Raw genomic sequence first — 48,855 nt, 5'->3', positions numbered from 1 at the left:
CCTGACCCCATGCCGAACTCAGAAGTGAAACGCCGTAGCGCCGATGGTAGTGTGGGGTCTCCCCATGTGAGAGTAGGGAACTGCCAGGCATCAAACAAACAGAAAAACCTCATGCGAAAGCATGGGGTTTTTTTGTTGTCTGCGGTTTAAGGAAAAGCGGCCGGACGCCGCCCGGATCGGGCGCTGCGCGCCGCGATCCCTGACCCTTCAGCCGCTAAAACGCCGAAAAAGGACTCTCTCTTCCGCCCCTGCTGCGGTGAAACGTAGCGTTAAAATGCTGCACTGTCCCACCACATAGCACCCTGTTCTCAGCCGTTGCCCGCTTTTTGCCGATTAGCGCGGTGCTATATTCATGATGCTCCCTGCCGATTAATCCCTGTATTCTGTCCCGTGCGTGGTTGAAACTTTCTCACCTTCCGCTTGCAGACTCGACATTTTGCTTATTCCTGGTTATTGTTAGCTGTCTGGATGTCTAAACGTTTATACGTATGCTATGAGGTAATAAAGTTATGCCTATTCGGGTGCAGGACGAGCTACCGGCCGTCAATTTCTTGCGTAGTGAGAACGTCTTTGTGATGACGGCAACGCGCGCAACGACCCAGGAAATTCGCCCGCTGAAGGTGCTTATCCTCAACCTGATGCCGAAGAAAATCGAGACCGAAAACCAGTTCCTGCGGCTGCTATCAAATTCTCCGCTCCAGCTTGATATCCAGCTGCTGCGCATCGACGCGCGTGAATCCCGCAACACGCCAACCGAGCATCTGAACAACTTCTACTGCAACTTTGAGGACATCTGCGACCAGAACTTTGATGGCCTGATCGTCACCGGCGCGCCGCTGGGGCTGGTTGAATTCAACGACGTGGCCTACTGGCCGCAGATCAAGCAGGTGCTGGAGTGGGCAAAGGATCACGTCACCTCAACGCTTTTTGTCTGTTGGGCCGTACAGGCCGCGCTCAATATCCTTTATGGCATCCCCAAGCAAACCCGCACTGAAAAAATCTCCGGCGTCTTTGAACACCATATTTTGCATCCGCACGCGCTGCTGACCCGTGGTTTCGACGATACCTTCCTCGCGCCGCACTCGCGCTATGCCGATTTTCCGGCCGCACTGATCCGTGACTATACCGATTTAGAGATCCTGGCAGAAACCGAAGAGGGCGATGCCTATCTGTTTGCCAGCAAAGATAAGCGCATTGCCTTCGTCACCGGACATCCGGAATACGATGCCAATACCCTGGCGGGCGAGTTTTTCCGCGATGTGGAAGCGGGGCTCAGCCCGGAAGTACCGACCAATTATTTCCCGCATGATGACCCACAAAACACACCGCGGGCCAGCTGGAGAAGTCACGGAAACCTGCTGTTTGCCAACTGGCTGAACTACTATGTCTACCAAATCACGCCATACGATCTGCGGCATATGAATCCGACTTTGGATTAATCCTCCAGCGAACGCGATCCTAAAGCGTTTCAGCATTTTGCCTCTGGCACCTTCGGGTGCCTTTTTTGTTTCCGAAATTCAATTCATGTACGAAATAAACTTTAATTTTAATGTTATCAATATGTTGAATGGATATTTCCATTAAAATGGAAATTGTTTTTGATTTTGGAAAAATAATGCGTAGTCTTAATTGTGTTGAGCGAAAACCAGACAACGATCTTTCACTCGCGCCAACTGGATCAACCAAGAGGAGCTGCACAATGACGCAACAGGCGACAATCACTGACGAACTGGCCTTTGGCCAGCCCTATGGCGAGCAGGAAAAGCAGGTCTTAACGCCCGAGGCGGTGGAGTTCCTGGCGGAACTGGTGAGCCGCTTTACGCCTGAGCGCAATAGGCTGCTGGCGGCACGTATCCAGCAGCAGCAGGATATCGACGACGGTAAGCTGCCTGGCTTTATTTCGGAAACGGATTCCATTCGTAACGGTGACTGGACGGTTCGCGGTATTCCGGCCGATTTACAGGATCGCCGGGTAGAGATCACCGGTCCCGTTGAACGCAAGATGGTGATTAACGCCCTGAATGCCAACGTGAAAGTATTTATGGCTGACTTTGAGGACTCGCTGGCGCCTGACTGGAACAAAGTTATCGACGGTCAGATTAACCTGCGCGATGCGGTCAACGGCACCATCAGCTATACCAACGAAGCGGGGAAAATCTACCAGTTGAAGCCCGATCCTGCGGTACTGGTTTGTCGGGTGCGCGGCCTGCATCTGCCGGAAAAGCACGTCACCTGGCGCGGGGAGTCGATTCCCGGCAGCCTGTTCGATTTCGCGCTCTACTTCTTCCATAACCACCAGGCCCTGCTGGCGAAAGGAAGCGGCCCCTATTTCTATCTGCCGAAGACCCAGGCCTGGCAGGAAGCGGCCTGGTGGAGCGAAGTCTTCAGCTACACCGAAGATCGCTTTGAACTGCCGCGCGGCACCATCAAGGCGACGCTGCTGATTGAAACGCTGCCGGCGGTGTTTCAGATGGATGAGATTCTCCACGCGCTGCGGGACCATATCGTTGGCCTGAACTGCGGACGTTGGGACTACATTTTCAGCTATATCAAAACGTTAAAAAACCATGCTGACCGTGTTTTACCCGACCGCCAGGTGGTGACGATGGACAAGCCGTTCCTCAACGCCTATTCACGCCTGCTGATTAAAACCTGCCACAAGCGCGGCGCGTTCGCGATGGGCGGCATGGCGGCCTTTATTCCCAGCAAAGACGCTGAACGCAACCGCCAGGTGCTCGGCAAAGTTACCGCCGACAAAGAGCTGGAAGCTAAAAACGGCCATGACGGCACCTGGATTGCTCACCCGGGCCTTGCGGATACGGCGATGGAGGTTTTCAACCGCGTGCTGGGCGAAAGGACCAACCAGCTGGGCGTCAGCCGGGACGAGGATGCGCCGATTACCGCCGAACAGCTGCTGGCCCCCTGCGACGGGGAGCGTACCGAAGCCGGGATGCGCGCCAACATTCGCGTGGCGGTGCAGTACATCGAAGCCTGGATCTCCGGCAACGGCTGCGTACCGATTTATGGCCTGATGGAAGATGCGGCGACTGCCGAAATCTCGCGCACCTCTATCTGGCAATGGATCCACCATCAGAAGACGCTGAGCGACGGGACGCCGGTGACCAAAGCGCTGTTCCGCCAGTGGCTTGGCGAAGAGCTGATGGTTATTCAGGAGGAGCTGGGCGAGCACCGCTACAGCAGCGGCCGCTTTGACGATGCCGCGCGGCTGATGGAACAAATCACTACCTCAGACGAACTGATTGATTTCTTAACGTTGCCTGGCTACCGCCTGCTGGCGTAATTCACCCACTCGTGACCCTATGGAGCATCTGCACATGAAAACTCGTACTCAGCAAATCGAAGAATTAAACAAAGAGTGGACACAGCCGCGTTGGGAAGGCATTACCCGCCCGTATAGTGCGGAAGAAGTGGTGAAATTACGCGGTTCGGTCAACCCGGAATGTACCCTGGCGCAGCTTGGCGCGGCCAAAATGTGGCGGCTGCTGCACGGCGGCTCGAAGAAGGGCTATATCAACAGCCTTGGCGCGCTGACCGGTGGCCAGGCGCTGCAGCAGGCGAAGGCGGGGATAGAGGCGATTTATCTCTCCGGCTGGCAGGTCGCGGCGGATGCCAACCTGGCTTCCAGCATGTATCCGGATCAATCGCTGTACCCGGCGAACTCGGTGCCGGCGGTGGTCGATCGGATCAACAATACCTTCCGTCGCGCCGATCAGATCCAGTGGTCTGCCGGCATTGAATCCGACGATCCGCGCTATACCGACTATTTCCTGCCGATCGTGGCGGATGCTGAAGCCGGCTTCGGCGGCGTGCTGAATGCGTTTGAGCTGATGAAATCGATGATTGAGGCCGGTGCAGCGGCGGTTCACTTTGAAGATCAGCTGGCGTCGGTAAAGAAATGCGGCCATATGGGCGGCAAGGTGCTGGTTCCGACGCAGGAGGCTATCCAGAAACTGGTGGCCGCTCGCCTGGCGGCCGACGTCATGGGCGTACCGACGCTGGTCATCGCCCGAACCGACGCCGATGCTGCGGATCTGATCACCTCTGACTGCGATCCGTACGATCGCGAGTTTATTACCGGCGATCGCACCAGTGAAGGTTTTTTCCGCACTCATGCCGGCATTGAGCAGGCGATTAGCCGCGGCCTGGCCTATGCGCCGTACGCTGACCTCGTGTGGTGCGAAACGTCTAAGCCGGACCTTGAGCAGGCTAAGCGCTTTGCGGATGCTATTCACGCCCGCTTCCCGGGCAAGCTGCTGGCCTACAACTGCTCTCCGTCGTTTAACTGGAAGAAAAACCTCGATGACGCCACCATCGCTCGCTTCCAGCAGGCGCTCTCCGACATGGGCTACAAATATCAGTTCATTACCCTGGCGGGCATCCACAGCATGTGGTTCAACATGTTCGACCTCGCCCGCTCCTATGCGCAGGGTGAGGGGATGAAACACTACGTTGAGAAGGTGCAGCAGCCGGAGTTTGCTGCCGCCGCGGAGGGATACACCTTCGTTTCCCACCAGCAGGAGGTGGGCACCGGCTACTTCGATAAGGTGACCACCATTATCCAGGGCGGCGCTTCCTCAGTCACCGCGCTGACCGGCTCAACGGAAGAAGAGCAGTTCTGACTGTTTTCCCCCTCTCCCTGCCGGGGAGAGGGTTGGGTGAGGGGGAAGGTATGACGCGTGGCCTGGAACTACTGATTGCACAGACTATTTTGCAGGGCTTTGACGCCCAGTATGGCCGTTTTCTCGAAGTGACCTCGGGCGCGCAGCAGCGCTTTGAGCACGCCGACTGGCACGCGGTACAGCAGGCGATGAAGCAGCGTATTCACCTCTACGACCATCACGTCGGCCTGGTGGTTGAACAGCTGCGCTGTATTACTGATGGCAAAAGTACCGACGCCGATTTTTTACTGCGGGTGAAAGAGCACTACACCCACCTGTTACCGGATTACCCTCGCTTCGAAATTGCGGAAAGCTTTTTCAATTCCGTCTATTGTCGGTTGTTTGACCACCGCTCGCTGACTCCCGAGCGGCTCTTTATTTTCAGCTCACAGCCGGAGCGCAGCTTCCGCTCAATTCCCCGTCCGCTGGCGAAAACGTTTTTCCCCGAGCGCGGCTGGGAAACGCTATTAAGCAAGGTACTCTCCGATCTTCCCCTGCGGCTGGCATGGCAAAATAAGGCGCGGGATATTGGCTATATCACGGCCTGCCTGGTGGAGGCTCTCGGCAGCGAGATGCTCTCCCGCTCCCATCTGCAAATAGCCAACGAACTCTTTTATCGCAATAAGGCGGCCTGGCTGGTAGGCAAACTGGTGACGCCGGTGGCAACGCTGCCCTTTTTGCTGCCCGTCCATCGCAGCGATGAAGGCGAGCTATTTATTGATGCCTGCCTGACCACCCACGCAGAGGCGAGCATCGTCTTTGGCTTTGCGCGCTCCTATTTTATGGTTTACGCCCCGCTGCCCGGCGCGCTGGTTGAGTGGCTGCGCGAGATCCTGCCGGGGAAAACTACCGCCGAGCTGTACATGGCGATTGGCTGCCAGAAGCACGCAAAGACGGAAAGCTACCGTGAATATCTGCACTATATTGCCCGCAGCGACGAGCAGTTTATTGAGGCGCCTGGCATCCGCGGCATGGTGATGCTGGTCTTTACTCTGCCGGGTTTCGACCGGGTATTTAAGGTCATCAAGGACCGCTTTGCACCGCAAAAGGAGATGACCGCCGCCCACGTCCGCGCCTGCTATCAGCTGGTTAAAGAGCACGATCGCGTCGGGCGCATGGCCGATACCCAGGAGTTTGAAAACTTCGTGCTGGATAAGCGGCAAATCGCGCCGCAGCTGATGGCGCTGCTGCAGTCGGAAGCCGGAGCTAAAATTACCGACCTCGGGGAGCGGATTGCCATCAGCCATCTCTATATCGAGCGGCGGATGGTGCCGCTGAATATCTGGCTGGAGCAGGTCGACGGTCAGGCGCTGCGCGATGCGGTCGAGGAGTACGGCAACGCCATTCGCCAGCTGGCCGCCGCCAATATTTTCCCCGGCGACATGCTATTTAAGAACTTCGGCGTGACCCGCCACGGTCGGGTGGTGTTCTACGACTACGATGAGATTTGCTACATGACGGAGGTCAATTTCCGCGAGATCCCGCCGCCGCGCTATCCGGAAGATGAGCTGGCGAGCGAGCCGTGGTACAGCGTGTCGCCGGGGGACGTTTTCCCGGAAGAGTTCCGCCACTGGCTCTGCGCGGACCCGCGTATCGGGCCGCTGCTCGAGGAGATGCACGCCGATCTGCTGCGGGCCGACTACTGGCGCGAGCTGCAGACGCGCATCCGCAACGGCCACGTGGAGGATGTCTACGCCTACCGCCGCCGCCAGCGTTTTTGCGTCCGCTACGGCGCGATGCAGCAGGCGGGCTAGGTCAGGTGTAAAAGTAGCGCACCACGTGGAAGAATACCGGCGCGGCGAAGCAGAGGGAATCAATCCTGTCCATCATGCCGCCGTGCCCTTCCAGCATGGCGCCAAAGTCTTTCACTCCCCGATCGCGCTTGATAGCCGACATGCACAGGCCGCCCGCGAACCCCAGCAGGGTGATCAGCAGAGAGATGAAGAAGGCCTGAATCATGCTGAACGGCGTAACCCAGAACAGGGCCGCGCCCACCAGACTGGCGCTCAGAATCCCGCCCACGAAGCCTTCCACCGTTTTGTTCGGGCTCAGCTTTGGCACGATAGGGCGCTTGCCCCACAGCTTGCCGAACACGTACTGCAGCACGTCCGAAATCTGCACGACGATCATCATGAACAGCACCAGCTTGATGTTTTCGCCGGCAAATCCCGGAATATCGATCATTAGCAGCGCCGGCGCATGGCTGACGCAGTACACCGCAATCATCAGGCTCCACTGAATCTTGGCGCTGCGCTCGAGGAAGTGGGTGGTATCGCTGGCCAGCGCGATGCGGGCGGGAATAAAGAGGAATGCATAAACCGGAATAAATATCACGAACAGGCTGTACCACTCGATCCCCACCAGCAGGTACTGCAGCGGCAGAATCACGAAAAAGCACCAGAACAGCGCCTCGTGGTCGCCCCGGCGGGTGGGGGTCAGGGTGACGCATTCGCGCAGCGCATAGAAGGACATCAGCGCGAACAAAATCACCGAGCCGATGGGGCCGATGAGCATGGCGAATACCGAGATGATGCACATAACCCACCAGGCGCGAATTCTGGCGTTGAGGTTGGCGATGGTTTCGTTCTGTTTTCTGAGCGACAGCAGATAGCCAATCAGGCTTGCAATAACCAGCAGGGAAAACAGTCCCGCCAGCAGCAGCAGGAGCTGATGATCGATATTATGCATGGGATAGCGCCTCCAGCGCTGATTTCGCGCGGGCTAAAAACGCCGCTTTTGTTTCGCCTTCCGCCGGGCCATTCAGCGGTTCGCCGAAGGTGGCGCTGCAGATAATCGGTACCACCAGCCTGGAACCTTTCGGGAGCACCCGGTTCAGGTTTTCCAGCCAGACGGGCACCAGTCGAACGTCGGGGTGGCGCAGCATCAGGTGGTACAGGCCGCTTTTAAACTCGCCCAGCTCGTCGCCGCTGCCGCGCGTGCCCTCGGGGAAGAAAATGAGCGACTCGCTGTTTTCCAGCACGGCGACCAGCGGCGCGAGAGGATCTTCGCTCGGGGACGCCGCCCGCCCTTTACGTTCAATCAGCACCGCCCCGAAGATGCGGGAGGCCAGGTAGCGGCGCAGGCGGCTCTTTTTCCAGTAATCCGCGGCGGCAACGGGGTGGACGTTGTCGCGCATCGCGGTGGGCAGGCTGGCCCAGATCACCAGCCCGTCGAGATGGCTGCTGTGGTTGGCGAAGTAGAGCGTGGCCTGCCCTGGCTGCGGAGTGGCTTTCCAGCGCGATTTAATGCCCGTCAGCAGCCGGCATACGCTAACCAGCAGCGCCCGCACCAGCGTTTTATCCGGCGAAAAGCTCATGGTGATTCTCCTGCGTTAAGATCCTTGATAATGAGCCGCGCGCGGCTGATACAGGTAAAAAAGGCGCCGACCAGAATCAGCCATAGAACCGCCACAAAGCCCTGCTGGCTCCACTGCGGAAACGCGGCGGCCAGCACCGAGACCGCGGTCAGCAGCGCCATGCGATGCTGTTTGGCCATCGGTCCGCTGAAGCGCTGGGGCAGCCCGCAGGTGCCCCCGAGCAGGCGGATATAGGCGGTGGCGACCGCCAGCAGCGCGCACCCCCAGCCGAGCGCGACCGCCGACGGATAAAGCGTCAGGCCGTAGCCTACGCCGAGCAGCAGCAGCGTGTCGGATACGCGATCGGGAAGTTCGTTATAGACGGCGCCAGCCGGGCTGCGCAGACCGCCCTCGACGGCGACCATCCCGTCAAGAAGGTTGCAGATTAACCGTCCCTGAATACCTACGGCGGCGGCGATAAAGAGGATCCGCTGGCCGATTTGATCTTCAACCCGCCACGCGGCCAGATAGCACAGGGCGGAGAGCGCGGCAAAGGCGATACTGAAGAGAGAGATACCGTTCGGCGTACAGCCTTTACGGCGTAGATACCGCGCGGCGGCGGTGGCCCAGCGAGTCTCGCGTGCCCGGATGGGGCGGCGATCCTGGATTTCCTTTTCCATAGTTGCGTGCTCATTTTTGTTTTAAGAGCACATATTATATACAGCTTTCGCGGAAATTAACGCATACCGCCGTAGGCCAGGATCATCTCGCTCGCGGTTCAGGGCAACGGCGCATCGGCGACGTCGATCAGCGCGAACTCCTCGTAAACCAGCTCCATCTCCGGCGACCAGCTCCCTTCACGCTCGAAGAAGGCCCGGTGAGCCTGCTGCCAGTAGTCCAGGCTCAAATCGCCTTCACCCTCCAGCGCGGCAAGATCCGCGGTCATCTCATTAAAGCGAATAATTCTGAGCGCCAGGGTGCGGATGACGCAGACCGGCTCGCCCGCTCCGTTGAGCACGATGTGCAACGAGCCCGGGGTCACCGGCGGATTTTCCTGGCGATAGCTGGCAAGCGAGCCGCAGGTGCCGCGCTTTTTGCCGGCGATAACCAGCGCCGCCAGCTCATCGGCCAGCGCGGGGGAATCGCCAAATGACCAGCAGAAGGCGCCGGGATAGCGCTGCTGCCAAAGGGATTTCAGATCGCTCATCTTAGCGAACCCCGCCGTAGGCCAGAGTCACCTCTTTGGCGGCTTTAATCGCCAGCGCGCCGAGTTCGGTGACGCGATCGTCGGTCATCCGCGAGATAGGCCCGGAGATGGAGATCGCCGCAAACGGCTCGCGGTGCTCGTCATAAATGCAGGAAGCGACGCAGCGCAGGCCCAGGGCATGCTCTTCGTCGTCGAACGAATAGCCGCGCTTGCGCGTCTGGGCGAGGTCCTCTTTCAGATGCAGCGGCGATACCAGGGTGGCGTGGGTGTAGGCGTGCAGCCCTTTGCGGTGCAGAAGGCCGGTGACCTGCTCTTCGCTCAGCTGGGAAAGGAAGGCTTTACCCGCTCCGGAGGCGTGCATCGGCAGCTTGCCGCCAATCGGCGCCGACATGCGCATCAGCTGCGTACACTGCACCTGGTCGATGATAATCGCCTGGTGGTCGCCCTGATCCAGCACCGCCAGGTTGACCGTTTCGCCGGAGTCCTCCATCAGCTGGCGCAGAATAGGGTGCACGATGGCCAGCAGGTTGCGGCTTTGCAGAAAGCTGCTGCCGACCACAAAGGCGTGGGCGCCGACGGACCAGTGCCCGAGATCGCCCACCTGGCGCACGAAGCCCAGTTGCTGCATGGTCGTCAGCAGGCGGTGGGTTGTCGAGTTCGGCAGGCCGGCCTGCTGCGCCAGCTCGGTTAACGCGACGCTGCCGTGCGATTCAGAAATCCATTCGAGTAACTTTAGCCCACGGGTAAGCGACTGAACCTGTCCGCCAGCCTGAGGGGCGGCGGGCGTCGCGGGTTTTCTGCCGCGCTTTGCGGGAACGGGAGTGGCCATCGCAGATTCCTTTTTTCTGTATCGTGGAAATAGTTTTCGTTTTATTTGCCCGTTTTGCAATCACAACCGGACTGATCGGATGAGTGAAGCTGAACATGTCTCATATTGCCCGCCGTTCCCTTTCCCGCCCCTGTGGTTTATGCCAGTATGGTTCGTTGAGTTTTTTGGTCTGGTTGAGCGTTGTCGGGAGCGAGTGTGAGCAGCAAAGTTGAGCAACTGCATCAGCAGTTAAAAAAACGTATTTTGGTTCTGGATGGGGGCATGGGCACCATGATCCAGGGCTATCGTCTGAGTGAAGAAGAGTTCCGCGGCGCGCGCTTTGCCGACTGGCCTTGCGACCTGAAAGGCAATAACGACCTGCTGGTGCTCAGCAGGCCGGACGCGATCCGTGCCATTCACGACGCCTATTTCGAGGCCGGCGCGGACATCATTGAGACCAACACCTTTAACTCGACGACGATCGCGATGGCGGATTACCAGATGGAATCCCTGTCGGCGGAAATCAACTTTGCCGCGGCGCGGCTGGCGCGCGCCAGCGCCGACGAGTGGACCGCCCGCACGCCGGAAAAGCCGCGCTTTGTCGCGGGAGTTCTCGGCCCGACTAACCGCACCGCCTCTATCTCTCCTGACGTTAACGACCCGGCCTACCGCAACATCACCTTCGACGGGCTGGTGGAAGCCTACCGTGAGTCAACGAAGGCGCTGGTGGAAGGGGGCGTCGACCTGATTATGATTGAGACGGTATTCGACACCCTCAACGCCAAAGCGGCAATCTTTGCGGTCAAAGAGGAGCTTGAGGCGCTGGGCGTCGATCTGCCGATCATGATTTCCGGCACCATCACCGATGCCTCCGGCCGTACGCTCTCCGGGCAAACGACCGAAGCCTTTTACAACTCGCTGCGCCACGCCGATGCGCTCACCTTCGGCCTCAACTGCGCCCTGGGTCCGGACGAGTTGCGCCAGTACGTGCAGGAGCTCTCGCGCATTGCCGAATGCTACGTCACCGCGCACCCCAATGCGGGCCTGCCGAACGCCTTTGGTGAATACGATCTGGATGCCGATACCATGGCCGCGCAAATTCGCGAATGGGCTGAATCCGGGTTCCTGAATATCGTCGGCGGCTGCTGCGGCACGACGCCGGAGCATATCGCGGCCATGTCGCGCGCCGTCGCCGGGCTGGCGCCGCGCGCGCTGCCGGAAATCCCGGTGGCCTGCCGCCTTGCCGGCCTCGAGCCGCTGAATATCGGCGACGACAGCCTGTTTGTTAACGTCGGCGAACGGACCAACGTGACCGGCTCTGCGAAGTTCAAGCGGCTGATTAAAGAAGAAAAATATAATGAAGCGCTGGACGTTGCCCGCCAGCAGGTCGAGAGCGGCGCGCAGATTATCGATATCAACATGGATGAGGGGATGCTCGACGCGGAAGCGGCGATGGTGCGTTTCCTCAACCTGATTGCCGGCGAGCCCGATATTGCCCGCGTGCCGATCATGATCGACTCCTCGAAGTGGGAAGTCATCGAAAAAGGCCTGAAGTGCATTCAGGGCAAAGGCATCGTCAACTCTATCTCAATGAAAGAGGGGATCGAGCCGTTTATCCATCACGCTAAAAAAGTGCGCCGCTACGGTGCCGCCGTGGTGGTGATGGCCTTCGACGAGCAGGGCCAGGCCGATACGCGCGCGCGCAAAATCGAGATTTGCCGCCGGGCGTACAAAATTCTGACCGAAGAGGTGGGCTTCCCGCCGGAAGATATTATCTTCGACCCCAATATCTTTGCGGTGGCGACCGGTATTGAAGAGCACAACAACTATGCGCAGGACTTTATCGGCGCCTGTGAAGATATCAAACGCGAGCTGCCGCATGCGCTGATTTCCGGCGGCGTCTCCAACGTCTCGTTCTCCTTCCGCGGCAACGATCCGGTACGCGAGGCGATTCACGCCGTCTTCCTCTACTACGCCATTCGTAACGGCATGGATATGGGGATTGTTAACGCCGGGCAGCTGGCGATTTATGACGACCTGCCCGCCGAGCTGCGCGATGCCGTCGAAGACGTGATCCTCAACCGTCACGCCGAGGGCACCGATCGCCTGCTGGAGCTGGCGGAAAAATATCGCGGCAGCAAAACGGACGACTCCGCCAACGCCCAACAGGCGGAATGGCGCAGCTGGGACGTTAAAAAGCGTCTTGAATACTCGCTGGTGAAAGGGATCACCGAATTTATTGAGCTGGACACCGAAGAGGCGCGTCAGCAGTCGACCCGCCCCATCGAGGTGATTGAAGGCCCGCTGATGGACGGCATGAACGTGGTGGGCGACCTGTTCGGCGAGGGCAAAATGTTCCTCCCGCAGGTGGTGAAATCGGCCCGCGTGATGAAGCAGGCGGTGGCCTACCTCGAGCCCTATATTGAGGCCAGCAAAGAGAAGGGTTCCAGCAACGGCAAGATGGTGATCGCCACCGTCAAAGGCGACGTGCACGACATCGGTAAAAATATCGTCGGCGTGGTGCTGCAGTGTAATAACTACGAAATCATCGATCTTGGGGTGATGGTTCCGGCGGATAAAATCCTCAAAACCGCCCGTGAAGTGAATGCCGACCTGATCGGCCTCTCCGGGCTGATCACCCCGTCGCTGGATGAAATGGTCAACGTGGCGAAAGAGATGGAGCGCCAGGGCTTTACCCTGCCGCTGCTGATTGGCGGTGCGACCACCTCCAAAGCGCATACGGCGGTAAAAATCGAGCAGAACTACAGCGGCCCGACGGTCTACGTGCAGAACGCCTCGCGTACCGTTGGCGTCGTGGCGGCGCTGCTTTCCGACACCCAGCGCGATGACTTCGTTGCCCGCACGCGTAAAGAGTACGAAACCGTGCGTATTCAGCATGGGCGCAAGAAGCCGCGCACTCCGCCGGTCACCCTGGAGGCCGCCCGGGATAACGACCTGGCGTTTGACTGGGAGAGCTATACGCCGCCGGTGGCCCATCGCCTCGGCGTGCAGGAGGTCGAAGCCAGCATCGAAACGCTGCGTAACTATATCGACTGGACGCCGTTCTTTATGACCTGGTCGCTGGCCGGGAAATACCCGCGCATCCTCGAGGATGACGTGGTGGGCGAAGAGGCGCAGCGGCTGTTTAAAGATGCCAACGACCTGCTGGATAAGCTGAGCGCCGAGAAGTCGCTGAACCCGCGCGGGGTGGTGGGGTTATTCCCGGCTAACCGCGTTGGCGACGACATCGAAATCTACCGCGACGAGACGCGCACCCACGTTCTGACCGTCAGCCATCACCTGCGCCAGCAGACCGAGAAGGTCGGATTTGCCAACTACTGCCTCGCCGATTTTGTCGCGCCGAAGCTGAGCGGCAAGGCCGACTATCTTGGCGCGTTCGCGGTGACCGGCGGGCTGGAAGAGGACGCGCTGGCCGAGGCCTTTGACGCTCAGCACGATGATTACAATAAAATCATGGTCAAAGCGATCGCCGATCGTCTGGCCGAAGCGTTTGCGGAATATCTGCACGAGCGGGTGCGTAAGGTTTACTGGGGCTATGCCGCGAACGAGAATCTGAGCAACGAGGAGCTGATCCGCGAGAACTATCAGGGGATTCGTCCGGCGCCGGGCTATCCGGCCTGCCCGGAGCACACCGAAAAAGGCGTGATCTGGGAGCTGCTGGACGTGGAGGCGCATACCGGCATGCAGCTGACCGAATCGTTCGCCATGTGGCCGGGCGCCTCGGTCTCCGGCTGGTACTTCAGCCATCCGGACAGCAAGTACTACGCGGTGGCGCAGATCCAGCGCGATCAGGTTGAGGATTACGCGCGGCGCAAAGGAATGACTCCTGAGGAAGTTGAGCGCTGGCTGGCGCCGAATCTGGGCTACGACGCGGACTAGACCGCAGTCTGTCACAAATCTGTCATCTTATCTTACAACTTACAGGGCGCTCCGAGGGCGCCCTGTCTCTTTATTGCGGCTAAACCCTTATACTGGAGTATTGATTCAGAACGCCCGGACTATGTAGCCCGGCTAAGCGTAGCGCCGCCGGGAGAATTCCCGACGGGGCTATCCGTCGTTATCCGTCGGGTAATAAGGAGAACAAGAATCCGTGTTAACTCTGCTGCACCTGCTTTCTGCCGTCGCCCTGCTGGTTTGGGGCACCCATATCGTTCGTACCGGGGTGATGCGCGTCTATGGCGCACGCCTGCGTTCCGTCCTCAGCAGTAGCGTCGAGAAAAAACCGCTCGCCTTCTGCGCCGGTATTGGCGTTACGGCTCTGGTCCAGAGCAGCAACGCTACCACCATGCTGGTCACCTCGTTTGTCGCCCAGGACCTGGTCGCGCTGGCCCCGGCGCTGGTGATTGTGCTGGGCGCCGACGTGGGGACCGCGCTGATGGCGAGGGTGCTGACCTTCGACCTCTCATGGCTCTCGCCGCTGCTGATTTTTATCGGCGTGATTTTCTTCCTTGGCCGCAAGCAGACCCGCGCGGGCCAGCTGGGACGGGTCGGTATCGGGCTGGGGCTGATTTTACTGGCGCTGGAGCTGATCGTGCAGGCGGTGCACCCCATCACCCAGGCCAACGGCGTGCAGGTGATATTCGCCTCGCTGACCGGCGATATCATGCTGGATGCGCTGATTGGCGCCATGTTCGCGATAGTGAGCTACTCCAGCCTCGCGGCGGTGCTGTTAACCGCAACGCTTACCTCCACCGGCGTGATTTCGTTTCCGGTCGCTCTGTGCCTGGTCATCGGCGCGAACCTCGGCTCCGGGATCCTGGCGATGATCAACAACAGCGCCGCCAACGCCGCCGCGCGCCGCGTTGCGCTGGGCAGCCTGCTGTTTAAGCTGGTGGGCAGCCTGATTATCCTGCCTTTTGTCCACCTGCTGGCCGATGCGATGCACAAGCTACCGTTACCGGAAGCGGAGCTGGTGATTTACTTCCACGTCTTCTACAACCTGATCCGCTGCGTGGCGATGGTGCCGTTCGCGGAGCCGATGGCCCGGCTGTGCAGGCGCCTGATTCAGGAAGAGCCCGAGCAGGACCTGCACCTGAAGCCGAAGCATCTGGATCCCTCGGCGCTGGATACGCCGGCCCTGGCGCTGGCCAACGCCGCGCGTGAGACGCTGCGCATTGGCGACGCCATGGAGCAGATGCTGGACGGTCTGCGCAAGGTGATGCACGGCGAGCCGCGGGAGGAGAAGGCGCTGCGTCGGCTGGCGGACGACATCAACGTGCTCTATACCGCTATCAAGCTCTATCTGGCGCGGATGCCGAAAGATGAGCTCGCCGAAGAGGAGTCACGCCGCTGGGCGGAGATTATCGAAATGGCGCTCAACCTCGAGCAGGCTTCCGATATCGTGGAGAGAATGGGCAGCGAAATTGCCGATAAGTCGCTGGCCGCGCGGCGGGCCTTCTCCGTTGAAGGGTTGAAGGAGCTCGACGGCCTGTACGATCAGCTGCTGAGTAACCTCCAGCTGGCGATGTCGGTCTTCTTCTCCAGCGACGTCCCGAGCGCCCGGCGCCTGCGCCGCAACAAGCATCGTTTTCGCATCATGAACCGCCGCTACGCGCACGCGCACGTCGACCGCCTGCACCAGCAGAACGTGCAGAGCATTGAAACCAGCTCGCTGCATCTGGGGCTGCTGGGCGATATGAAGCGTCTCAACTCGCTGTTCTGTTCGGTCGCCTACAGCGTGATGGAGCAGCCTGACGAAGATGACGAGCGGGATGATTATTAAGCGCTAAGGCCGCGCCGGCCGCAGCGCCCCGGGGAAATCCCGCAGGCGCTGCGCAAGCCTTCCCCGCTCCCCGCCGGGGAGAGGGGAAGGCGGTTAAAACCGGTGGCCGGCGGCGACGGAAACCGCGTCTTTTCCGGCAGTAAACACCAGCGTTGGGTTCGGGCCACCGAGGGTGGCGTGTCCCTGTGCAACCTGAATCCAGTTCCCTTCCGGTAAACCAATAATCACCAGCTCCGGCGCCACCACCAGCAGCTCGCGGATCCGCTGTTCGCGGGTTTCGCCCTGGTGTCCTTCCGGCAGAGCGTTGGTGAAGTGGGGGTTAATCTGCAGCGGGAACAGCCCCAGGGCGTCAAACCCCTGCGGGTCAACGATCGGCATATCGTTGGTGGTGCGGATGGTCGGGCAGGCGAGATTGGCGCCGGCGCTCCAGCCGATATACAGCGCGCCGCGCCTGACCACGTCAACGATTGGCGCCAGCAGGCCGCGCGTGCGGCACTCTTTGAGCAGCTGGAAGGTATTACCGCCGCCGACGATGACCACGTCGGCGGTCTCAATCGCCGCGATGGGATCCGCGACGCTGTGAATGCCCGTGACGCTCACGCCCAGAGGGGCAAAGACCGCGGCGGTTTTTGCCGTGTAATCATCCCAGGTCTGCGTGACGCCGGCGAAAGGGATAAACACCGCCGAACGGCGGCCGTTCAGCTGCCCGGAAATGACCGGCAGCGCATGTTCCAGCCATGCCTTGCCGGGCAGGGTTGAGTTACTCAGTAGCAGTAGTTCCATCTTTTCTCCGTGATAACCACCGTCATTCAGGCCGTTTGCGCGGCGGCAGAGCCGCAAAACGCGCCGCTGTGCCTGAACGTCTATGGTCTGGCCATAAATGACAAAGTCGGCTGGCGATCCTACCACCGCTTGCCCCTGCGCTCGCTGACGTGGCTCACGATGTTGTCAGGTTGCGGCACGCCACGCTGCCGCAACCTGCGCATCACGACCCGGCTATCTCCGGGCGATGCGGGCGCTTAGCCCGCGCGGGCAAACGCCGCCGCTTCGTTAACCAGCGCCTCGTCCGGGCGCACGCCGGTGTACAGCACAAACTGCTCTACCGCCTGCAGGGCAATCACCTCCGCGCCGCTGATGGTGCGTTTTTCCAGCCGCTGCGCCAGGCGGATCAGCGGCGTCTCCGGCGGCAGGGCCACCACGTCGAACACCACGTCAGCACCCTCCACCATGGCCTGGCTGAAGGCCAGCGTCTCGGCGTACTCTCCGCCCGCCATGCCGAGAGGGGTGACGTTGACCAGGATAGCCGCCGCGATCCCCTCAGGCTGCGGCTGCCACTGGAAGCCGTACTGTTTTGCCAGCGCCAGGCCGCTATCGCGATTGCGGGCGGCGATAATGACATCGCGGAAGCCAGCGTCGCGAAACGCGGCGATGACCGCCTTCGCCATGCCGCCGCTGCCCTGAATCATCACCTTCGCCGTGCGCGGCAGACTGTGGCTGTCGATCAGGCTTTTCACCGCGATATAGTCGGTGTTGAGGCCGGTCAGCCTGCCGCTATCGTTGACGATGGTATTGACTGAATCAATCACCTTTGCAGAAGGGTCGATAGCGTCGAGAAACGGCATGCAGCTCTCTTTGAACGGCATGGATACCGCGCAGCCGCGAATGCCCAACGCCCGAACGCCTTGTACCGCCGCCGCAATATCCTGCGTCGTAAAGGCTTTGTAGATGTAGTTTAGCCCCAGCTTTTCATAGAGGTAGTTATGAAAACGGGTGCCGAAGTTGCCCGGGCGGCTGGCCAGCGACATGCAGAGCTGAGTATCGCGATTAATCATGGGTAATATCCTCCGCGTGGGCCAGCAGATACTGCTCGGCTTCGCCGGACCAGATCCCGTGATGGCGCTCCATAATTGCCGCCAGCGCCGGATCGGCAATGCTGCCCAGCGGCGTCAGCGGGATCGATTTTCCGGTATAAACCAGCTTCTTGCCGCCGCCGACGGCCGGTAAATCGAGGGTGGTTTCGCCCGCAGCGTTGAGCCCAAGAATATGGGTTACCACCTTCGCCGTCTGCACCTTTTTCTCCTGCATCAGCGCCACGGCGGCGCGCATATCGTCAGTGTTGCCCCCGGAGGTGCCGACGTAGTGGGTAAAGGCGTAGTGGACGTCGTAAAAGTTAACCGGCGCGCTAAACTGTTTATCCTGCGGGCCAGCGAAGAAGTTCAGGCAGCCGTCTGCGGCCAGCAGCGAGGAGGCCAGGGTAATCAGCTCCTCTTTCGGTACGAAAACGAAAATATCGTCAAACCCGTGGCCGCCGGTCAGCGCCATCAGCGTCTCCCGACTGGCGTCATGGCCGTCGAGGTAGTGGATCAGGGTTTGCGGCTCTGAAGGATAGTGCCGACGGGCGTAGCTCAGCTTGGGCTTATTGGTGTCGGTGACTACCAGCAGAGAGGGGTTGATCGGGCCGTGCAGGGCATAGTCAATGGCCAGCAGGCCCATCGGGCCGGTGCCGCCGAGGATCAGGGTGCGCCCCTGCGGCCGGATGCCCATCGTATGGTTATAGGTGCCTTCCTGCAGGTGATAGTTGGCGTTGAAGGCGCCAATAACGCAGGAGAGCGGCTCGACCAGCGAGCCTTCAAACCAGGTATCGCCCTCCCAGGGGAGCAGGCAGTCCTGGGTCATCACCTCGTCGGGGATCACCACGTGGGTGGCTTCGCCGCCGATCCACTGGAAGGAGTAGCCGGGACAATCCGGGCGATCCGGCAGCTGCAGGTTGGCCTGAATCACGTAGCGCTGGCCGGGGTGGAATTTGTGCTGCCACTTTTTGCCGACCGCGAGGATTTCGCCGCAAAACTCATGCCCGATGACGATCGGATTGAGCGCAACGTCGTCCGGGACCTTTTTGTGGTCTTCGCCCTGATTGGCCTCTTTCCATGAGGAGAGACACAGGCTGTCGGTGACCACCCGGGCGAGAATCTCATCATCCCCCATCGGCGGGAGTTCGAAAGTTTCCAGACGCAGATCGCGTTTACCATACAGACGTAGAGCCGTAGTTTTCATGTTTACCACCTCATCCCCTTACTCTTGCGGGGTTAGTTTATTGAAGCCGCCCCGACGGCAGCGCCGGGGCGAAAGATCAGGACAGGAAGCCCAGCGCGTTACCGATAATCCCGAGGCCGAACAGGGCGAAGATGAGCCAGACCGGGTTCACCTTCTTATTGAGCAGGCGCACCATCAGCAGGGTCAGCCCCAGCGCCAGCAGGCCCGGGCAAAGCTGGTCGAGGATGTTCTGTACGGTCATGGTGACGGTGGCGCCGTCAGCGCCCGGGGTTTGGGAAACCACCAGCGGCACGTTGATGGTGGTCCACTTCGTCACCAGCACGCCCATCACAAACAGGCCGAGGATTGAGGCGCCCTCGGTGAGTTTTTGCAGCAGGTTGCCGCCCATATCGCTGACGATATTGACCCCTTTACGGAAGCCAAGCTGCAGCCCGTACCACTTCATAGCCAGACGTACTGCGTTGAAAATAAAGAAGAACAGCAGCGGGCCAAGAATATTGCCGGAGAGCGCCAGCGAGGCGCCGAGCGCGGCGGTAATCGGGCGCAGGGTTCCCCAGACCAGCGGGTCGCCGACCCCCGCCAGCGGCCCCATCAGCCCGACCTTGATGCCGTTAATCGCGCCATCGTCAATCGCCGCGCCGTTGGCGCGCGCCTCTTCCATCGCGGCGGTGACGCCCAGCACCGGTCCGCAAACCGCGGGCGTGGTATTAAAGAACACCAGGTGGCGCTTGAGGGCCGCAACCTGATCCTCCTTCAGCGGGTAGAGGCGTTTGATCGCCGGGATCATGTCGTAGCAAAATCCCAGGCCATGAATACGTTCGAAGTTAAAAGAGGCCTGCTGCAGGTTGGAGCGCAGAAACATGCTAACCAGGTCGCCTTGCGTGAGTTTTTTCTGTTCCATGGTCGGCTCCATTAGTCGTCAAGTTGGTCAAGGGCGGTGGAAGAGGCGGCGCTAGCCTGGGGTTCAGGCTTGCGCCACTGCGGATTGAGCTGGATATAGATCAGCGCGATGATGACCCCCACGCCGCCGAAGGCCAGCAGGCTAAAGTTGAGGTAACCGCCGGCAAGAAAACCAAGGAAAAAGAAGGGCATCAGATATTTCACGCCCATCATGCGCAGGACCATGGCGTAGCCGACCACGACGATGAAACCGCCGGCAATTTGCAGGCCGCGGGTCACGAATTCCGGAATGGCATTCAGCATGCTGCTGACCATATCGGCGCTGACGAACAGCGACACCACCAGCGCCGGGATGGCGACGCGCAGTGCCTGAACGCCGAGCGCCGAGACGTGCAGCAGATCGATGGTGCGAAAGCGGGCCTCTTCGGCGGCTTTATCCGCCGCGTGCTGGAAGACCACCGTAATGGTGCGGGCAAAGACGGTCAGCACCTGTCCTGCTGCGGCAACCGGCAGCGCGATGGCGATACCGGTCGCGATGCTTTGCTGGCCGACGATGACTAAAATGGCCGAAATGATGCTGGCCAGGGCTGAATCCGGAGACTGCGCCGCGCCGACGTTCATCCAGCCGAGGGCGATCAGCTCCAGCGTGCCGCCGAGCATAATTCCGGTTTTTAAATCACCGAGAATCAGACCAATCACCGTACAGGCGATTAACGGGCGGTGGGTCTGGAATTCATCCAGCACGCTGCCCATTCCGGCAATACAGGAAAAAATAAATATGGCTATTATTTGTAGGGTACTAATTTCCATAATTATAACCTTTAAAGTGTAGGGAACCCTGCCTGTTACGGCACATACCGGTCACGTGGTTATTTATGCTGACGGTGATTTATTTATTTTTCGCCGCAACACCTGCGCCACGGAGGGTAGTAAACAGGCGTTCTTTATTCTGTAACGGACTGCTGAGCGAGCTTGTCGAGAATATTAATGGATGGATCGGAGGCCACCACGCGTAAATCCAGAATAACCCCGAGCTGGTCCAGCTGGCGAAATGCATCGATATCCGTTTGATCTAATGAAACGGCTTTGGTGAGCTGTTTCTTGCCCGGTCGCCAGGCCATGCCGCCGATATTTAGCGTGGCTATTTTGACCCCCTGCTGCACCATTGTTAAAACATCTTGCGGATTGGTAAATAAATAAAAAACGGATTCATTTTGATATTGCGGATTATGATAAACGGCAACCGCTTTTTCGAGATTCACGACGTTGACCTTCATCCCCGGCGGCGCGGCCTGGCGGAGCAGGGTCCGGCGCACTTCGTCGTTATAAACATCGTCGTTGCAGATAATAATGCGCTGAGCGTTGGCCACTTTGGACCAGACGGTGGTCACCTGGCCGTGGATCAGCCGGTCATCGATGCGGGCGAGCGTAATGTTCATCAGAAATCCTCCTCAACGGTTTGCGGGAGCCGCCAGACCACGCAGCACTGGCTGGCAATCGCGGTCAAATGGTCGCACAGGGCGTCGGCGCTCATGGCCTGCTGGTTATCCACCAGCTCCAGCGCCAGCGGTAAAGAGAGGCCGCTGATCACCCGCAGCAGCGGGTTTTTCATTGCCAGCCCTGCCGCGGCATTCCACGGGCTGCCGCACTGTAAATCGACGGCAATCAGCCACTCATCATTGCTGTGAGTGCTTACTAACTCTTCCAGCTTAGCGGCGATGTCGCCGGCATTTTCTCCCGGGACAAACTCCACGGCGCTGACGTTGACGTCGCCATAGACCATACGAACGGAGTCCAGCATGGCGCAGGCAAGCTGGCCGTGAGCGCAAAAAATAGCGTTGACCATAGGATCTCCTTAACCGCGGGTTTTACCGCCAGCGATGTTAGTGGTTACTCCGGTTATATAGCTCGCACGCTCTGAAAGCAGGTAGCAAACGTAGTCCGCCACCTCGCTCAGGCGCCCGGAGCGGCCGATGGGAATGGCGTTTTTGCTATAGCCTTCGCGCAGCTGTTCAACGCTGATGCCGCGGGTCCAGGCCAGCGCTTCTTCATACTCCGGCGTGCGCAGCCCGGTTTTTTCCAGAATGCCCGGCGCGACGCCCACCACGCGGATACCGTGTTTGCCCAGCTCCTTCGACCATGAGCGGGTGAAGCTATTCAGCGCCGCCTTGGTGGCCGCATAGCAGCTCTGGCCCTCAGAGCCTTCCAGCCCGCTTTCTGACGAGACGTTAACGATCGCCCCTTCGCGCTGCCTCACCATCTGCCGGGCGACCGCCTGGGACATTAAAAAGACGCCTTTTTGGTTAATGTTGACCATTTTCTCAAAGGCCGCTTCGTTCAGCTCATAACGGCCGGCGGGCGCCTTTTCATCCACTAACAGGCGGGGGAAATTAACCCCGGCGTTATTCACCAGGCCGTCAATACGTCCGCAGCGCTGAATAATTTGCTCGACGCTGTGGTTCACCTCGTCGGCGCGGGAAATATCGGTGGGCCAGAACCTATAGTTCTCACCGTTACGATATTTATCGCCGCCGTGAATATCCGTCATTTGCACGTTGGCACCTTGCTCAATTAATTCATCGACGATGGCCAGGCCGATTCCGGAGGCGCCGCCGGTGACAATAATTATTTTATCTTTGAGGTTTAGCCATGTTTTCATTATCGTCTTCTCGTTATTTAGATAAAGGGAGTCCGCGCAGCGCGGGCTGCGGGAATGGATATTATTGTTTTATTTCAACAATAGCTCAGCCGTTTCTCGGTTAGTCACCAGACAATTAATGTAGCCGCCGTTCAGGGCACCGAGGATCCCGCTATATTTTTCTTCGCCGATGGCGATGCCCACCGAATAGCGCGCGTGCTTGAGCCTGGCGATATCAATAGAGAGCGTTTTTTCATTCATATTAGTTTCAACGATCCCGCCGTTAATATCGTAAAAGCGCGAGCAAATATCGCCGGCGACGTGGCGGGCGTTGAGATCGTCGCTCTCTTCGCTGCCGTAAAATGCGTGCCAGTTCGCGCCATCGCGGATTGCCGGTGAGCCGATCCCTACCAGCGCAACATCCAGATTGTCCCAGTAGGATGAGATGGTCTGAAAGTGCCTGGACTGCATGATACCGTTGCGGATCAGGGTATTTTCCAGCAGCGCCGGGAAGTCGGCGAGGTGCGACTCGGCCTTCAGCTTCGCCGCCGCGCTATAGGTCAGGGTATTGACGTGGTAGCGGCTCTCCAGCTTACCGGAGGGGCCGCCGATAATCGGCACGCAGATCGCCTGGCGCGACTGGCTGGCCTGCGGCAGGGTTTCGACCAGCGCCCGCACCGCGCGTCCCCAGGAAAAGCCGATGATATCGCCGGGCTCCAGCAGCCGATCGACCAGCTGAGCGCCATGCTGACCGACGGTATTGAGCTGGTCCTCCTCCTGCGCCGAGCTGCAGGAAGCCACCACCGCTTCCTTGAGGGCAAATTTTTGCTTCAGCTGCTGCTCCAGCCACAGGTTTTCGTTGTAGTCATAGTTGATGGCGATAGTGACGATACCCTGCTCGCGGCCGCGTTTTAGCAGACGGCTGATCGTGGTGCGGTAAATACCCAGCTCGCGGGCGATCTGTGCCTGGGTCATGTCCTGCTCGTAGTAGAGCTGGGCAATTTTCACGATTAAGCGGATATCGTCGCTATTTTCGGTGGTCATCTGCGGGCTCCTGCACATTTGTGCAAATCACGTTGTTGCTGCCTTGATCTGATATAACCCCATCAACGGCCGACTACAAAGCAATTTTCCCCCATTTCATTGCGCGATGTCGGGCGTTTATATTGCACATTTGATTGTCAGCCCGCCGGCTGACGGCACCTTTGTGCCAGATTACCTAATCGCTTGATTCTGTTTATTTTCGCCGGACAAAATTGCAGAGGGTTCCGCTGGACACTTTTGTGTCGAAAGACGCGGTAGATCACACTTAGCGTCAGGGCGCCGGTGCGCGATTATTTTCGATTGCCCGCCGGCTGAGGTATATTTCTCGTTTTACACATAAAAGCATTCAAGTTTTATCGAGGCGGCAGGAGAGCGAGCGCCCGGGAGCATAGCAATCTATGTGGCCGGGATGCGTGAGCGTGGCCAATACGGAGACAACTTGAAGGATGAAGTGTTTTTAGGAGACGTTATGCTGCCCGACTCATCAACCCGACTCAACAAATACATCAGTGAAAGCGGCATTTGCTCGCGTCGCGAGGCGGATCGCTACATTGAACAAGGCAACGTTTTCATCAACGGCAAGCGTGCGACCATTGGCGATCAGGTTGCCCCGGGCGATGTCGTGAAGGTTAACGGCCAGCTGATTGAGCCGCGTGAGGCGGAAGATCTGGTGTTTATCGCGCTGAATAAACCGGTGGGGATCGTCAGCACCACCGAGGACAGCGAGCGCGACAACATCGTCGATTTTGTGAACCACAGCAAGCGCGTTTTCCCGATCGGCCGACTGGATAAGGACTCTCAGGGACTGATCTTCCTGACCAACCATGGCGATCTGGTGAATAAGATCCTGCGCGCCGGTAACGATCACGAAAAAGAGTACCTGGTGACCGTCGATAAGCCGGTGACCGACGAGTTCGTGCGCGGGCTGGGGGCGGGCGTACCGATTCTCGGCACGGTGACGAAGAAGTGCAAGGTGAGAAAAGAAGCGCCGTTCGTCTTCCGCATTACCCTGGTTCAGGGGCTTAACCGGCAGATTCGCCGGATGTGCGAACACTTTGGCTACGAGGTCATGAAGCTTGAGCGCACGCGAATTATGAATATCGGCCTGTCGGGATTACCCCTCGGCGAGTGGCGCGACCTGACGGATGATGAGCTGGTTGCGCTGTTTAAGCTGATTGAGAACTCCTCCTCTGAGGCCAAACCGAAGGCGAAAGCGAAGCCGAAAACGGCGGGCATCAAGCGCCCGGTGGTGAACGTGGAAAAGAGCAGCGAGAAAGGACGCCCGGCGGCAAACGGCAAACGTTTTAACCAGCCGGGACGTAAAAAGAAGGGGCGTTAGCGTCTGCCGCGCGTCGGCGTGCTCGCCGACCAGGAGAATGACGCGTCGCTGTCGGGTTTATAGGCCTGCTTTTTCTTTAACTGGCGGGCCTTTTTTGCCTCAGCTTCGCGCAGCACCATCAGCTTATCGATGTACTCTTTTTTTACGGCGTTGGTTTCTGCGTTGGTCAGCAGACGGCCGTGCGCGATTCTCGCCCGGTCAAGCAGCGTTTTCAGCTCGCGCTGCTCGCGTTCGGTCATATCTTGTTGCGTAATGCGGGGAAGTGCCATAGTAGAACCCTCAGTCAGCCGATAATTCAGTGTACGGCAATACCGGGTTGACTGACAGTCTGGATACCGCGCTAAGCGCAGTGAGGACGGGAAAACGCCCGGACAGGCGCGGCGAGCGGCCTGTCCGGGCGGTGAAGGCAGGGCGCTACTTCTCTTTCTTCCCGGTGGGCTTAGCGGACCAGTAGCCGGCCAGCAGCGATCCGGAAAGGTTGTGCCAGACCGAGAACAGCGCGCCGGGCAGGGCGGCAAGAGGACCAAAGTAGATTTTCCCCAGCGCCGCCGCCAGTCCTGAGTTTTGCATCCCCACCTCAATGGCCAGCGTGCGGCAGGTCGACTCATCAAAGCCAAACAGACGCCCGCCCCAGTAGCCGCCGAGCAGCCCGATGGCGTTATGCAAGATCACCGCGACAATCACCACCAGGCCTACAGAGGCGATGTGCGAAGCGGAGCCGGCGACGACGGCGCTGATGATCGCCAGAATGCAGAGCATGGAAAACGCGGGCAGGAACGGCTCGACCGCCTTGACCACCTTCGGCAGCAGGTGGTGAATAATCAGCCCCAGCGCAATCGGGATAACCACGATTTGCAGGATGCTGAGCAGCATGCCCGCGACGTCGACCTGAATATGCGCATCGACGTACAGGCGCGTCAGCAGCGGCGTTGCCACCACGCCAACCAGCGTGGAGACGGAAGAGATGGTGACCGAGAGCGCCACATCGCCTTTCGCCAGGTAGATCATCACGTTAGACGCCGTTCCGCTGGCAACGCTGCCCACCAGCACCATCCCGGCCGACAGCTCCGGCGGCATACGGAACAGCAGCGCCAGCGCCCAGGCGGCGAGCGGCATCACCAGGTAGTGCAGAAAAATCCCCGCCGCAACCGGCGCCGGGCGCGACAGCACGCGCTTAAAGTCGTCCAGCTTCAGGTGGACGCCCATCCCGAACATGATGAGCATCAGCAGGGTGGTGACCCAGGGGCCGATGGGAGTAAAGGTGCCCGGCGTGTAATAGGCCAGAACGGAGAGCAGCAGCGCCCAGAGCGGGAACAGCCGTGTCAGCATAGCGAGCATGTTGTTTTCCTTGCCATTGGCTCGTCATCTTCCAGGCCGGCTGCGCCCGCTGCCTGAACGATTACGAGTAGGTTGTGTTGATATAGTTATAAAAAAGCCGGGTTCGAGCCCGGCTATAGGTAATATTTATCGCGTGGAGGAATATTATTCAAACAAATTATGATGCAGCTTCTGCACGACCTTCTCAGCATCGGCCCCCGGCACCAGGAAGCAGAGGTTATGGCTGGATGCGCCGTAGCAGATCATGCGAATGTTGAACGGCTCCAGCACGCCGAAGACCTCTTTGCCGACGCCGCAGGCGCGCGAAAGATCGTTGCCGATCAGGGCGACCAGCGCCAGATCCTGCTCTACCTCTACGCGGCACAGGGAGGAGAGCTCGGTGAGCAGCGCCTGGGTGAGCAGGGTATCGGTGGCGGAGGTTGAGCCGGTGGTATCCATGGTCAGGGCAATGCTGACTTCTGAGGTGGTGATCAGATCCACGGAGATATTATGGCGCGCCAGAATGCCGAACACTTCGGCGAGGAAGCCGCGGGAGTGCAGCATATTCAGGCTGTGCAGGGTCAACAGGGTCTGGCGGCGGCGCAGCGCCAGCGCGCGGAACAGCGGCGGGTGTTCGGTTTTATTGCACACCAGGGTGCCGCCGGCTTTCGGCTCTTTGCTGGAGCCCACGAAGACCGGAATATCGCTACGCACCGCGGGAAGCAGCGTCGCCGGGTGCAGCACCTTGGCGCCAAACGTCGCCATTTCGGCGGCTTCGGCAAAGGCGATAACGTCGATGCGTTTTGCCGCCGGGGCAACGCGCGGGTCGGTGGTGTAGATGCCCGGGACGTCGGTCCAGATATCGACGCGGCTGGCGTTAAGGGCTTCACCCAGCAGGGCGGCGGTGTAATCACTGCCTCCGCGGCCGAGGGTGGTGGTGCGGCCTTTCGCTTCGCTACCGATAAAGCCCTGGGTGACCACCAGACCTTCGGCAAGGCGCGGCGTCAGCTGCAGCTGGGTGAGCTCTGCCAGGGCGGCGACATCGGGCTCGGCGCGGCCGAAGCGATCGCTGGTGCGCATCACTTTACGCACGTCAAACCACTGGGCGGCAATGCCGCGTTCGCGAAGGATTTCGACAAACAGCAGGGTGGACATCAGTTCGCCGTGGCTGACCAGCTCATCGGTCAGCGCCGTCGAGCTTGCCAGCGCCGCGGCTTCCGCCAGGGTGGTGATATTCTCCAGCAGACGCTCGATCTCTTCGCGAATCACGTTGGGGTAGCGCAGGCGTTCGAGAATATTGAACTGAATCTGGCGCAGCGCCTCAAGCTTATCGAAACGCTCGGTGGGTTCCAGCCCGTCGGCTAAGGCAACCAGAAGATTGGTGACACCCGCAGAGGCGGACAGCACCACTACGCGAGTGTTTTCATCAATCATCGCAACGTCAACGCTGCGGTTCATGGCATCGAAATCGGCAACGCTGGTGCCGCCGAATTTGGCTACAACTAAATCTGTCATAACAACCTCGTGTCAGGGGGGCCTGACTTATTAAAACGATTCCTGATTGGGTTTGGGCTGGACACAACCTAACAGTCATAAAATGTCTTAATAAGCCAGGCCAAATTATTCAGCCATGGCACAAGGGAAGAGCGAAAAACAGGGTGGGCGCAGAGGGATAAACAGCTACGATGTCACCCAGAAGTGCTCCACCTTGTAGACCCGTTCCCCGACCTTTTACGTCAGTTCCTGAGTATGAAACGCCCGACTGCGAACGTTTCTGGTGACAACCCAGGGGATTCAGCCCCTGTGGCCGGTGATGAACGTACCAGACGCTCTTTCACCTCGGCGTTGCTCCCCCTCACGTATTTTCCCCGGACTGGTTCCTCCAATACGGTTACCTGGGCAACGCACCTCTTCTGGCAATTACCGACGTCTTTCACTTTGCCTGGGGTGCTGGTCACGATACCCCTGCAATACCCTTTCGCTGTAGCGTGAAATGCGCGAGCAATACATACCTGGTAATACGCAGGCAGTGCAGCTATATAAAGGCTTCGGAGGGGGTATGTCAACGCTGCGGTTATGCGGATTTTTCATGCGCGGGCGATTAACAGCAAAAAGCCTTATGATGAGCCCGGCCGCACTCCGGCGGGCCGCCGCCCGGTGGCCGAAAGTCTGCCGCTTTGCCCGGCGCCCGTGGGCGGATCCCCGCGCGCGCTGTCGCGGGACGTTTTGCCCGCGTTTGTGTCTATACTGGTAGTGTTTTTTACCCTGATCTGACCCTGTTCCTGACGCGCGTCAACGGCATAACACAAAAATCATCACAATTTTTTGCCTCCGGCGCTACAATCGACCGCAGTCACAATTCTCAAATCAGAAGAGTATTGCTCATGAAAAACATCAACCCAACGCAGACATCTGCCTGGCAGGCGCTACAGAAACACTTTGATGAAATGAAAGACGTCACTATCAGCGAGCTTTTCGCTAACGATAGCGATCGTTTTACTAAGTTTTCCGCAACGTTCGACGATCTGATGCTGGTGGATTTCTCCAAAAACCGCATTACCGAAGAGACGCTGGCGAAACTGCAGGATCTGGCCAAAGAGACCGATCTGGCAGGCGCGATCAAATCGATGTTCTCCGGCGAGAAAATCAACCGTACCGAAGACCGTGCCGTGCTGCACGTCGCGCTGCGCAACCGGAGCAATACCCCAATCATCGTTGACGGCAAAGATGTGATGCCGGAAGTCAACGCGGTGCTGGAGAAGATGAAAACCTTCTCTGAAGCCATCATCTCCGGCAGCTGGAAAGGCTATACCGGCAAGGCGATTACCGATGTGGTTAACATCGGTATCGGCGGCTCCGACCTCGGTCCGTTTATGGTGACCGAAGCGCTGCGTCCGTACAAAAATCACCTCAATATGCACTTTGTTTCCAACGTCGACGGCACCCACATTGCGGAAGTGCTGAAAGGCGTGAACCCGGAAACGACGCTGTTCCTGGTGGCATCAAAAACCTTTACCACCCAGGAAACGATGACCAACGCCCACAGCGCACGCGACTGGTTCCTGGCAACGGCTGGCGATGACAAACACGTGGCGAAACACTTCGCGGCGCTCTCCACCAACGGCAAAGCGGTGGGCGAGTTTGGTATCGACACCGCCAACATGTTTGAATTCTGGGATTGGGTTGGCGGCCGCTACTCTCTGTGGTCAGCGATCGGCCTGTCGATCATCCTCTCCGTTGGTTTTGACAACTTCGTTGAGCTGCTGTCCGGCGCGCACGCGATGGATAAACACTTCTCCACCACGCCGGCGGAGCAAAACCTGCCGGTGCTGCTGGCGCTGATCGGGGTCTGGTACAACAACTTCTTCGGCGCAGAAACCGAAGCGATTCTGCCGTACGACCAGTATATGCACCGCTTTGCTGCCTACTTCCAGCAGGGCAACATGGAATCTAACGGCAAATACGTTGACCGCAGCGGTAACGCCGTGGACTACCAGACCGGCCCGATTATCTGGGGTGAGCCGGGTACCAACGGCCAGCATGCGTTCTACCAGCTGATCCACCAGGGAACCAAAATGGTGCCGTGCGATTTCATCGCGCCAGCGGTAACGCACAACCCGCTCTCTGACCACCATCCGAAACTGCTGTCCAACTTCTTCGCGCAGACCGAAGCGCTGGCGTTCGGCAAATCGCGCGACGTGGTTGAGCAGGAGTATCGCGATCAGGGTAAAGATCCGGCAACGCTGGATCACGTGGTGCCGTTCAAAGTCTTCGAAGGTAACCGCCCGACTAACTCGATCCTGCTGCGTGAAATCACCCCGTTCAGCCTCGGCGCGCTGATTGCGCTGTATGAGCATAAGATCTTCACCCAGGGCGCGATCCTCAACATCTTCACCTTCGACCAGTGGGGCGTTGAGCTGGGTAAACAGCTGGCTAACCGCATTCTGCCGGAGCTGAAAGATGGCGCGGACGTCAGCAGCCACGATAGCTCGACCAACGGTCTGATTAACCGCTATAAATCCTGGCGCGCGTAATCAGCGTTAATCCGCTTCAATGCCGGCCTCAGGGCCGGCATTTTTTATGGCAGACGGCGCAATAATTTCGCCGGATTTCCCGCCCACACGCCTTTCTCGGTAATCGACCGGGTGACCACGCTGCCCGCGCCGATCACCGCGCCGTCGCAGATGCTGACCGCCAGAATGGTGGCTCCGCTGCCGATAGAGACATCGTTGCCCACCACGATTCTTCCCCAGCTCTCGCGATCGGCGTTGGGCTTACCGTCGCGAAACATATCGTTGGCAAACATCACCCCGTGGCCGATAAAACAGCGCTCGCCGAGGGTCACATACTCGCAGATAAAGGTATGGGACTGGATTTTGGTGTCCGCGCCAACCGACGTATTGCCCTGAATCTCGACGAAAGGGCCGACGAAGACGTTATCGCCGAGGCGACAGTCGTACAGGTTAGCGGGCTGGTAGATCACCACATTTTCACCGCTTTCGACGTTGCGAACGCCGGTATCACGAAGCGTAGGCATCATTCCTCTCCGATTCGTTTAGCCAGAATATGAATGGTGCTCTGCTGGGTGGCGGAGCGAAAGACGGTGTCTTTAAGATGCCGCATGCCCTGGCGTTCATAGAAGCGCCGGGCGCCGCTATTGGCGGCCAGCACCTCCAGCCACAGCCAGCGCTCGCCCTCGGCTTTGGCCCGCGCTTCGACGGCGCTAAAAAGCCGTTCGCCGTAGCGATGCCCCGTTTCGCCGGGCAGCAGATAGAGCTTATGCAGCAGGGTGCCCTGCGGGCCATCGGGCTCAATTTGCTGGTGATGCGCGTATTTGGCGAATCCTACCGGGCGCTGCGCTTCGGCAATCAGCCAGCGGCAGTTTGCCTCGGCCAGGCTGCGCTGCAGGGCTTCGGCGGCATACTCCTGCTGGAGAAAGTGCTCCAGCTCGCTGGCTCTGTGCCAGAGGTGGGTGAAGTGGTGGCGATAGCTGGCGTTGCCCATTTCACCGAGCAGGGTTGCGTCCTCCCGCTGCGCCGTACGTATTGTCAGCATGGTTGTCTCCTTTTTAACCCGCCAGTGTGGCAAGTGATTGTTACATTTGGCGCAACGGACGCAAAAAGTTAACGAATAATATCGATCTGGATCACGTTTTTGCGTTATACAGATCGCAGGAACAATGAATATAAGAGGTGTGAATATGCCGTCGGTCTATCGTCCGCTGGTGAATTTTGTTGCGAAGGCCATGCAGGCCGTTCTGAATCTGGCGCTGCTGTGCCTGGGCGTGATTCTGGTGGTCTTTCTCGGCAAGGAGACCTTCCATCTGGCGCACGTGCTGTTTACCCCGGAGCCGGTGAGCAAGTACAAGCTGGTAGAAGGGCTGGTGGTCTATTTTCTCTATTTCGAGTTTATCGCGCTGATTGTGAAGTACTTTGAGTCGGGCTTTCATTTCCCGCTGCGCTATTTCGTCTACATCGGTATTACCGCGATTGTGCGCCTGATAATCGTTGACCACGAGTCGCCGATGGCGGTGCTGATCTACTCCGCGGCGATCCTGCTGCTGGTGATTACGCTGTGGCTGTGTAACTCCAATCGCCTGAAACGCGAATAAAAAAAAAGCGGCCTCCAAGGGCCGCTGACCAACAGTCACAAATTTAATTTATGTAGGGTCCAGTTGAGGATAGCAGTGGCATTTGCCTTACTTTTTCAGCTGAGGGCGGTAGTTGCCGTACCCGGTTGGGGTTCGTGTACAGCAACTAAGTCACCGTCCCTCCTCTGAAATTTGGGGCGGGTATAACGATGAAACTTAACCTTTCACCCCGCCTGCCGTCAGGCCGTTCACCAGCCAGCGCTGCGCCAGCAGGAAGACCACGGTAATCGGGATAGCAGAGAGCACCGCCGCCGCGGCAAAGTCGCCCCACAGGTAGTTCTGCGGGTTGAGGTACTGCTGCATGCCAACCGCCAGGGTATAGCTGTTTACATCGCGCAGCAGCAGGGACGCAACCGGGACTTCGGTAATTGCGGCGATAAACGACAGAATAAAGACCACCGCCAGAATCGGCACCGACAGCGGCAGCAGAACCAGACGGAAGGCCTGCCACGGCGTCGCGCCGTCCAGCGCGGCCGCTTCTTCCAGCGAACCGTCGATGGTTTCGAAGTAGCCTTTAATGGTCCAGACGTGCAGCGCGATGCCGCCCATATAGGCGAAGATAACGCCGCCGTGGGTGTTGAGGCCGACAAACGGCAGATACTGGCCGAGGCGGTCAAACAGGGCGTACAGGGCAACCAGCGACAGCACCGCCGGGAACATCTGGAAAATCAGCATCCCTTTCAGCAGGGTGGCCTTGCCCGGGAAGCGCATACGGGCGAAAGCGTAGGCGCAGGTAGTGGAGAGCGCCACGATACCGATGGCGGTGATCCCGGCAACTTTCACCGAGTTCCACAGCCACAGCAGCACCGGGAACGGCGGCGGGGTGACGCGGCCGTCCGCATGCTCAACGCTAAAGCCGAGCGCCAGGCGCCAGTGTTCCCAGGAGATCTGATCCGGGATCAGGCTGCCGGTGGCGAAGTTACCTTCGCGCAGGGAGATGGCGATAACCATCAGCAGCGGGAACATAATCGCCGCGATAAAAATGAGCAGCAGGAGGTGCGTGGTGAAGAGACGCAGCTTCTGAGATTTGGGTTGTACCATAGCCATAATATTTTTATTCCCCTTGATACCGCTCCAGGCTATCTCACTTGCCATTTTGAACCCGGGCAGTGCTCATCATCCTCACGTACTACGTGTACGCTCCGGTTCTTGCGCGCTGGCCGGGCCTAAACTGGCTGCGTCAATGACGCCTGGCCATTCCAGTTAGTCGAATTTCATTCGTGTGGCTTTCAGGTTAACAATCGCCAGCACGCCTACCAGCAGGAAGATCAGCGTAGCGATAGCCGCCGCGAGGCCGAAGTCCTGACCGCCGCCGCCTTCGAAGGCGATGCGGTAGGTGTAGCTCACCAGCAGGTCGGTATAGCCGGCCGGCGTGGTGGTGCCGAGGCGATCCGGACCGCCGTTGGTTAACAGCTGAATCAGCACGAAGTTGTTAAAGTTAAAGGCGAAGCTGGCGATCATCAGCGGCGTAAGCGGCTTGATCAGCAGCGGCAGCGTGATTTTAAAGAAGTTCTGGAACGGACCGGCGCCGTCCATTGCCGACGCTTCGTACAGGTCGTCAGGAATGGCTTTCAGCAGGCCCATGCACAGAATCATCATGTACGGGTAGCCCAGCCAGGTGTTGACGATAACGATCATCGAACGCGCGGTGGTCGGGTCGCTAAACCAGGCCGGCTTAATGCCGAACAGCGCGCTGAGCATCATGTTGATCTCACCGAAGCTCTGGTTGAACAGCCCTTTGAAAATCAGAATCGAGATAAACGACGGTACCGCGTAGGGCAGAATCAGCAGAACGCGATAAATCGCTTTCCCTTTCAGGGACTCCCACTGCACGAGGCAGGCGAGGATCATGCCGACCGCGACGGTCAGAATAACGGTCAGTATTGAGAAGACCACCGTCCAGACGAAGATGGCGAAGAACGGCTTCTGGATCCCTTCATCGGTAAAGACGCGGGTGAAGTTATCCCAGCCAATGCTCACGGTGTAGCCCGGGCTGAGCTTCTCGCTGCTCCAGCTGCCGTCGGCGTTGATGGACTGATAGAAGCCGACTTTGTTGTTCGGCCGGTATTTGACGCCGCTCTGGTTGTTGGTCAGCTCGCCATCGGCCGCCAGCGTATACAGCGGCTGGGTGCCGGAGAACTGACGCAGCGAGCTCATGATGACCTTGCTGTCGTCTGGCAGCACGGCGGTCAGCTGGTTCAGCGCGGTACGGTTCTGGGTGATCGCGCGCAGGTTGGCGCGCTCGCCTTCCGGCTGCGCATCGGCCTCTTTCAGGGCCAGCTTCTGCTCACCGCCGAGCTTAAAGGCGTCGGAAACGTAATTCTTGCCGCTGTCGCCGTCGGTCAGCGCCAGCTTCCACTCATCTCCCGCCGGGTACAGCGAAAAGTTGTAGGCTTTGCCGGCCTGGAAGGAGCGGTCCATCAGCACTTCCTGAGCGCGCTCGAAGGTCAGCTGGTTGGTGCTGCTGTAGTTGGTGAAGGCGATAGCAATGGTGCAGATCAGCGGAAACAGGACGAACAGCCCCATCCCGGCGAGACCCGGATAGACATAGCGCCAGGCATAGGCCTTGCGGTTGGAAAAGATATACAGGCCAGCCGAGCTTAAAATCAGCGTCAGGATGGCAAACAGGTACTCCCCCTGGGCGTACATCAAAACAACAAGGTAACCCACCAGCAGGCACAGCAAGCCAATCACAGACCATGTCAGCTGCGGGCTTTGCCACCAGTGTTTCTTTTTAACGACATCCATGGGGATCATCCTCTACAACGTATTTTGTTCTCCCTCTCCCCTCAGGAGAGAGGGCCCGGATCGGGCGGCGGCTGCCGGCCGGGATCCTGACCCGCTCCCGAGAAGGGGGAGGGGACTAGCAGGTTACTTAGTGATACGAGCCTGTGCGTCTTTCAGCGCGGCATCGACGGTCTGACGACCGCTAGCTGCGTTGATAACCGCGGTGCGTACGGCATACCAGAAGGCGGACATCTGCGGAACGTTCGGCATGATTTCGCCTTTCTGGGCGTTCGCCATGGTGGCGGCGATACGCGGATCTTTTTCCAGTTTCTCCTGGAAGGATTTCAGCGCAACGGCGCCCAGCGGTTTATCCTTGTTCACTTCATCCAGACCCTGATCGGTCAGCAGGTAGTTTTCGAGGAACTCTTTCGCCAGCTCTTTGTTCGGGCTGGCGGCGTTGATACCGGCGCTCAGTACGCCGACGAACGGTTTAGACGCCTTGCCTTTGAAGGTTGGCAGCAGAGTCACGCCGTAGTTAATTTTGCTCTTATCGATGTTGGCCCACGCCCACGGACCGTTGATGGTCATCGCGGTATCGCCCTTGTTGAACGCCGCTTCAGCGATGGAGTAATCGGTATCAGCATTCATGTGTTTGTTCTTGATCAGATCGACCAGGAAGGTCAGACCCGCTTTCGCGCCAGCGCTGTCCACGCCGACGTCTTTCACATCATATTTGCCGTTTTCAAGCTTGAAGGCGTAGCCACCGTCGGCGGCGATCAGCGGCCAGGTGAAGTACGGTTCCTGCAGGTTGAACATCAGCGCGCTCTTACCTTTCGCCTTCAGCGTTTTATCCAGCGCCGGGATCTCTTCCCAGGTTTTCGGCGGATTCGGAACCAGGTCTTTGTTGTAAATCAGCGACAGCGCTTCAACCGCGATTGGGTAAGCGATCAGCTTGCCGTTATAGCGTACCGCGTCCCAGGTAAACGGATAGAGTTTGTCCTGGAAAGCTTTGTCCGGGGAGATCTCGGCCAGCAGGCCGGACTGCGCGTAGCCGCCGAAGCGGTCGTGTGCCCAGAAGATAATATCCGGGCCATCGCCGGTTGCCGCAACCTGCGGGAATTTCTCTTCCAGCTTATCCGGGTGCTCGATGGAGACCTTAATCCCGGTGTCTTTTTCAAACTTTTTGCCCACTTCAGCAAGGCCGTTATAGCCCTTGTCGCCGTTAATCCAGATTACCAGCTTACCTTCTTCAATTTTGGCGAGGGCAGAGGCGGAAAACATCATCGTGGTCAGTGCTGACAGCGCGAGGATGCGGGCGCCGGTTTTGATTTTCATATACCAGTCCTTTTTGGTGATGTGCTCGTGGATACACTTAGGTGGCTTAACGGTGATGAGTTTCCTTTTTTAACAACCCCTTTCCATCCTCCCCATGTCTACGCCCCACCCGTAGTTTGTGTGATCTGGCTTGCAGAAACGCCGGTATTGGGGCGTGGAGCACATAAAAAGGCGGCTATTTTTGCAACCTGCGTCACGAAATTGACTTTGGCGTGCCATCCCCCGCAGTGAGAGGCAATCTCTCATCCTCCCGTCTCCTCCCCCATAAAAAAGCCGGGGGTGGAGGATTCACCAGGTTAATGAATGCCGCATAGTCAGCCCATCTTGAATGTGTCTTTAAGTGACAGGTTGTAACGAAGGGAGATGGGCATGGCGAGCGTACAGCTGCGAAATATAACGAAAGCCTGGGGCGACGTGGTGGTATCGAAAGATATCAATCTCGACATCCAGGAAGGGGAGTTCGTGGTGTTTGTCGGGCCATCGGGCTGCGGCAAATCTACCCTGCTGCGTATGATCGCCGGGCTGGAAACCATAACCAGCGGTGATTTGTTTATCGGCGAAACCCGGATGAACGACATCCCACCCGCAGAACGCGGCATCGGCATGGTCTTCCAGTCTTACGCGCTCTACCCTCATCTCTCCGTCGCGGAAAATATGTCTTTCGGCCTGAAGCTGGCCGGCGCCAAAAAAGATGTGATCAACCAGCGCGTCACTCAGGTGGCTGAAGTGCTGCAGCTGGCGCACCTGCTTGAGCGTAAGCCAAAGGCGCTTTCCGGCGGCCAGCGTCAGCGCGTGGCCATCGGTCGTACCCTGGTGGCGGAGCCTCGCGTCTTCCTGCTGGATGAACCGCTTTCAAACCTCGATGCCGCGCTGCGCGTGCAGATGCGTATCGAAATCTCCCGCCTGCACAAGCGGCTGGGACGCACGATGATTTACGTGACCCACGATCAGGTTGAAGCGATGACCCTGGCCGACAAGATTGTGGTGCTGGATGCAGGTCGCGTCGCGCAGGTAGGGAGACCGCTTGAGCTGTATCACTACCCGGCCGATCGCTTCGTTGCGGGCTTTATTGGCTCGCCGAAGATGAACTTCCTGCCGGTAAAAGTCACCGCAACCGCCATCGAGCAGGTTCAGGTAGAGCTGCCAAACCGCCAGCAAATTTGGCTGCCGGTGGACAGCGCCCGCGTTCAGGTAGGCGCAAACATGTCCTTAGGCATCCGCCCGGAACATCTGCTGCCCAGCGATATCGCCGACGTGACCCTCGAAGGGGAAGTGCAGGTGGTTGAGCAGCTTGGTCACGAAACGCAAATTCATATCCAGATCCCAGCCATCCGTCAGAACCTGGTCTACCGCCAGAACGACGTGGTGTTGGTAAAAGAGGGAGCCACATTCGCTATCGGTTTGCCACCGGAACGTTGCCATTTATTCCGTGAGGATGGCACGGCGTGTCGTCGGTTGCATCAAGAGCCGGGCGTGTAAGGCTTCCCATTAAAAAAAACGCGAACCCCTTAGCGCTGCAGCAGGCAGAACGACGGGCGAAGTGTTCAAAGAAAAGCAATGATCTCAGGAGATAGAATGATGATTACTCTGCGCAAACTTCCACTGGCGGTCGCCGTCGCGGCAGGCGTTATGTCTGCCCAGGCGATGGCCGTCGATTTCCACGGCTATGCTCGTTCCGGCATCGGCTGGACCGGCAGCGGCGGTGAACAGCAGTGCTTCCAGGCAACCGGTGCTCAAAGTAAATACCGTCTTGGTAACGAATGTGAAACCTATGCGGAATTAAAACTGGGCCAGGAAGTATGGAAAGAAGGTGATAAGAGCTTCTACTTCGATACCAACGTCGCGTACTCCGTATCGCAGCAGAATGACTGGGAATCAACCAGCCCGGCATTCCGTGAAGCCAACGTGCAGGGTAAAAACCTGATCGACTGGCTGCCAGGTTCCACCATCTGGGCCGGTAAGCGTTTCTACCAGCGTCATGACGTTCATATGATCGACTTCTACTACTGGGATATTTCAGGTCCTGGTGCTGGTATCGAAAACATCGATCTGGGCTTCGGTAAGCTGTCTATGGCGGCAACCCGTTCTTCTGAGTCCGGCGGTTCTGCCACCTTCGCTGACCGCGATGCGCTGGGCAACCGTATTTATGACAACATCGTGCCGAACGACGTCTTCGACGTGCGTTTAGCGCAGATGGAAATCAACCCAGGCGGTACCCTGGAGCTCGGCGTTGACTACGGTCACACCAACGTTCCGGATAACTACTACCTGCAGCCGGACGCGTCTAAAGACGGCTGGATGCTGACCGCTGAACACACCCAGAGCATGCTGAAGGGCTACAACAAGTTCGTGCTGCAGTACGCAACCGACGCAATGACCTCCAACGGTAAAGGCGTTCCGCAGGGCGGCAGCATTAACAACGACGGTACCATGTGGCGCGTGCTTGACCACGGCGCGATCTCGCTGGGCGATAGCTGGGATCTGATGTACGTCGGTATGTACCAGGATATCAACCTCGACAACAACAACGGCACCAAATGGTGGACCGTCGGCGTACGTCCAATGTACAAATGGACGCCGATTATGAGCACCCTGCTGGAAGTTGGCTACGACAACGTAGAATCGCAGAAAACCGGCGACAACAACAACCAGTACAAAATCACCCTGGCACAGCAGTGGCAGGCTGGCGACAGCATCTGGTCGCGTCCGGCAATCCGCGTATTCGCAACCTACGCCAAGTGGGATGAGAAATGGGGCTATGCGAACGGCGACTCCGGTACTGGCTACACCTCCGGCGTGGCGTATAACGACACCTCTGCGAAGACCTTCAGCCGTGGCGATAACGACGAGTGGACCTTCGGTGCCCAGATGGAAATCTGGTGGTAATCCTGCCTGACCTGTCATGACCAAAAGAGGGGCGCAAGCCCCTCTCTATCTTAGGCCCTGCGAGCTATTGCCTGGCTACCGCTCGGCCATCGGAATTGAGGTGATAACAATGAAAATGAATAAAAGTCTCGTTGCCCTCTGCCTGTCCGCCGGCCTGTTGGCCAGCGTACCCGCAGTCAGTTTTGCCGATGTGAATTTTGTGCCGCAGAACACCTCTGCCGCACCGACGATCCCCGCCTCCGCGCTACAGCAGTTAACCTGGACGCCGGTCGATCAGTCAAAATCTCAGGTCACCAACCTCGCGACGGCAGGACAGTCGCTGAATATTCCCGGCATCACCGGGCCGGTCGCCGCCTATAGCGTCCCGGCGAACATCGGTGAGCTGACCATTACGCTGACCAGCGAAGTGAACAAGCAAACCAGCGTTTTTGCACCGAATGTGCTGATTCTTGACCAGAACATGACGCCATCGGCCTACTTCCCCAGCAGCTACTTTACCTACCTCGAGCCGGGCGTAATGAGCTCGGATCGCCTCGAAGGGGTGATGCGTCTGACGCCGGCGCTGGGCCAGCAAAAGATTTACGTCCTGGTCTTTACCACGCCGCAGGATCTGCAGCAGACCACCAAATTAATCGATCCGGCGAAGGCCTACGCCAAAGGTACGGGTAACGCGGTACCGGATATTCCGGACCCGATTGCTAAACATACCACCGAAGGTACCCTGGGTCTGAAGGTGAAAACCTCTTCCGGCTCCAGCGTGCTGGTTGGCCCGCTGTTTGGCTCCTCCGGCCCGGGTCCGGTCACCGTCGGCAATACGGCCGCGCCGGTATACAGCGCGCCGGCCGCCGCTCCGGTTGTGGCGCCGGTCGCCGCGCCGGCGGCGAAGAGCGAGCCGATGCTGGACGATACGGAAACTTACTTTAACAACGGCATCAAGCAGGCGGTTGCGAAAGGTGATATCGACAAAGCCCTCAAATTGATGAACGAAGCTGAACGCCTTGGCTCGAAATCTGCCCGTTCCACCTTTATCAGCAGTGTAAAAGGCAAGGGGTGATCGTCTCCCCACAATGCTGATGTTTAGGCACAGCCTTTAGGTGCGTCCGCCTGGACGCACCTTTTTTTCTCGCGCGCGGCTGCTGTTGCATGGCTGTTGCGCGGAAGATCGTATCTTGATGTTTGCCCGCCCCGATCGGCCTATTCTGCGATACAATGCCTCCACGTTATGTATCGGAGAATCAGGCATGTCACATCCTGCGCTTACGCAACTGCGTGCGCTGCGCTATTTTGCCGCTATGCCCCCGCTGGAGCCCTCGCTGCGCGACTGGCTGCTGCTGGAAGACTCAATGACCAAACGCTTTGAGCAGCAGGGGAAAAAGGTTAGCGTTATGCTGGTCAACGAAGCGTTCGTCGGGCGCGAGGCGCTGGTCGGCGAAGAAGCGCTGCTGCCGGATGAAGAGCGTTACTGGCTGCGGGAAATTATTCTCTGCGCCGATAATGAACCCTGGCTGGCCGGGCGCACCGTCGTTCCGGAATCGACGCTGAGCGGCCCCGAACTGGCGCTGCAGCAGCTTGGACAGACGCCGCTGGGCCGCTATTTGTTCACGTCTTCGACGTTAACCCGTGATTTTATTGAAATTGGGCGCTATGCGGAGCTCTGGGGGCGTCGTTCCCGCCTTCGGCTGAGCGGTAAACCGCTGCTGCTGACAGAACTGTTTCTGCCGGCATCGCCGCTGTATTAAGAGGAAGAGAAAATGGAGTGGAGTCTGACGCAGAATAAGCTGTTGGCGTTTCATCGCCTGATGCGTACTGACAAACCGATCGGCGCGCTGCTGCTGCTGTGGCCGACGCTGTGGGCGCTATGGGTAGCGACGCCGGGTATTCCGCCGCTGTGGATTCTGGCCGTTTTTGTCGCCGGAGTGTGGCTGATGCGCGCCGCCGGCTGCGTGGTCAACGACTATGCCGACCGTAAGTTTGACGGTCACGTTAAACGCACCGCGCGTCGCCCGCTGCCCAGCGGCGACGTGACGGAGAAAGAGGCCCGGGTGCTGTTTGCCGTGCTGGTGGTGCTCTCGTTCCTGCTGGTGCTGACCCTCAACACCATGACCATTCTGCTGTCGGTGGCGGCGTTGGCGCTGGCGTGGGTCTATCCATTTATGAAGCGCTACACCCACCTGCCGCAGGTGGTGCTCGGCGCGGCGTTTGGCTGGTCGATTCCGATGGCCTTCTCCGCGGTGAGCGAATCGCTGCCGCTGAGCTGCTGGCTGATGTTCCTCGCCAACATTCTGTGGGCGGTGGCCTACGATACCCAGTATGCGATGGTTGACCGGGACGATGACCTTAAAATTGGCATCAAATCAACGGCGATTTTGTTCGGTGAAAACGACCGCCTGATTATCGGCATGCTGCAGATTGCTGTGCTGGTCTTAATGGGGGCGGTAGGCTGGCTGAACGGCCTGGGCTGGGAATATTACTGGTCGCTGTTTATTGCGGCGGGGCTGTTTTTCTGGCAGCAGAAGCTGATTTTCCGTCGTGAACGCGACGACTGCTTCAAAGCGTTTTTAAACAATAACTACGTTGGGCTGGTGCTGTTCCTCGGCCTGGCGATGGGCTACATGGCGTAGTTTCCCCAGTCCTGGTTATGACTCCCCGGCCAGCGATGCGCAGGCCGGGGCAGGTCTCAGGCGCTACGCTTCATCCTGCGCGGCGCTTTCAATCGTCAGACGCACATCCGACGTAATCAGGTTCGCCAGCATCTGGTAAACCTTCAGCGTCTCTTCCGGCTCGGCGTCGCCGGTATCGCTAATGTAGCCTTCATCACGCAGCGTCAGTACCAGAGTACTGAATACCGCCTTATCGAAGAACTCCGGCGCGTTGATCCCGTGCAGAACCGACAGGCGCTGGGCCATCGTGCGGCTCTCTTTCTCCAGCGAACTGCGGTTAATCGCAGGATTTGCGCTCAGCAGCCAGAAGGTGATGGCGTAGCGCTGGAGCGTTTCGCGCGCCCCGGCGGCCAGCAGCTGCAGCAGGCGGGAGTGCGACGGGTTGATGCTTATCTCATCGTCGCTCAGTACCAGCAGGCCCTGGCGCTGCATCTCAGCGGTCAGCGCATCGATAACGCTCGCCAGCTCCTCTTTTTCCCAGCGCAGGAACAGCTCGGCCTTCAGCAGCGGATAGAACATCTCGACGTGACGCAGCACCTCCGCGCGGGTGATCCGCCGATGCTGGGTGACAATAGCCGCCAGCAGCGAAGGCATCATCAGCATATGAGCGATGTTGTTGCGGTAGTAGGTCATCAGCACCGCCTGCTCGCGCGGCAGAATAATGATGTCGCCGATGGTGTCCTTCTCGACCTCGAACTTATTCATCTTCAGCGCGTGGTCAATCAGCTCGCTGGCGGAAGCCGGCGGCGTGGTCGCGTCCGGAGAGTAGGGCACGTTACGCAGCAGATCGAGATAGCACTCCAGCTGCTGGGTCAGCTGCTCGCGGGTCAGTGAACGCTGGCGCGATGCCAGCAGCGCGGTACAGCACAGGTTCATGGCGTTTGCCGCGGCGGCGTTGTTGATGCGGACCATCAGATCGGCGGCGATGCTGTTTACCGACGGCGTCAGCCAGGACGGGCGAATGGCTTCGATAGGATCGATAGATTCGCGCCACTCCGGTACGTGCTGGTTGAGCCAGGTCATCAGCGGCAGCGGTTCGCCGAAGTTAACGTACCCCTGGCCGAGGTTACGCAGCTTGCTCAGGCCGCGCAGCATCTGCGGCAGGCTCTCTTTCTCTTTCGTCGCGCCGCGCAGTTCTTTGGCGTAGGTTCCGACTTCCATCACGTGCTCGTAGCCGATGTAGATAGGAACCAGCGTGATTGGCCGGGTGCCGCCGCGCAGCATCGCCTGAATAGTCATCGACAGGGTGCCGGTTTTCGGGTCCAGCAGGCGCCCGGTACGGGAGCGTCCGCCCTCGACGAAGTACTCTACCGAGTAGCCGCGGCTGAACAGCTCGCCAAGATATTCGCGGAATACCGTTGAGTAGAGCTTGTTGCCCTTAAACGTACGGCGAATAAAGAACGCGCCGCCGCGGCGGAAAATCGGCCCTGCCGGCCAGAAGTTGAGGTTGATGCCGGCGGCGATATGCGGCGGTACCAGCCCCTGGTGGTAGAGCACGTAGGAGAGCAGCAGGTAGTCCATATGGCTACGGTGGCACGGAACGTAGACGATCTCGTGCCCTTCGTGCGCCAGCTGCCGCACGCGCTCGGCGTTGTGAACGTTTATGCCCTGATACAGACGGTTCCAGGTAAAGCCCAGCACGCGGTCGGTCAGGCGAATCATCTCGTAGGAGAAGTTGGCGGCGATCTCTTCCATCAGCGCGATGGCGTTTTGCTGCGCCTTCTCGTGGGAGATTTTCTTGCTGCGGGCTTCGTCTTCCACCGCACGGGCGATGGCTTTTGACGCCAGCAGCTTGTTGAACAGATCCTGACGGGCGGGCAGGCGCGGGCCGACGGCGGCCAGGCGCTGGCGGGCGAAGTGCATACGCGCCACGCGGGCCAGCTTCTGGGCGATGGTTTTGTCGGTTCCGTGCTCGGACGCCATTCGGCGTAGCGACACCGGCGGCGAGAAGCGTACGAAGCTGTCGCGGCCCAGCCACAGCACGGCGAAGAATTTCTGAATACCATTAAGCATGCGCAGCGGCGGATTGAGCTCGCCTTTTTCGCGCCCGGGCGCACGGCCAAACATCACCGACACCGGCACCATTTGCACATCGAGGTCAGGGTGGTTGCGGTGCAGATCCAGGTAGTCGTGGAACAGCTTGATGGACTCTTCTTTTGGCGTGTAGTAGGTAAATACGCGCGGGCCGCCGTGGATAAAGACGTAGCGGGGCAGCAGGGTGCCGTCGATTTCGAGCGGCTCGAGCGGATCGGCTAAATCGTGCTCCAGGCACTGCGCGCGCAGCGTCAGCAGGTCTGCCTTCGAGTTATAGGGCAGAACGTACATAATCGGACGCGAGGTATCCAGTCCTAATTCCTGAGCAGGCTCTGCGGGAATAGACTTGCTTTTTACCAGCAGCCGTAATGGTAAATTAAGTAATTTATAGTAAATTCGTTGCCAGCCGGACATAAACGATGTGAAGCCTCTGGTTAATCATGCAAATGCGCGGCAAGAATAACAGAAAGTGCGCAAAATTTCCGTCGCCACGCGGCAAACGCGTACACTCATTGACGTCATTTACATAAAAAGGTTCTTTTGATGGCCAATAATACCACCGGGTTAACCCGAATTATTAAAGCGGCAGGGTATTCCTGGAAAGGTTTTCGTGCGGCATGGATAAATGAGGCCGCCTTTCGTCAGGAAGGGATCGCCACCGTTATTGCCATTGCGATCGCCTGCTGGTTGGATGTTGACGCCGTTACGCGCGTGCTGCTGATAGGCTCGGTCCTGTTAGTGATGATAGTCGAAATTCTTAATAGCGCGATTGAGGCGGTGGTGGACCGGATTGGCTCCGAGCACCATGAGCTTTCCGGACGGGCGAAGGATATGGGCTCTGCGGCGGTATTTCTGGCGATCGCCATCGCGCTGATCGTCTGGGTTACGCTGCTGTGGGCGCACTATCGCTAAGCGCCGGTCGCATCAGGCTATTTGCTTTGCCCTCCGCCGCCCCGGTTTCGCGTCCACGGGCCGGCGAGCTTCCCTCCACGCGTTTTTTTGTCCCGCGCGGAGCCGCAGCGCCTCACCACTATCCCCTCTGCGTTAACCGGCTTCGGCGGGCATCAAAACAAAAGAATCTCCTGATTTATGTGTGAAATTTGATTCCAAAATCACCGTTAGCTGTATATACTCACAGCATAACTGTATATACACCCAGGGGGCGGAATGAAAGCGTTAACGACCAGGCAGCAAGAGGTGTTTGATCTCATCAGGGATCATATCAGCCAGACGGGCATGCCGCCGACGCGTGCGGAAATTGCTCAGCGCTTGGGGTTCCGTTCCCCAAACGCGGCGGAAGAACATCTGAAAGCGCTGGCGCGTAAAGGCGCAATCGAGATCGTTTCCGGTGCCTCCCGCGGTATTCGTCTGCTAACTGAAGAAGAGCCCGGCCTGCCGCTGATTGGCCGCGTCGCTGCCGGTGAGCCGCTGCTGGCGCAGCAGCACATCGAAGGCCACTTCCAGGTCGACCCGGCAATGTTCAAGCCGAGCGCCGACTTCCTGCTGCGCGTCAGCGGTATGTCGATGAAAGACATTGGTATTCTGGACGGCGATCTGCTGGCGGTACACAAAACGCAGGACGTGCGCAACGGGCAGGTTGTGGTTGCACGCATCGATGAAGAAGTGACGGTTAAACGCCTGAAAAAGCAGGGTAACGTCGTCGAACTTCTACCGGAAAACAGCGAGTTTTCACCGATCGTGGTGAACCTACGCGAGCAAAGCTTTACCATTGAAGGTCTGGCCGTCGGCGTCATCCGCAACGGCGAGTGGCTGTAAGCGCCTTCTCTAACGCAGCATCGTCTGATGCATGATGCTGCGCTACCTCTCTTCGCTCAGGCTCTCCCCCATGCTTTTTAATGCTGCTGATAAGGCCCTGTGGCGCCTGGCGCTACCGATGATTTTCTCCAATATCACCGTCCCGCTGCTGGGTCTGGTGGATACGGCGGTCATCGGCCATCTTGATAGCCCGGTTTACCTCGGCGGCGTGGCGGTCGGAGCGACGGCGACCAGCTTCCTGTTCATGCTGCTGCTCTTTCTGCGAATGAGTACCACCGGCCTGACGGCTCAGGCGTTTGGCGCAAAGGATCCCGTTCGCCTGGCGCGCGCGCTGGTGCAGCCGCTTGGCCTGGCGCTGGCCGCCGGTCTGCTGATCGTTATGTTTCGTATTCCGCTCATTAACCTCGCGCTGCATATCGTCGGCGGCAGCGAAGCGGTGCTGGAGCAGGCCCGGCGATTCCTCGAGATCCGCTGGCTGAGCGCTCCGGCATCGTTAGCTAACCTGGTGCTGCTGGGCTGGCTGCTGGGCGTCCAGTATGCCCGTGCGCCGGTGATCCTGCTGATTGTCGGCAACCTGCTGAATATTGTCCTCGATCTGTGGCTGGTGATGGGTCTGCATATGAACGTGCAGGGCGCGGCGCTGGCGACGGTGAGCGCCGAATACGCCACCTTTATCATTGGCCTGCTGATGGCGAAACGCGTGCTGAAGTTTCGCGGCGTGTCGTTCGCTATGCTCAAGGGCGCCTGGCGCGGCGACATCCGGCGGCTGCTGGCCCTCAACCGCGACATCATGCTGCGTTCGCTGCTGCTGCAGCTCTGCTTTGGCGCGGTGACCGTTTGCGGCGCGCGTCTGGGAGGCGATATCGTGGCGGTGAACGCCATTCTGATGACCATGCTAACCTTCACCGCCTATGCGCTGGATGGCTTTGCCTACGCCGTGGAGGCCCACTCCGGGCAGGCCTACGGCGCGCGCGACGGCAGCAAGCTGCTGGAGGTATGGCGGGCGGCCTGTCGGCAGTCCGGCATGGTCGCGCTGGCTTTTGCGCTGATCTACAGCGTGGCGGGAGAGCAGATTATCGCTCTGCTGACCTCGATACCCTCGCTCCAGCAGCTCGCCGACCGCTATCTGTGGTGGCAGATGATTCTGCCGACGATCGGCGTCTGGTGCTATCTGCTGGACGGGATGTTTATCGGCGCGACGCGCGGCAGCGAAATGCGTAACAGCATGGCGGTGGCCGCCGTGGGCTTTGCCTTAACCCTGCTGACGCTACCGGTGCTCGGTAACCACGGCCTGTGGCTGGCGCTGGCGGTGTTCCTGGCGCTGCGGGGCCTGTCGCTGGCGCTGATCTGGCGGCGGCACTGGCGGCGCGGAACCTGGTTTTCATAACGTGTTTTGTCATAAAGATGGTTAAAGATTCCGAATAATAAAATTAACCCAGAATTCTCATCTATAGTTAATCATACGTCCGGCACACAGCGGGCTGTTCACTCACCGAACGATGAGGATTGAATTATGAATAAAGACGAAATCGGCGGTAACTGGAAACAGTTAAAAGGTAAGGCCAAAGAGCAATGGGGCAAGCTTACCGACGATGATATGACCGTCATCGAGGGCAAGCGCGACCAGCTGGTCGGTAGAATCCAGGAGCGTTACGGCTACGCTAAAGATCAGGCAGAGAAAGAAGTGTCTGACTGGGAAACCAAAAATGACTATCGCTGGTAGCGATCGGACATAAAGCGTTAACCCTTTGTTTTAAAGCATTGTTATTGCCTGCCCGAAGGGTACAAGGATGTACTAAAATCCCCTGATTCCCGCTGCGGCTAACGCCTCAGCGGGCTTTCTTTTTAATCTGGATGGTGTGGTCGTGGTGGCAGTGCCCCGGCGTGTTGCAGGCTTCTACTTCGACGCAGCCCGCGCACAGTCCGTGCGCTTCAATCACGTTATGGCGCAGGGCGAAGCCCATTTTTGCCGCCAGCGTATGCATGATGTCCTCTACGCCTTCCGCGCACTCTTCTTTCACCACGCCGCAGCGATCGCAGATAAACATCGCTGAGCTATGGGTTGGCTGATCGAACAGATGGCACAGCACGTAGCTGTTGGTTGATTCCACCTTGTGCACGAAACCCTGCTCCAGCAGAAACTCCAGCGCCCGGTAGACCGTTGGCGGCTTGGCCTGCGGCTCTTTACCGCGCAGGAGATCGAGCAAATCGTAGGCGCTGATCGCCCCCTGCTGCAGACTCATCAGGCGCAACACTTCCAGGCGCTGCGGAGTCAGGCGCACGCCCCGCTGCGCGCAGAGCTTTTCAGCATGCGCTAACATGTCTTGCGAAGTGGACTTATCCATGAGCATCCTCTGGTTGTGTAACGATGAAGTTGTTACTTTATCACGATCCAGGCAAAACGCCGAGAACCCACGGTTTGTGCTATACCTGATGCATCTCATTTTCGGGAGAAAACGATGAAACGACCTGATTGCATTCGACATTGGCGCGAGCTGGAGGGGCCGGATGATGCCACCTACCCTGACAGCAACGAGCTCTTTTCCATCGGCGCGCCGCTGGCCCGAGGTTTACGACTAAACCGGCTGGGGATCCATCATGAACGCCTGCTGCCGGGGCGTCGCACCTCTTATCCGCATGCGGAAAGCGATGAAGAAGAGTTTATCTACGTGCTGGAAGGGTATCCGGAAGTGTGGATAAACGGCTATCTGTGGAAGCTCGAGCCCGGGGATAGCGTTGGTTTTCCCGCCGGTACCGGGGTATGCCATACCTTCCTGAACAACACCGAGGAGGAGGTGTGCCTGCTGGTGGTCGGCGAAGCGAATAAAAAATTTAACCGGATCTACTATCCGCTTAACCCCAGCTACGCCGCGACGCGCCAGGATCGCTGGGTTGACCATCCTCCGCAGTTCTTCGGTCCTCACGACGGCAAGCCGCGCAGGAAATAGCGTTTTTTTACCCCAGGATATGACCATTGGCGCTATGCGCCTGTGGTTTATCTTTGTGCTATAGTAGCGCCCCTTTTTACCCGGATGCCTGTTTATTCGCCATGATGCCAGAATCAACTTCTACCGCTTTTGCTGCCCACCGTTTTTCCATCGCACCGATGCTCGACTGGACCGACAGGCACTGCCGCTACTTCCTGCGCCAGCTGTCGCGCCATACGCTGCTGTACACCGAAATGGTGACCACCGGGGCGATTATTCACGGTAAAGGCGACTATCTGGCCTATAGCGAAGAGGAGCATCCCGTTGCGCTACAGCTGGGCGGTAGCGATCCGGCTGCGCTGGCGCAGTGTGCGAAGCTGGCGCAAGCGCGCGGCTACGATGAGATCAACCTCAACGTCGGCTGCCCGTCTGACCGGGTGCAGAACGGGATGTTCGGCGCCTGCCTGATGGGCAATGCGCAACTGGTTGCCGACTGCATTAAGGCGATGCGCGACGTGGTCTCGATTCCGGTAACGGTAAAAACGCGCATTGGCATTGATGACCAGGATAGCTATGCGTTCCTGTGTGATTTCATTGATACCGTATCCGGGAAGGGCGAATGCGATATGTTTATCATCCACGCCCGCAAAGCCTGGCTTTCCGGCCTGAGCCCGAAAGAGAACCGCGAGATCCCGCCTCTGGACTACCCGCGCGTCTATCAGCTAAAGCGTGATTTTCCACATCTGACGATGGCGATCAACGGTGGGATCCGCTCGCTGGAAGAGGCGAAGCTGCACCTTGAGCATATGGACGGTGTGATGGTAGGGCGCGAAGCG

The 48,855-nt window shown here is 58.6% G+C and carries 44 protein-coding genes, 1 rRNA gene and 1 riboswitch (1 of these 46 cut by a window edge); of the genes, 21 read left to right on the top strand and 24 right to left on the bottom strand.

Annotated elements, in window-relative coordinates; genetic code table 11:
- From rrf to aceK, 5 genes are all read left to right on the top strand, one after another.
- A 5S ribosomal RNA gene (rrf, locus tag EDF75_RS25235) occupies positions 1-89 on the top strand; the annotation flags it as partial.
- Between the two features lie 420 nt (positions 90-509).
- A complete protein-coding gene (metA, locus tag EDF75_RS25230; protein WP_041143560.1) occupies positions 510-1,439 on the top strand; it encodes a homoserine O-acetyltransferase MetA in 930 nt (309 codons plus the stop codon).
- Positions 1,440-1,699: 260 nt separating this feature from the next.
- Positions 1,700-3,301 (top strand): malate synthase A, encoded by a 1,602-nt coding sequence (aceB, locus tag EDF75_RS25225; RefSeq protein WP_133601272.1) that lies wholly within the window; start codon positions 1,700-1,702, stop codon positions 3,299-3,301.
- A 34-nt stretch (positions 3,302-3,335) separates the two neighbouring features.
- Complete coding sequence (gene aceA, locus EDF75_RS25220) at positions 3,336-4,640, top strand: isocitrate lyase (protein ID WP_095104812.1); 1,305 nt, start codon at positions 3,336-3,338, stop codon at positions 4,638-4,640.
- Between the two features lie 50 nt (positions 4,641-4,690).
- Positions 4,691-6,433, top strand: coding sequence for a bifunctional isocitrate dehydrogenase kinase/phosphatase (aceK, locus tag EDF75_RS25215; RefSeq protein ID WP_133601271.1), 1,743 nt, complete (start codon positions 4,691-4,693; stop codon positions 6,431-6,433).
- 1 nt (position 6,434) lies between these two features.
- On the opposite strand, the gene EDF75_RS25210 is transcribed toward aceK, so the two are convergent.
- The 5 genes from EDF75_RS25210 to iclR form a co-directional block, all read right to left on the bottom strand.
- Positions 6,435-7,367: a phosphatidate cytidylyltransferase gene (locus EDF75_RS25210; RefSeq protein ID WP_045853487.1), complete on the bottom strand. Its 933-nt coding sequence runs from the start codon at positions 7,365-7,367 to the stop codon at positions 6,435-6,437.
- Positions 7,360-7,995, bottom strand: coding sequence for a lysophospholipid acyltransferase family protein (locus EDF75_RS25205; protein ID WP_133601270.1), 636 nt, complete (start codon positions 7,993-7,995; stop codon positions 7,360-7,362). The genes EDF75_RS25210 and EDF75_RS25205 overlap by 8 nt, the downstream gene beginning before the upstream one ends.
- Positions 7,992-8,654, bottom strand: a complete 663-nt coding sequence (locus EDF75_RS25200) for a CDP-alcohol phosphatidyltransferase family protein (RefSeq protein WP_045853485.1) — start codon at positions 8,652-8,654, stop codon at positions 7,992-7,994. Before EDF75_RS25200 ends, EDF75_RS25205 begins: the two co-directional genes overlap by 4 nt.
- A 98-nt stretch (positions 8,655-8,752) precedes the next feature.
- Entirely contained in the window at positions 8,753-9,172 is a 420-nt protein-coding gene (locus EDF75_RS25195; RefSeq protein WP_133601278.1) for an ASCH domain-containing protein, read from the bottom strand.
- Positions 9,173-9,182: 10 nt separating this feature from the next.
- Complete coding sequence (gene iclR / locus EDF75_RS25190) at positions 9,183-10,010, bottom strand: glyoxylate bypass operon transcriptional repressor IclR (protein WP_045853483.1); 828 nt, start codon at positions 10,008-10,010, stop codon at positions 9,183-9,185.
- A 195-nt stretch (positions 10,011-10,205) separates the two neighbouring features.
- Here iclR and metH point away from each other — a divergent pair, with 195 nt between their 5' ends.
- Positions 10,206-13,889 carry a methionine synthase gene (gene metH / locus EDF75_RS25185; protein WP_133601269.1) on the top strand — a complete coding sequence of 1,228 codons (3,684 nt, stop codon included), beginning with the start codon at positions 10,206-10,208 and terminating at the stop codon, positions 13,887-13,889.
- A gap of 211 nt (positions 13,890-14,100) precedes the next feature.
- A complete protein-coding gene (locus EDF75_RS25180; protein WP_133601268.1) occupies positions 14,101-15,732 on the top strand; it encodes a Na/Pi cotransporter family protein in 1,632 nt (543 codons plus the stop codon).
- A 93-nt stretch (positions 15,733-15,825) separates the two neighbouring features.
- On the opposite strand, the gene pepE is transcribed toward EDF75_RS25180, so the two are convergent.
- The 9 genes from pepE to EDF75_RS25135 form a co-directional block, all read right to left on the bottom strand.
- On the bottom strand, positions 15,826-16,515 hold the full coding sequence (pepE, locus tag EDF75_RS25175; RefSeq protein WP_133601267.1) for a dipeptidase PepE: 690 nt from the start codon (positions 16,513-16,515) through the stop codon (positions 15,826-15,828).
- A 236-nt stretch (positions 16,516-16,751) separates the two neighbouring features.
- On the bottom strand, positions 16,752-17,564 hold the full coding sequence (locus EDF75_RS25170) for a shikimate 5-dehydrogenase (protein WP_133601266.1): 813 nt from the start codon (positions 17,562-17,564) through the stop codon (positions 16,752-16,754).
- Positions 17,557-18,786 (bottom strand): L-sorbose 1-phosphate reductase, encoded by a 1,230-nt coding sequence (gene sorE, locus EDF75_RS25165; RefSeq protein ID WP_133601265.1) that lies wholly within the window; start codon positions 18,784-18,786, stop codon positions 17,557-17,559. Before sorE ends, EDF75_RS25170 begins: the two co-directional genes overlap by 8 nt.
- Positions 18,787-18,862: 76 nt before the next feature.
- A complete protein-coding gene (locus EDF75_RS25160; RefSeq protein WP_041143571.1) occupies positions 18,863-19,687 on the bottom strand; it encodes a PTS system mannose/fructose/sorbose family transporter subunit IID in 825 nt (274 codons plus the stop codon).
- 11 nt (positions 19,688-19,698) lie between these two features.
- Positions 19,699-20,496 (bottom strand): PTS mannose/fructose/sorbose transporter subunit IIC, encoded by a 798-nt coding sequence (locus tag EDF75_RS25155; protein WP_041143572.1) that lies wholly within the window; start codon positions 20,494-20,496, stop codon positions 19,699-19,701.
- Positions 20,497-20,630: 134 nt separating this feature from the next.
- Positions 20,631-21,125 carry a PTS sugar transporter subunit IIB gene (locus tag EDF75_RS25150; RefSeq protein ID WP_041143573.1) on the bottom strand — a complete coding sequence of 165 codons (495 nt, stop codon included), beginning with the start codon at positions 21,123-21,125 and terminating at the stop codon, positions 20,631-20,633.
- Positions 21,125-21,532, bottom strand: a complete 408-nt coding sequence (locus EDF75_RS25145; RefSeq protein WP_133601264.1) for a mannose/fructose/sorbose PTS transporter subunit IIA — start codon at positions 21,530-21,532, stop codon at positions 21,125-21,127. The genes EDF75_RS25150 and EDF75_RS25145 overlap by 1 nt, the downstream gene beginning before the upstream one ends.
- A gap of 9 nt (positions 21,533-21,541) precedes the next feature.
- Positions 21,542-22,345, bottom strand: a complete 804-nt coding sequence (locus EDF75_RS25140; RefSeq protein ID WP_133601263.1) for an SDR family oxidoreductase — start codon at positions 22,343-22,345, stop codon at positions 21,542-21,544.
- Between the two features lie 69 nt (positions 22,346-22,414).
- A complete protein-coding gene (locus EDF75_RS25135) occupies positions 22,415-23,368 on the bottom strand; it encodes a sugar-binding transcriptional regulator (RefSeq protein ID WP_133601262.1) in 954 nt (317 codons plus the stop codon).
- 469 nt (positions 23,369-23,837) lie between these two features.
- On the opposite strand from EDF75_RS25135, the gene rluF reads away from it, so the two are divergent.
- Positions 23,838-24,707: a 23S rRNA pseudouridine(2604) synthase RluF gene (gene rluF, locus EDF75_RS25130; RefSeq protein WP_041143577.1), complete on the top strand. Its 870-nt coding sequence runs from the start codon at positions 23,838-23,840 to the stop codon at positions 24,705-24,707.
- Here the strand turns inward: rluF and EDF75_RS25125 are convergent.
- The 3 genes from EDF75_RS25125 to lysC form a co-directional block, all read right to left on the bottom strand.
- On the bottom strand, positions 24,704-24,976 hold the full coding sequence (locus EDF75_RS25125) for a YjbD family protein (RefSeq protein ID WP_041143578.1): 273 nt from the start codon (positions 24,974-24,976) through the stop codon (positions 24,704-24,706). The genes rluF and EDF75_RS25125 overlap by 4 nt on opposite strands.
- Before the next feature lie 145 nt (positions 24,977-25,121).
- Positions 25,122-26,045, bottom strand: coding sequence for a ketopantoate/pantoate/pantothenate transporter PanS (panS, locus tag EDF75_RS25120; protein ID WP_133601261.1), 924 nt, complete (start codon positions 26,043-26,045; stop codon positions 25,122-25,124).
- Positions 26,046-26,189: 144 nt separating this feature from the next.
- Positions 26,190-27,539 carry a lysine-sensitive aspartokinase 3 gene (gene lysC, locus EDF75_RS25115; protein ID WP_133601260.1) on the bottom strand — a complete coding sequence of 450 codons (1,350 nt, stop codon included), beginning with the start codon at positions 27,537-27,539 and terminating at the stop codon, positions 26,190-26,192.
- Positions 27,540-27,712: 173 nt separating this feature from the next.
- A riboswitch (Lysine riboswitch) is annotated at positions 27,713-27,945 on the bottom strand.
- Between the two features lie 463 nt (positions 27,946-28,408).
- Between lysC and pgi the strand changes: the two genes are divergently transcribed.
- Positions 28,409-30,058, top strand: a complete 1,650-nt coding sequence (gene pgi / locus EDF75_RS25105) for a glucose-6-phosphate isomerase (protein ID WP_133601259.1) — start codon at positions 28,409-28,411, stop codon at positions 30,056-30,058.
- A 44-nt stretch (positions 30,059-30,102) separates the two neighbouring features.
- On the opposite strand, the gene EDF75_RS25100 is transcribed toward pgi, so the two are convergent.
- Positions 30,103-30,561: an acyltransferase gene (locus EDF75_RS25100; protein ID WP_041143581.1), complete on the bottom strand. Its 459-nt coding sequence runs from the start codon at positions 30,559-30,561 to the stop codon at positions 30,103-30,105.
- Positions 30,561-31,079, bottom strand: coding sequence for a GNAT family N-acetyltransferase (locus EDF75_RS25095; protein WP_133601258.1), 519 nt, complete (start codon positions 31,077-31,079; stop codon positions 30,561-30,563). The genes EDF75_RS25100 and EDF75_RS25095 overlap by 1 nt, the downstream gene beginning before the upstream one ends.
- Before the next feature lie 145 nt (positions 31,080-31,224).
- Here EDF75_RS25095 and psiE point away from each other — a divergent pair, with 145 nt between their 5' ends.
- Complete coding sequence (psiE, locus tag EDF75_RS25090; RefSeq protein ID WP_045853514.1) at positions 31,225-31,635, top strand: phosphate-starvation-inducible protein PsiE; 411 nt, start codon at positions 31,225-31,227, stop codon at positions 31,633-31,635.
- 195 nt (positions 31,636-31,830) lie between these two features.
- On the opposite strand, the gene malG is transcribed toward psiE, so the two are convergent.
- From malG to malE, 3 genes are all read right to left on the bottom strand, one after another.
- Positions 31,831-32,721 carry a maltose ABC transporter permease MalG gene (malG, locus tag EDF75_RS25085; protein WP_041143584.1) on the bottom strand — a complete coding sequence of 297 codons (891 nt, stop codon included), beginning with the start codon at positions 32,719-32,721 and terminating at the stop codon, positions 31,831-31,833.
- A 156-nt stretch (positions 32,722-32,877) separates the two neighbouring features.
- Positions 32,878-34,422: a maltose ABC transporter permease MalF gene (gene malF, locus EDF75_RS25080; RefSeq protein WP_123710013.1), complete on the bottom strand. Its 1,545-nt coding sequence runs from the start codon at positions 34,420-34,422 to the stop codon at positions 32,878-32,880.
- 123 nt (positions 34,423-34,545) lie between these two features.
- Positions 34,546-35,736 (bottom strand): maltose/maltodextrin ABC transporter substrate-binding protein MalE, encoded by a 1,191-nt coding sequence (gene malE, locus EDF75_RS25075; protein WP_123710012.1) that lies wholly within the window; start codon positions 35,734-35,736, stop codon positions 34,546-34,548.
- Positions 35,737-36,105: 369 nt separating this feature from the next.
- On the opposite strand from malE, the gene malK reads away from it, so the two are divergent.
- The 5 genes from malK to ubiA all read left to right on the top strand — a co-directional run bounded on the left by malK (position 36,106) and on the right by ubiA (position 41,243).
- On the top strand, positions 36,106-37,215 hold the full coding sequence (malK, locus tag EDF75_RS25065; RefSeq protein ID WP_133601257.1) for a maltose/maltodextrin ABC transporter ATP-binding protein MalK: 1,110 nt from the start codon (positions 36,106-36,108) through the stop codon (positions 37,213-37,215).
- Positions 37,216-37,311: 96 nt separating this feature from the next.
- Entirely contained in the window at positions 37,312-38,622 is a 1,311-nt protein-coding gene (locus EDF75_RS25060) for a maltoporin (RefSeq protein WP_133601256.1), read from the top strand.
- Between the two features lie 109 nt (positions 38,623-38,731).
- Positions 38,732-39,676, top strand: coding sequence for a maltose operon protein MalM (gene malM / locus EDF75_RS25055; RefSeq protein WP_133601255.1), 945 nt, complete (start codon positions 38,732-38,734; stop codon positions 39,674-39,676).
- A gap of 187 nt (positions 39,677-39,863) precedes the next feature.
- Positions 39,864-40,361, top strand: a complete 498-nt coding sequence (ubiC, locus tag EDF75_RS25050) for a chorismate lyase (RefSeq protein ID WP_133601254.1) — start codon at positions 39,864-39,866, stop codon at positions 40,359-40,361.
- Between the two features lie 12 nt (positions 40,362-40,373).
- Complete coding sequence (gene ubiA / locus EDF75_RS25045) at positions 40,374-41,243, top strand: 4-hydroxybenzoate octaprenyltransferase (RefSeq protein ID WP_041143591.1); 870 nt, start codon at positions 40,374-40,376, stop codon at positions 41,241-41,243.
- A 63-nt stretch (positions 41,244-41,306) separates the two neighbouring features.
- Here ubiA and plsB read toward each other — a convergent pair whose 3' ends face one another.
- A complete protein-coding gene (gene plsB, locus EDF75_RS25040) occupies positions 41,307-43,730 on the bottom strand; it encodes a glycerol-3-phosphate 1-O-acyltransferase PlsB (RefSeq protein ID WP_133601253.1) in 2,424 nt (807 codons plus the stop codon).
- Between the two features lie 129 nt (positions 43,731-43,859).
- Between plsB and EDF75_RS25035 the strand changes: the two genes are divergently transcribed.
- From EDF75_RS25035 to EDF75_RS25020, 4 genes are all read left to right on the top strand, one after another.
- A complete protein-coding gene (locus EDF75_RS25035; RefSeq protein WP_045853460.1) occupies positions 43,860-44,228 on the top strand; it encodes a diacylglycerol kinase in 369 nt (122 codons plus the stop codon).
- A gap of 255 nt (positions 44,229-44,483) precedes the next feature.
- Positions 44,484-45,092 (top strand): transcriptional repressor LexA, encoded by a 609-nt coding sequence (lexA, locus tag EDF75_RS25030; protein ID WP_123710004.1) that lies wholly within the window; start codon positions 44,484-44,486, stop codon positions 45,090-45,092.
- Between the two features lie 70 nt (positions 45,093-45,162).
- Positions 45,163-46,479, top strand: coding sequence for an MATE family efflux transporter DinF (dinF, locus tag EDF75_RS25025; protein WP_133601252.1), 1,317 nt, complete (start codon positions 45,163-45,165; stop codon positions 46,477-46,479).
- 126 nt (positions 46,480-46,605) lie between these two features.
- Positions 46,606-46,815: a CsbD family protein gene (locus EDF75_RS25020; protein WP_041143596.1), complete on the top strand. Its 210-nt coding sequence runs from the start codon at positions 46,606-46,608 to the stop codon at positions 46,813-46,815.
- 106 nt (positions 46,816-46,921) lie between these two features.
- Here EDF75_RS25020 and zur read toward each other — a convergent pair whose 3' ends face one another.
- A complete protein-coding gene (zur, locus tag EDF75_RS25015) occupies positions 46,922-47,437 on the bottom strand; it encodes a zinc uptake transcriptional repressor Zur (protein ID WP_045853457.1) in 516 nt (171 codons plus the stop codon).
- Positions 47,438-47,551: 114 nt separating this feature from the next.
- Here zur and EDF75_RS25010 point away from each other — a divergent pair, with 114 nt between their 5' ends.
- Positions 47,552-48,040: a cupin domain-containing protein gene (locus tag EDF75_RS25010; RefSeq protein WP_045853456.1), complete on the top strand. Its 489-nt coding sequence runs from the start codon at positions 47,552-47,554 to the stop codon at positions 48,038-48,040.
- A gap of 101 nt (positions 48,041-48,141) precedes the next feature.
- Positions 48,142-48,855: the 5' portion of a tRNA dihydrouridine(20/20a) synthase DusA gene (gene dusA / locus EDF75_RS25005; RefSeq protein WP_133601251.1), read on the top strand. It continues 285 nt past the right edge of the window; only the first 714 of its 999 coding nucleotides appear in the window; its start codon is at positions 48,142-48,144; its stop codon lies off the right edge, out of view.

Source organism: Klebsiella sp. BIGb0149, from assembly GCF_004362605.1.
Classification (GTDB): Bacteria; Pseudomonadota; Gammaproteobacteria; order Enterobacterales; family Enterobacteriaceae; genus Klebsiella; species Klebsiella terrigena.
Note: the sequence above shows the minus strand (reverse complement) of the source record. Positions and strands in the feature narration are given on the sequence as shown.

Excerpts from the sequence above, each read along its gene's own strand:
- metA (WP_041143560.1), top strand. The coding sequence starts at position 510 with ATGCCTATTCGGGTGCAGGACGAGCTACCGGCCGTCAATTTCTTGCGT.
- aceB (WP_133601272.1), top strand. The coding sequence starts at position 1,700 with ATGACGCAACAGGCGACAATCACTGACGAACTGGCCTTTGGCCAGCCC.
- aceA (WP_095104812.1), top strand. The coding sequence starts at position 3,336 with ATGAAAACTCGTACTCAGCAAATCGAAGAATTAAACAAAGAGTGGACA.
- aceK (WP_133601271.1), top strand. The coding sequence starts at position 4,691 with ATGACGCGTGGCCTGGAACTACTGATTGCACAGACTATTTTGCAGGGC.
- EDF75_RS25210 (WP_045853487.1), bottom strand. The coding sequence starts at position 7,367 with ATGCATAATATCGATCATCAGCTCCTGCTGCTGCTGGCGGGACTGTTT.
- EDF75_RS25205 (WP_133601270.1), bottom strand. The coding sequence starts at position 7,995 with ATGAGCTTTTCGCCGGATAAAACGCTGGTGCGGGCGCTGCTGGTTAGC.
- EDF75_RS25200 (WP_045853485.1), bottom strand. The coding sequence starts at position 8,654 with ATGGAAAAGGAAATCCAGGATCGCCGCCCCATCCGGGCACGCGAGACT.
- iclR (WP_045853483.1), bottom strand. The coding sequence starts at position 10,010 with ATGGCCACTCCCGTTCCCGCAAAGCGCGGCAGAAAACCCGCGACGCCC.
- pepE (WP_133601267.1), bottom strand. The coding sequence starts at position 16,515 with ATGGAACTACTGCTACTGAGTAACTCAACCCTGCCCGGCAAGGCATGG.
- EDF75_RS25170 (WP_133601266.1), bottom strand. The coding sequence starts at position 17,564 with ATGATTAATCGCGATACTCAGCTCTGCATGTCGCTGGCCAGCCGCCCG.
- sorE (WP_133601265.1), bottom strand. The coding sequence starts at position 18,786 with ATGAAAACTACGGCTCTACGTCTGTATGGTAAACGCGATCTGCGTCTG.
- EDF75_RS25160 (WP_041143571.1), bottom strand. The coding sequence starts at position 19,687 with ATGGAACAGAAAAAACTCACGCAAGGCGACCTGGTTAGCATGTTTCTG.
- EDF75_RS25155 (WP_041143572.1), bottom strand. The coding sequence starts at position 20,496 with ATGGAAATTAGTACCCTACAAATAATAGCCATATTTATTTTTTCCTGT.
- EDF75_RS25150 (WP_041143573.1), bottom strand. The coding sequence starts at position 21,125 with ATGAACATTACGCTCGCCCGCATCGATGACCGGCTGATCCACGGCCAG.
- EDF75_RS25145 (WP_133601264.1), bottom strand. The coding sequence starts at position 21,532 with ATGGTCAACGCTATTTTTTGCGCTCACGGCCAGCTTGCCTGCGCCATG.
- EDF75_RS25140 (WP_133601263.1), bottom strand. The coding sequence starts at position 22,345 with ATGAAAACATGGCTAAACCTCAAAGATAAAATAATTATTGTCACCGGC.
- EDF75_RS25135 (WP_133601262.1), bottom strand. The coding sequence starts at position 23,368 with ATGACCACCGAAAATAGCGACGATATCCGCTTAATCGTGAAAATTGCC.
- rluF (WP_041143577.1), top strand. The coding sequence starts at position 23,838 with ATGCTGCCCGACTCATCAACCCGACTCAACAAATACATCAGTGAAAGC.
- EDF75_RS25125 (WP_041143578.1), bottom strand. The coding sequence starts at position 24,976 with ATGGCACTTCCCCGCATTACGCAACAAGATATGACCGAACGCGAGCAG.
- panS (WP_133601261.1), bottom strand. The coding sequence starts at position 26,045 with ATGCTCGCTATGCTGACACGGCTGTTCCCGCTCTGGGCGCTGCTGCTC.
- lysC (WP_133601260.1), bottom strand. The coding sequence starts at position 27,539 with ATGACAGATTTAGTTGTAGCCAAATTCGGCGGCACCAGCGTTGCCGAT.
- pgi (WP_133601259.1), top strand. The coding sequence starts at position 28,409 with ATGAAAAACATCAACCCAACGCAGACATCTGCCTGGCAGGCGCTACAG.
- EDF75_RS25100 (WP_041143581.1), bottom strand. The coding sequence starts at position 30,561 with ATGCCTACGCTTCGTGATACCGGCGTTCGCAACGTCGAAAGCGGTGAA.
- EDF75_RS25095 (WP_133601258.1), bottom strand. The coding sequence starts at position 31,079 with ATGCTGACAATACGTACGGCGCAGCGGGAGGACGCAACCCTGCTCGGT.
- psiE (WP_045853514.1), top strand. The coding sequence starts at position 31,225 with ATGCCGTCGGTCTATCGTCCGCTGGTGAATTTTGTTGCGAAGGCCATG.
- malG (WP_041143584.1), bottom strand. The coding sequence starts at position 32,721 with ATGGCTATGGTACAACCCAAATCTCAGAAGCTGCGTCTCTTCACCACG.
- malF (WP_123710013.1), bottom strand. The coding sequence starts at position 34,422 with ATGGATGTCGTTAAAAAGAAACACTGGTGGCAAAGCCCGCAGCTGACA.
- malE (WP_123710012.1), bottom strand. The coding sequence starts at position 35,736 with ATGAAAATCAAAACCGGCGCCCGCATCCTCGCGCTGTCAGCACTGACC.
- malK (WP_133601257.1), top strand. The coding sequence starts at position 36,106 with ATGGCGAGCGTACAGCTGCGAAATATAACGAAAGCCTGGGGCGACGTG.
- EDF75_RS25060 (WP_133601256.1), top strand. The coding sequence starts at position 37,312 with ATGATGATTACTCTGCGCAAACTTCCACTGGCGGTCGCCGTCGCGGCA.
- malM (WP_133601255.1), top strand. The coding sequence starts at position 38,732 with ATGAAAATGAATAAAAGTCTCGTTGCCCTCTGCCTGTCCGCCGGCCTG.
- ubiC (WP_133601254.1), top strand. The coding sequence starts at position 39,864 with ATGTCACATCCTGCGCTTACGCAACTGCGTGCGCTGCGCTATTTTGCC.
- ubiA (WP_041143591.1), top strand. The coding sequence starts at position 40,374 with ATGGAGTGGAGTCTGACGCAGAATAAGCTGTTGGCGTTTCATCGCCTG.
- plsB (WP_133601253.1), bottom strand. The coding sequence starts at position 43,730 with ATGTCCGGCTGGCAACGAATTTACTATAAATTACTTAATTTACCATTA.
- EDF75_RS25035 (WP_045853460.1), top strand. The coding sequence starts at position 43,860 with ATGGCCAATAATACCACCGGGTTAACCCGAATTATTAAAGCGGCAGGG.
- lexA (WP_123710004.1), top strand. The coding sequence starts at position 44,484 with ATGAAAGCGTTAACGACCAGGCAGCAAGAGGTGTTTGATCTCATCAGG.
- dinF (WP_133601252.1), top strand. The coding sequence starts at position 45,163 with ATGCTTTTTAATGCTGCTGATAAGGCCCTGTGGCGCCTGGCGCTACCG.
- EDF75_RS25020 (WP_041143596.1), top strand. The coding sequence starts at position 46,606 with ATGAATAAAGACGAAATCGGCGGTAACTGGAAACAGTTAAAAGGTAAG.
- zur (WP_045853457.1), bottom strand. The coding sequence starts at position 47,437 with ATGGATAAGTCCACTTCGCAAGACATGTTAGCGCATGCTGAAAAGCTC.
- EDF75_RS25010 (WP_045853456.1), top strand. The coding sequence starts at position 47,552 with ATGAAACGACCTGATTGCATTCGACATTGGCGCGAGCTGGAGGGGCCG.